Source organism: Stenotrophomonas riyadhensis (genome assembly GCF_040256885.1).
GTDB lineage: Bacteria > Pseudomonadota > Gammaproteobacteria > Xanthomonadales > Xanthomonadaceae > Stenotrophomonas > Stenotrophomonas riyadhensis.
Map to the genome: position 1 here is coordinate 2623331 of NZ_CP155568.1, position 57671 is coordinate 2681001.

At 67.4% G+C, this 57671-nt stretch carries 45 protein-coding genes (2 of these 45 running past the window's edge); 20 read left to right on the forward strand and 25 right to left on the reverse strand.

Annotated features, from left to right (window positions below; translation table 11 throughout):
• From SriyCCGPB3_RS12325 to SriyCCGPB3_RS12360, 8 genes are all read right to left on the reverse strand, one after another.
• Nucleotides 1-3485: the 5' portion of an enterobactin synthase subunit F gene (locus SriyCCGPB3_RS12325; protein WP_350259325.1), read on the reverse strand. Its footprint begins 406 nt before the window's first position; only the first 3485 of its 3891 coding nucleotides appear in the window; it begins with the start codon at nucleotides 3483-3485; its stop codon lies off the left edge, out of view.
• Complete coding sequence (locus tag SriyCCGPB3_RS12330; RefSeq protein WP_049462779.1) at nucleotides 3482-3739, reverse strand: phosphopantetheine-binding protein; 258 nt, start codon at nucleotides 3737-3739, stop codon at nucleotides 3482-3484. The genes SriyCCGPB3_RS12325 and SriyCCGPB3_RS12330 overlap by 4 nt, the downstream gene beginning before the upstream one ends.
• Nucleotides 3739-4371 (reverse strand): isochorismatase family protein, encoded by a 633-nt coding sequence (locus tag SriyCCGPB3_RS12335; protein ID WP_350259326.1) that lies wholly within the window; start codon nucleotides 4369-4371, stop codon nucleotides 3739-3741. Before SriyCCGPB3_RS12335 ends, SriyCCGPB3_RS12330 begins: the two co-directional genes overlap by 1 nt.
• On the reverse strand, nucleotides 4371-6023 hold the full coding sequence (locus SriyCCGPB3_RS12340) for a (2,3-dihydroxybenzoyl)adenylate synthase (protein ID WP_248857836.1): 1653 nt from the start codon (nucleotides 6021-6023) through the stop codon (nucleotides 4371-4373). The genes SriyCCGPB3_RS12335 and SriyCCGPB3_RS12340 overlap by 1 nt, the downstream gene beginning before the upstream one ends.
• Nucleotides 6020-7213 carry an isochorismate synthase gene (locus SriyCCGPB3_RS12345; protein ID WP_180855586.1) on the reverse strand — a complete coding sequence of 398 codons (1194 nt, stop codon included), beginning with the start codon at nucleotides 7211-7213 and terminating at the stop codon, nucleotides 6020-6022. The genes SriyCCGPB3_RS12340 and SriyCCGPB3_RS12345 overlap by 4 nt, the downstream gene beginning before the upstream one ends.
• On the reverse strand, nucleotides 7210-8406 hold the full coding sequence (locus tag SriyCCGPB3_RS12350; protein WP_180855587.1) for an MFS transporter: 1197 nt from the start codon (nucleotides 8404-8406) through the stop codon (nucleotides 7210-7212). Before SriyCCGPB3_RS12350 ends, SriyCCGPB3_RS12345 begins: the two co-directional genes overlap by 4 nt.
• 150 nt (nucleotides 8407-8556) lie before the next feature.
• Nucleotides 8557-8868 (reverse strand): DUF3817 domain-containing protein, encoded by a 312-nt coding sequence (locus tag SriyCCGPB3_RS12355; RefSeq protein ID WP_110712565.1) that lies wholly within the window; start codon nucleotides 8866-8868, stop codon nucleotides 8557-8559.
• A gap of 125 nt (nucleotides 8869-8993) precedes the next feature.
• Entirely contained in the window at nucleotides 8994-9929 is a 936-nt protein-coding gene (locus SriyCCGPB3_RS12360; protein WP_350259327.1) for a TIGR03571 family LLM class oxidoreductase, read from the reverse strand.
• A gap of 66 nt (nucleotides 9930-9995) precedes the next feature.
• Between SriyCCGPB3_RS12360 and SriyCCGPB3_RS12365 the strand changes: the two genes are divergently transcribed.
• The 5 genes from SriyCCGPB3_RS12365 (at nucleotide 9996) to SriyCCGPB3_RS12385 (ending at nucleotide 14022) form a co-directional block, all read left to right on the forward strand.
• Entirely contained in the window at nucleotides 9996-10445 is a 450-nt protein-coding gene (locus SriyCCGPB3_RS12365; RefSeq protein ID WP_153855534.1) for a GNAT family N-acetyltransferase, read from the forward strand.
• Between the two features lie 119 nt (nucleotides 10446-10564).
• On the forward strand, nucleotides 10565-12085 hold the full coding sequence (locus SriyCCGPB3_RS12370) for a thioredoxin family protein (protein WP_350259328.1): 1521 nt from the start codon (nucleotides 10565-10567) through the stop codon (nucleotides 12083-12085).
• Nucleotides 12086-12485: 400 nt separating this feature from the next.
• Nucleotides 12486-13115, forward strand: coding sequence for a superoxide dismutase (locus SriyCCGPB3_RS12375; protein ID WP_153855536.1), 630 nt, complete (start codon nucleotides 12486-12488; stop codon nucleotides 13113-13115).
• Complete coding sequence (locus SriyCCGPB3_RS12380; protein ID WP_110712570.1) at nucleotides 13112-13687, forward strand: flavin reductase family protein; 576 nt, start codon at nucleotides 13112-13114, stop codon at nucleotides 13685-13687. Before SriyCCGPB3_RS12375 ends, SriyCCGPB3_RS12380 begins: the two co-directional genes overlap by 4 nt.
• A complete protein-coding gene (locus SriyCCGPB3_RS12385; protein ID WP_008267331.1) occupies nucleotides 13687-14022 on the forward strand; it encodes a tetratricopeptide repeat protein in 336 nt (111 codons plus the stop codon). Before SriyCCGPB3_RS12380 ends, SriyCCGPB3_RS12385 begins: the two co-directional genes overlap by 1 nt.
• A gap of 5 nt (nucleotides 14023-14027) precedes the next feature.
• Here SriyCCGPB3_RS12385 and SriyCCGPB3_RS12390 read toward each other — a convergent pair whose 3' ends face one another.
• Nucleotides 14028-15176, reverse strand: coding sequence for a fatty acid desaturase family protein (locus SriyCCGPB3_RS12390; protein ID WP_071229068.1), 1149 nt, complete (start codon nucleotides 15174-15176; stop codon nucleotides 14028-14030).
• Nucleotides 15177-15187: 11 nt separating this feature from the next.
• Nucleotides 15188-16258, reverse strand: a complete 1071-nt coding sequence (locus tag SriyCCGPB3_RS12395; protein WP_350259329.1) for a ferredoxin reductase — start codon at nucleotides 16256-16258, stop codon at nucleotides 15188-15190.
• A gap of 92 nt (nucleotides 16259-16350) precedes the next feature.
• Here SriyCCGPB3_RS12395 and fabR point away from each other — a divergent pair, with 92 nt between their 5' ends.
• The 4 genes from fabR (at nucleotide 16351) to SriyCCGPB3_RS12415 (ending at nucleotide 22753) form a co-directional block, all read left to right on the forward strand.
• The gene (fabR, locus tag SriyCCGPB3_RS12400) at nucleotides 16351-17007 is read left to right on the forward strand and encodes an HTH-type transcriptional repressor FabR (RefSeq protein ID WP_005409961.1); all 657 of its coding nucleotides are present in this window, start codon (nucleotides 16351-16353) and stop codon (nucleotides 17005-17007) included.
• Nucleotides 17008-18170: 1163 nt separating this feature from the next.
• Nucleotides 18171-19781 carry an autotransporter outer membrane beta-barrel domain-containing protein gene (locus tag SriyCCGPB3_RS12405; RefSeq protein WP_350259330.1) on the forward strand — a complete coding sequence of 537 codons (1611 nt, stop codon included), beginning with the start codon at nucleotides 18171-18173 and terminating at the stop codon, nucleotides 19779-19781.
• Nucleotides 19782-20043: 262 nt separating this feature from the next.
• Nucleotides 20044-22203 carry a TonB-dependent receptor plug domain-containing protein gene (locus SriyCCGPB3_RS12410; protein WP_350259331.1) on the forward strand — a complete coding sequence of 720 codons (2160 nt, stop codon included), beginning with the start codon at nucleotides 20044-20046 and terminating at the stop codon, nucleotides 22201-22203.
• Nucleotides 22193-22753, forward strand: a complete 561-nt coding sequence (locus tag SriyCCGPB3_RS12415; RefSeq protein WP_350259332.1) for a thioredoxin-like domain-containing protein — start codon at nucleotides 22193-22195, stop codon at nucleotides 22751-22753. The genes SriyCCGPB3_RS12410 and SriyCCGPB3_RS12415 overlap by 11 nt, the downstream gene beginning before the upstream one ends.
• A gap of 68 nt (nucleotides 22754-22821) precedes the next feature.
• On the opposite strand, the gene mntR is transcribed toward SriyCCGPB3_RS12415, so the two are convergent.
• Nucleotides 22822-23292: a manganese-binding transcriptional regulator MntR gene (gene mntR, locus SriyCCGPB3_RS12420; protein WP_006372477.1), complete on the reverse strand. Its 471-nt coding sequence runs from the start codon at nucleotides 23290-23292 to the stop codon at nucleotides 22822-22824.
• Nucleotides 23293-23408: 116 nt separating this feature from the next.
• On the opposite strand from mntR, the gene SriyCCGPB3_RS12425 reads away from it, so the two are divergent.
• Nucleotides 23409-24740, forward strand: a complete 1332-nt coding sequence (locus SriyCCGPB3_RS12425; RefSeq protein ID WP_350259333.1) for an Nramp family divalent metal transporter — start codon at nucleotides 23409-23411, stop codon at nucleotides 24738-24740.
• Between the two features lie 199 nt (nucleotides 24741-24939).
• Here the strand turns inward: SriyCCGPB3_RS12425 and SriyCCGPB3_RS12430 are convergent, their stop codons facing one another.
• From SriyCCGPB3_RS12430 to SriyCCGPB3_RS12445, 4 genes are all read right to left on the reverse strand, one after another.
• Complete coding sequence (locus SriyCCGPB3_RS12430; protein ID WP_032130003.1) at nucleotides 24940-25266, reverse strand: thioredoxin family protein; 327 nt, start codon at nucleotides 25264-25266, stop codon at nucleotides 24940-24942.
• Nucleotides 25238-25717 (reverse strand): flavodoxin, encoded by a 480-nt coding sequence (locus tag SriyCCGPB3_RS12435; RefSeq protein ID WP_204303196.1) that lies wholly within the window; start codon nucleotides 25715-25717, stop codon nucleotides 25238-25240. Before SriyCCGPB3_RS12435 ends, SriyCCGPB3_RS12430 begins: the two co-directional genes overlap by 29 nt.
• Before the next feature lie 13 nt (nucleotides 25718-25730).
• Nucleotides 25731-26771, reverse strand: coding sequence for a ribonucleotide-diphosphate reductase subunit beta (locus SriyCCGPB3_RS12440; protein ID WP_024957408.1), 1041 nt, complete (start codon nucleotides 26769-26771; stop codon nucleotides 25731-25733).
• 108 nt (nucleotides 26772-26879) lie between these two features.
• Nucleotides 26880-29243 carry a ribonucleoside-diphosphate reductase subunit alpha gene (locus tag SriyCCGPB3_RS12445; protein WP_350259334.1) on the reverse strand — a complete coding sequence of 788 codons (2364 nt, stop codon included), beginning with the start codon at nucleotides 29241-29243 and terminating at the stop codon, nucleotides 26880-26882.
• A 433-nt stretch (nucleotides 29244-29676) separates the two neighbouring features.
• On the opposite strand from SriyCCGPB3_RS12445, the gene SriyCCGPB3_RS12450 reads away from it, so the two are divergent.
• Nucleotides 29677-30654, forward strand: coding sequence for a zinc-binding dehydrogenase (locus SriyCCGPB3_RS12450; protein WP_350259335.1), 978 nt, complete (start codon nucleotides 29677-29679; stop codon nucleotides 30652-30654).
• 227 nt (nucleotides 30655-30881) lie between these two features.
• Nucleotides 30882-33506, forward strand: a complete 2625-nt coding sequence (locus SriyCCGPB3_RS12455; RefSeq protein ID WP_350259336.1) for a TonB-dependent receptor — start codon at nucleotides 30882-30884, stop codon at nucleotides 33504-33506.
• Between the two features lie 100 nt (nucleotides 33507-33606).
• Here the strand turns inward: SriyCCGPB3_RS12455 and betT are convergent, their stop codons facing one another.
• Nucleotides 33607-35586 carry a choline BCCT transporter BetT gene (gene betT, locus SriyCCGPB3_RS12460; RefSeq protein ID WP_350259337.1) on the reverse strand — a complete coding sequence of 660 codons (1980 nt, stop codon included), beginning with the start codon at nucleotides 35584-35586 and terminating at the stop codon, nucleotides 33607-33609.
• Nucleotides 35587-35781: 195 nt separating this feature from the next.
• Entirely contained in the window at nucleotides 35782-36162 is a 381-nt protein-coding gene (locus tag SriyCCGPB3_RS12465; protein WP_106468284.1) for a VOC family protein, read from the reverse strand.
• A gap of 150 nt (nucleotides 36163-36312) precedes the next feature.
• Between SriyCCGPB3_RS12465 and SriyCCGPB3_RS12470 the strand changes: the two genes are divergently transcribed.
• The 3 genes from SriyCCGPB3_RS12470 (at nucleotide 36313) to SriyCCGPB3_RS12480 (ending at nucleotide 40790) form a co-directional block, all read left to right on the forward strand.
• Nucleotides 36313-36831, forward strand: a complete 519-nt coding sequence (locus tag SriyCCGPB3_RS12470) for a sigma-70 family RNA polymerase sigma factor (RefSeq protein ID WP_350259338.1) — start codon at nucleotides 36313-36315, stop codon at nucleotides 36829-36831.
• Nucleotides 36828-37772 carry a FecR family protein gene (locus SriyCCGPB3_RS12475; protein ID WP_350259339.1) on the forward strand — a complete coding sequence of 315 codons (945 nt, stop codon included), beginning with the start codon at nucleotides 36828-36830 and terminating at the stop codon, nucleotides 37770-37772. The genes SriyCCGPB3_RS12470 and SriyCCGPB3_RS12475 overlap by 4 nt, the downstream gene beginning before the upstream one ends.
• Before the next feature lie 69 nt (nucleotides 37773-37841).
• Nucleotides 37842-40790, forward strand: coding sequence for a TonB-dependent receptor domain-containing protein (locus tag SriyCCGPB3_RS12480; RefSeq protein WP_350259340.1), 2949 nt, complete (start codon nucleotides 37842-37844; stop codon nucleotides 40788-40790).
• Nucleotides 40791-40961: 171 nt separating this feature from the next.
• Here the strand turns inward: SriyCCGPB3_RS12480 and SriyCCGPB3_RS12485 are convergent, their stop codons facing one another.
• Both SriyCCGPB3_RS12485 and SriyCCGPB3_RS12490 read right to left on the reverse strand, forming a co-directional pair.
• Nucleotides 40962-41285, reverse strand: a complete 324-nt coding sequence (locus SriyCCGPB3_RS12485) for a DMT family transporter (protein WP_350259341.1) — start codon at nucleotides 41283-41285, stop codon at nucleotides 40962-40964.
• Nucleotides 41285-41638, reverse strand: a complete 354-nt coding sequence (locus SriyCCGPB3_RS12490; RefSeq protein WP_010485170.1) for an SMR family transporter — start codon at nucleotides 41636-41638, stop codon at nucleotides 41285-41287. Before SriyCCGPB3_RS12490 ends, SriyCCGPB3_RS12485 begins: the two co-directional genes overlap by 1 nt.
• A gap of 160 nt (nucleotides 41639-41798) precedes the next feature.
• Between SriyCCGPB3_RS12490 and SriyCCGPB3_RS12495 the strand changes: the two genes are divergently transcribed.
• Nucleotides 41799-42650, forward strand: coding sequence for a LysR family transcriptional regulator (locus SriyCCGPB3_RS12495; RefSeq protein WP_350259342.1), 852 nt, complete (start codon nucleotides 41799-41801; stop codon nucleotides 42648-42650).
• Nucleotides 42651-42751: 101 nt separating this feature from the next.
• Here the strand turns inward: SriyCCGPB3_RS12495 and SriyCCGPB3_RS12500 are convergent, their stop codons facing one another.
• Nucleotides 42752-43672 carry a M14 family metallopeptidase gene (locus SriyCCGPB3_RS12500; RefSeq protein WP_350259343.1) on the reverse strand — a complete coding sequence of 307 codons (921 nt, stop codon included), beginning with the start codon at nucleotides 43670-43672 and terminating at the stop codon, nucleotides 42752-42754.
• A gap of 131 nt (nucleotides 43673-43803) precedes the next feature.
• On the opposite strand from SriyCCGPB3_RS12500, the gene SriyCCGPB3_RS12505 reads away from it, so the two are divergent.
• From SriyCCGPB3_RS12505 to SriyCCGPB3_RS12515, 3 genes are all read left to right on the forward strand, one after another.
• Nucleotides 43804-45885, forward strand: a complete 2082-nt coding sequence (locus SriyCCGPB3_RS12505; RefSeq protein WP_350259344.1) for a TonB-dependent receptor family protein — start codon at nucleotides 43804-43806, stop codon at nucleotides 45883-45885.
• Nucleotides 45886-45947: 62 nt separating this feature from the next.
• On the forward strand, nucleotides 45948-47720 hold the full coding sequence (locus SriyCCGPB3_RS12510) for a chloride channel protein (protein ID WP_350259345.1): 1773 nt from the start codon (nucleotides 45948-45950) through the stop codon (nucleotides 47718-47720).
• Nucleotides 47721-47821: 101 nt separating this feature from the next.
• Nucleotides 47822-48538, forward strand: coding sequence for an MgtC/SapB family protein (locus tag SriyCCGPB3_RS12515; RefSeq protein ID WP_005409984.1), 717 nt, complete (start codon nucleotides 47822-47824; stop codon nucleotides 48536-48538).
• Between the two features lie 73 nt (nucleotides 48539-48611).
• Here the strand turns inward: SriyCCGPB3_RS12515 and SriyCCGPB3_RS12520 are convergent, their stop codons facing one another.
• The gene (locus tag SriyCCGPB3_RS12520; protein ID WP_350259346.1) at nucleotides 48612-49019 is read right to left on the reverse strand and encodes a MerR family transcriptional regulator; all 408 of its coding nucleotides are present in this window, start codon (nucleotides 49017-49019) and stop codon (nucleotides 48612-48614) included.
• A gap of 63 nt (nucleotides 49020-49082) precedes the next feature.
• Between SriyCCGPB3_RS12520 and SriyCCGPB3_RS12525 the strand changes: the two genes are divergently transcribed.
• Entirely contained in the window at nucleotides 49083-49910 is an 828-nt protein-coding gene (locus SriyCCGPB3_RS12525) for a class I SAM-dependent methyltransferase (RefSeq protein ID WP_350259347.1), read from the forward strand.
• A gap of 82 nt (nucleotides 49911-49992) precedes the next feature.
• Here the strand turns inward: SriyCCGPB3_RS12525 and SriyCCGPB3_RS12530 are convergent, their stop codons facing one another.
• The 4 genes from SriyCCGPB3_RS12530 to SriyCCGPB3_RS12545 form a co-directional block, all read right to left on the reverse strand.
• On the reverse strand, nucleotides 49993-50256 hold the full coding sequence (locus tag SriyCCGPB3_RS12530; RefSeq protein WP_006450485.1) for a DUF6959 family protein: 264 nt from the start codon (nucleotides 50254-50256) through the stop codon (nucleotides 49993-49995).
• A gap of 148 nt (nucleotides 50257-50404) precedes the next feature.
• Nucleotides 50405-51247, reverse strand: a complete 843-nt coding sequence (locus SriyCCGPB3_RS12535; RefSeq protein WP_350259348.1) for an OmpA family protein — start codon at nucleotides 51245-51247, stop codon at nucleotides 50405-50407.
• 61 nt (nucleotides 51248-51308) lie between these two features.
• Nucleotides 51309-56594 carry an ESPR-type extended signal peptide-containing protein gene (locus SriyCCGPB3_RS12540; protein WP_350259349.1) on the reverse strand — a complete coding sequence of 1762 codons (5286 nt, stop codon included), beginning with the start codon at nucleotides 56592-56594 and terminating at the stop codon, nucleotides 51309-51311.
• A gap of 235 nt (nucleotides 56595-56829) precedes the next feature.
• A protein-coding gene (locus tag SriyCCGPB3_RS12545; protein ID WP_110712594.1) for an AraC family transcriptional regulator crosses the window boundary here: on the reverse strand, nucleotides 56830-57671 show its 3' portion. 139 nt of this gene lie beyond the right edge of the window; the window shows 842 of its 981 coding nt (coding positions 140-981); its start codon lies off the right edge, out of view; it ends in the stop codon at nucleotides 56830-56832.

Genomic DNA, 57671 nt, shown 5'->3' on the forward strand with positions numbered 1-57671 from the left:
AGCGCACGCAGTGCGGCGATGGCATCGGGTTCCGGCTCGGCCCGCCAGCATTCGCTGGGATAGGCGTCGAGCAGCACCAGTTCGCCGACTTCGCGCCCGATCTCATGCAGGCGCACCGCCATTGCCTGGGCGAGGATGCCGCCCACCGACCAGCCCAGCAGATGCACCGGTCCCTTCGGTTGCAGCGTGACCACCCGCTGCACGTAGTCATTGGCCATGGCTTCGATGCTGGATGGCAACGGCTGCTTCGGATCCAGCGCGGGCGACTGCAGGCCATACACCGGGCGTGCCGGCTGCAGGGCGCGCGCCAGCGTCCGGTAGTTCCAGGCGATGCCACCGGCCGGGTGCAGCACGAACAACGGAGTGGGCCTGTCAGCATCAGTGGCAGCCAACGAGATCACCGGGCCCAACGCGTGGTCGGCCAGCGCCGGCGGCTCGGCAATGCGCGTCGCCAACGCGGCCACGGTCGGCTGCGCGAACAAGGCACCGAGGCCGAGGTTACAGCGCCAGCGTTGTTCGATGGCCAGCAGCAGGTGCACCGCGGACAGCGAGTCGCCGCCGAGACTGAAGAAGTCCGCATCCACTGCCACCGCTGCCTCGCGGCCCAGCGCCTGTGCGAACAGCACTGCCAGTTCCTGTTCCAGCGGCGTGCGCGGCGCCAGTCCGGCAATCTCGTTCTGCGGCGGCTTCGGCAAGGCGGTGCGGTCGAGCTTGCCGTTGGCGGTCACCGGCCACTGATCCACGCCAACGAACACCGACGGCACCATGTAGTCCGGCACGCGCGTGGCCAGGTGGCTGCGCAGCATCACGGCATCGGCAAGCGCCGCTGGCACATAGGCCACCAGCCGGGCATCACCGGGTGCATCCTGGCGCAGCAGCACTTCCACCCGCTCCATGCCCGGCAGCGTACGCAGTGCCGCCTCGATCTCGCCCAGCTCGATGCGCAGGCCGCGCAGCTTCACCTGGTGGTCGCTACGGCCCAGGTATTCGACTGCGCCGTCACTGCGCCAGCGCGCCACGTCGCCAGTACGGTAGATGCGCTCCCCTGGCAGGAAGGGATCGGCCAGGAAGCGTTCGGCGGTCAGGTCATCGCGGCCGAGATAGCCGCGTGCCAGCTGCACGCCGCCAAGGTACAGGTCACCAGCCACGCCCACCGGCAGCGGCTGCATCCGCGCATCCAGCACGTACAGGCGGGTGTTCCAGACCGGGAAGCCGATCGGTACCGGCCGTGAGCGGTCCTGCGCCCAAGCCGGCCAGTAGCTCACGTCCACTGCCGCTTCGGTCGGGCCATACAGGTTGTGCAGTTCGGCCTGCACGCGCCCATGGAAACGATCGCGCAGCGATGCGTCCAGCGCCTCGCCACTGGTGAACACGCGGCGCAGCTGCAGACCCTCGGAGGCCGGTGCGGCGAGGAAGGCATCGAGCATCGACGGCACGAAATGCGCCGTGGTGATGCCATGCGCGCGGATCAGCCGCGCCAGCTCGGTCGGATCACGATGCGCGTCCGGACCCGCCACCACCAGCGTCGCGCCGCACAGCAGCGGCAGGAAGAATTCCCAGACCGAAACATCGAACGTGGCCGGGGTCTTCTGCAGAACACGGTCATCGGAACGGATGCCGTAGTGCTCGCGCATCCACAGCAGGCGATTGACGATGGCACGGTGCTCGATGACCACGCCCTTGGGTTCGCCAGTCGAGCCGGAGGTGTAGATCACGTAGGCCGCATCGCCCGGCGCCGGATCGGCCCACGGTGCTGCGAAACTCAGCGCGGTCCATTGGTCGGGGGCAAGCACCGGCACGCCGTCCATGCGCGCCGATACCTCTGCCGCAGCCAGTACGCACGCCGGCTGCGCCGAGGCGAGAATACGCGCGAGGCGCTCATCGGGATGGGCAAGGTCCAGCGGCAGGTAGGCGGCACCCGCGCGCAGCACCGCCACCAGCGCGATCACCAGCTCCAGCGAACGCGGCAGCGCCACCGCCACCACGCTGCCCGGACCGACCGCCATCGCCCGCAGCTGTGCCGCCAGCGCGAAACTGCGGGCCTCCAGCGTGGCGTGGTCCAGCGCGACGTCACCGAAAACCAGCGCAGGTGCGTGCGGATCACGGTCCATGCCCTGCTGCAGCAGTTCAACCAACGTGGTCGGTGGCAGCGCATGCGCGGTGGCATTGAAGCCATGCACCACCTGCTGCGCCTCTTCGACGGTGGCCAGCGGCACGGCCTCGATCTCTTCAGCCTCCAGCGCCGCCGACACGAAATGCAGCAACCGCGCCGCGTGCGTCTCGACATCCTCGCGACTGTACAGCGCGGGATTGGCCTCGATCTCCAGATCCAGCAGGTGCTGGCCGTCTCCACGGAAGCCCAGCGTCAGATCATCCACCGGCCCGGTGCACAGCACCTCCAGCGTCGCCTGCACGCCGGTCAGTGCCAGTGGCTTGTAGAACGGCTGCACATTCACCAGCGGACCGTGCAGGCGCTGCTGCGCGCCGACCAGGCCCAGGTCCCGGCGCAACTGCTCACCGCGGAAACGGCCGTGCTTGCGGCCCTGGCTGAGCTGCCGGCCCAGGCCACGGGTAAAGGCCTCGACGCTGCCCTCACCGGCCGCCACCCGCAGCGGCAACACATTCATCACCATTGTCGGCACACGTGCCGATGCGTTGCCGAGCCGCCCCATGTAGGGCACGCCCAGCACCACCTCATCGGCCGCGCTCATCCGCCGCAGATACTCGGCAGACAACGCGGCCAGCACATCCGGCCACGGCTGCAACCAGCGTACCGATGTCTGCAGCAGCCGTTCGCGGAACGGCGCATCCAACGGTTGCACCCAACGCAGCGCGTCGTCACTGGCCGCGAGCGTACCGGCCAGGCCCACGCCCGCCGGTGCGCCCTGCAACTGCTCGCGCCACCACTGCCCGGCCTGCTCGCGCCGCGGATCAGCACGATAGGCGGCATCATCGACCAGCACGCCCGCCAGCCCCGGCAGCGGCTCATCCGTACGACCGGCATACAAGGCGCACACGCGATCAGTAAACAGCGCCATGCCGTAACCATCCGCAGCCAGATGATGCACGCGCAGGTACCAGACCCATCGCTGCCCACCCAGATCGAACAGCACCTGCTGGCTTATGCGGTCGCGGGTCGGATCGACCGCGCTGAGCCGGTCGGCCTGCATCAGGGCACGCGCCGTCGATGCCGGGTCTGTCTCGCCGGATAGATCGCGCACCGACAGCAGCGGCACGTGCGACGGGTCATGCCACTGCAACGGCTGGCCGTCGGCCCCTTCGGCAAAGCGCAGTGCAAAGGCCTGCGCCTCGCCCGCAGCCTGGTCCGCCGCAGCGACGAACGCGGCCACATCCAGCGGACCGTCGATCCACACCGCATGTGCGGTATTGAATGACGGATTGTCCGGTGCCAGCCGCTGCGCGAACCACAGTCCGGCCTGGGCCTCGGTCAGTGCCACCGGCGTGGCCAGCACAGCGACGTTCATGCGTTCTGCGCGGCCTGCAGCTTCTGCACCACACCCCACCACTGGCGCAGCGTGGTGTGTTCGGCCAACTGCGAGAACTCCAGCGGCAACCCGGTGTTGCCCCAGGCCAGGACCAGGCCGAGCATGCGCATCGAGTCCAGGTCCAGGTCGATCAGATTGTCGTCGTCACCGATCTCGGCCGGCGTGCACTCCAGCACGCGCGCAACGTCGGCACGCATCCGCTCCAGATCCAGCGCATCACCCGTGGCAGCCATCACAGCACCTCCAGCAGCTGATCGGTGGTCATCGGTACGCCACAGGTGCGCGCGATCCAGTGCAGCGCCTGATCGTGATCGGCACGCGAAAAGTCCGCCACCGCATCGGCGGCGATGAACGCCTCGATATCGCGCTGGAACGCCTCCACCACGGTCGCGGTGCAGCCGATATGGGCGTACACGCCAGTCACCAGCAACTGGTCACGGCCGCGCACCCGCATCAGCGTCTCCAGGTTGCTGCGCTGGAACGCGCTGTAGCGGTGCTTCACCAGCACGTGCTCACCCGGCTGCGGTGCCAGCGCCTCGATGATCGGCTCATGATCGGCGCTGCGGCGCATTCCGGGCCCCCACAGATCGGCCTGCAGGCCACGGTCACGGCGATCCTGGTCGCCATGCTGGGCGGTGTAGAACACGGGAATGCCGTGCGCGCGGCAATGCGCCAGCAGGCGCACGATATTGTCCACCGCCGGCCGCAGCGGCGTACTACCGGCGTCGAATGCCGCCAGGAAGTAGCGCTGCATGTCATGCACCAGCAGCGCAATACGATCACGCTGCGGGCGCCACGGGCCACGGGCCTGCGGCAGTTCGGCAGCGGTCGGCAAGGAATAGTTGGTGATGCGGGGCAGCGCCATCAGCGCGTTCCTCCTGTCTGTTGCAGATGACGCGCGCGCAGCTGCGCGCGCAGTTCGCGGCGGCTGATCTTGCCGACCGCGGTGGTATCGAAGCTTTCGACGAACACGACCTGGTCCGGCACCTTGAACGCGGCCAGGCCGCGCGTACGCATCCAGGCCTTCAGTGCCGGCGCCTTGATCGGCTCACCCTGCTGGATCACGAAGGCGCAGCTGCGCTCACCGAGATACTCGTCGGGAATGGAGACCACGGCGGCGTCGAACACACCCGGGTGGGCCAGCAGGTGGTCCTCGATCTCTTCGGCGGAGATCTTCTCGCCCGCCCGGTTGATGTGGTCACCGGCACGGCCCTGCACCACCAGATAGCCACCGGCCAGCTGCTGCACGCGGTCACCGGTGCGGTAGAAACCGTCGTCGGTGAACGAGCGCGCGTTGGCCACCGCATCGTTGTGATAGCCACGGATGGTGTACGGGCCGCGGGTCAGCAGATGGCCCACTTCGCCTTCGGCCACCGGCTGGTCATGGTCATCGACCACGCGCACTTCGTCGTCCGGGCTGATCGGCCGGCCCTGGCAGGCCACGATCAGTTCCTCCGGATCGTCCAGGCGGGTGTAGTTGACCAGGCCCTCGGCCATGCCGAACACCTGCTGCAGGGTGCAGCCCAGGCCGTCGATCACGCGCCGCGCGGCTTCAGGCACCAGTTTGGCACCGCCCACCTGCAGCACCTGCAGGCTGGACAGATCGTGCGGAGTGGTTGCCGCTGCCTGCGCCCACAGCAGCGCCAGCGGCGGCACCAGGCCACAGCAGGTCACGCGCTCGCGGGCGATCAGCGGGAAGGCCGCATCCGGGCCGGGACCGGGGCTGAGCACCACGCGGGCGCCGGCATACAGCGCACCGAAGAAGCCGGGCGAACTCATCGGGAAGTTGTGCGCGGCCGGCAGCGCGACCAGGTAGACGCTGTCGCGGTCGATGCCGCAGAGGTCATTGCTGGCGCGGAACGAGTAGATGTAGTCGTCGTGCGTGCGCGGGATCAGCTTGGACAGGCCGGTGCTGCCACCGGAGATCTGCAGGAACGCCACCGACTGCGGGTCCGGGTCGGCCGGCAGCTCGCTGCGATCGCCCTGCAGCGCCTCCAGCGCGGTGAACTCCGCCGCATCGCCGTCGATGACCACGTGGCGCAGCGCCGGCACCTCGGCCTGCAGCGCCCGCGCCAGCCCGCGATGATCAAAGCCATCGTGCAGGTCGGCAGTGATGTAGGCACTGGCCTCGGCCTTGTTGGCGAAGTGCACCAGTTCGGTGATGCGATGCGCCGGCAACGCGTATACCGGCACCAGGCCCGCACGGAACAGTCCGCATACGGTGGTGATGAACCCGGCAGTGTTGCCCAGCTGCACCAGCACCCGCTCACCCGGCTGCAGGCCGAGTGCCAGCAGGCCCGCGCCGATGCGTCCGGCTTCGTGCCACAGCTGCGCGTAGCTCAGGCGGACATCACCAGCGACCACCGCGATGTCATCCGCATAGCATTCCGCGCGCTCGCGCAGGAACGCCGGGAAGGTCTCGCCACGCCAGTGGCCCGCCTCGCGATAGCGCGCCATCAGCGCATCGGGCCATACCTGCTGCAGTGGCAGGCGGGAGGAATCAGTGGAGGTAGTCATGCGGCAGGCTCGATGGCGGGCGCGGATTCATGGACACCCAGCGCGTTCAACAGGGCAGCGAACTTCGCTGCGGTTTCGGCGACCTCGGCCTCGGGCTGCGACTCGGCGACGATGCCGGCGCCGGCGTACAGGCGCAGCTGCGTGCCCTGCAGGCGTGCGCAGCGGATCGCCACGTACCAGTCGCCATCCCCTTGCGCATCCAGCCAGCCGACCGCGCCGGCATAGAAGCCACGCGGTACAGGTTCCAGCTCGCGGATGCGCTGCAGCGCCGCCAACCGCGGCGTACCGCAGACTGCTGGCGTGGGATGCAGCTGTGCCAACAGCTCGGCCGCCGATGTCTGCGGATCCTTCAGGGTGGCATGGATGCGGGTGCCCAGGTGCCACATGCTGGCGGTCGCGTGCAAGGCCGGGCGCGGCTGCGCATCGATGTGGCTGCAGTACGGCGCCAGGCCATCGACGATGGCGTCCACCACATGGCGGTGCTCGTCATGGTCCTTGGTTGAAGCCAGCAATGCCTGCGCGGCACGCTCGTCCTCGATGGCATCGGCGCTGCGGCGTGCGGACCCGGCCAGCGGATGCGACAGCAGCTGCACGCCGCGCTTGCGCAGCAGCAGCTCCGGTGTTGCGCCGACCAGCCAGGCCGGTGCCTGCCCCAGTTCCACCGGCAGCGGCACCGCATAGGTGGCCACCGAGGGATCCGCGCCCAACCGCGCCAGCAGCACCTCCGGAGACAACGCCGCGCGGGTGCGTGCCAACAGGCTGCGCGCGAGCACTACCTTATGCAGATCCTGATCGGGCGCGCGCAGCGCCGTCACTGCCGCGGCAACCGCGGCGGCATAGTCCTGCGCTGCGGGCTCCGCCTGCAGCGCGCCCTGCAGCGCCGGTGCCGCCTGCGGCTGCAACGGCAGCGCCGGCAGCAGGCGCTCGGGCTGGTACAACGCATCGTCGGCTCGCGGTTCGAACGGCACCGCACCCACCAGCAGGCCCGGACCGCCGCGCTGCTGGGCAAAGAATTCCGCAACACGCTCAGCCAGGGTCGCCAGCGCGCCACTCGGCAGCGTCGCCCGGCAACCACGTGCGTGCACGTGCTGGCCAGCATGCTGCAGCAGGAACAGCGACGCGTCATCGGTGTTTTCCGGCGCGGCCGACGCAGCCTCCGGCCACGCGCCCTGCATCAGGGAATCGTTCATGGGGTCTCCTTCATCCGATGCGCTGCAGCCAGCGCGCACAGCAACAGCAACAGCGCGCCGACCAGCAGGTAAGGCAGGCTTGGCCCGCCGCGATACAACAGCGTGCCGAGCATCGGCCCGGCCACCATGCCCAGCCCCTGCGCGGCCGCCACCGTGCCGGCCGCGGCGCCCTGCTCGTGCGCCTCCACCGCATCGGCGGCCAGCGCCTGGAACGAAGGGAATACGAAGCCCATGCCGAATGCGGCCAGCGCGTACGCCGCCGGCAACTGCCAGGCCTGCTGCACGCCCGCCACCGAAGCGAAGCCGATGCCGGAAATGAGCGCGCCGAGGACGATCCAGCGGCGTGGATGCACCTCCAGCTTCATCACCAGTGCCTGCGCCAGGATCAGGCCGACGCCAACCGCTGTGAGTGCAATGCCGGCCATGCGCGCGCCCGCAGCCGCATCCAGGCCCAGGCGATCAATCGCGAAGAAGCCGACCGTCACCTGCGCGATGGTCACCGAGACCATCGCGATGAACGCTGCCAGCTGTGGCAGGCGCAGGCGCGGGTCGAGACGGCTCATCGGCGCGCGGCGCTGCGCGGATGCACCCACCACCGGCGGCGTCGCTGGCAGCCGCCACGCCAGCAATGCCAGTGCCAGCAACGGCAGCAACGCGGCCACGTAGAGCGCCAGCGAAAGATTGGTATAGGCCAGCCAGCCGGCAGCGGCCGGCCCCAGCACCATGCCCAGCGCGTTGGCACTGCCCAGCCGGGCGAGGAAACTGGCGCGCTGCCCGGTCGGTGCCTTGTCGGCAATCAGCGCAGCAGCCGTGGGCGGCACGGCCGCGTAGAACAGCCCGATCAAGCCGCGCGCGCCCACCAGCACCAGCACCGACACCAGTACCGGCGGCACCGCCTGCAGGGCGACGTCGATGAACACCGCCAGTGCGATGTAGACCACGGTATAGGCACTCATCGCCAGCATCAGCACGCGCTTGCGGCCAATGCGGTCGCTGAGCTGGCCCCAGGGGCGCGCAGCCAGCATCCACAGCACGCCGGCGGCGGTGACCGACAGGCCGGCATGCCACTCGGACAGGCCGAGCATGCGGACCACCGGACCGATCACGGCGACGAAGGACATCATCGCCATGGTGCCGATCAGGGCTGCCAACACCAGCGCCGGCAAGCCGGGAACGACGGGACGTGCGTGCATGGAACACCAGCCGTAACAGAAAGGGATCGCCGGGTGCCCATGCACCCTGCCGGCGTCAGTTCCGGTCAGGACCTGACGTCACCCTCAAATGATAACGGCTCGTATTTGCATTTGATACCCATTCTCTTGAATGGGCATGCAACAGTGGGCTCAGCGCATTGCACGCAGGCCCAGCAGGCCACGGCGCTTGAACCACCACTCCAGCGGCAGCGTCACCAGCGGCGGGATCGCCGCCAGCAGCGCCAGGGCACTGGCCCACCACGGCCAGCGCAGGCGTATCGCCGCGAACAGGGTGACCGCCACGTAGACCAGGAAGGCCACGCCGTGCAGCGGCCCGAACAGCTTGACCAGCGCCACGTTGGCCATCGGGCCGTACTTCATCCACATGCCGATGAGCAGGCCGGCCCAGGTCAAAGCCTCGATGAAAGCGACCGCGGCGAACAGGCGTCCGGTCGGGTGCATGGGGGAACGTTGGGTCACGCGGGGCTCCGGCATCGGGATATCAAATGCGAATGATACGCAGATGCGAACCGCATGTAGAGTCGAGCCGTGCTCGACTGCTGGAACGTGTCCACCAAGGTGGACACCTACCGGAGCACATCCGGCAGAACCTGCTCGCCGATCTCTCGCAGCACCGCGTCCATCGGTCGTCCGTTGTCGACCAGATTGAACATCACATGCGCCACGCCCTGCGCATGCACGCGCCGCAGATAGTCGCGCAGCCCGTCGCGGCCGACCTTCAGGCCCAGCGGCAATGGCTCGGCGGGCGCCTGCGGATCCGCCTGCAGGTCCAGCTGCATCGACTGCACGAACGGCTTGCCTGCCCCGCCGCGCTGCACCAGCGCCTGCTGCCACAGGCCGATGCGTCCTTCCTGCGCAACCTCCTCGCGGTGATAGGTGGCCCAACCTTCGGCCTCACGCGCGATCCACTGCAGGCTCTGCCGCGCGGTACCCACCACCAGCATCGGAATGCGCGTCGCCGGTGCCGGCAGCACATCGAAGCCACCGGTCGCCTGCAGTACGGCGGTCCGCTCATCGGCCTCCGGTGACAGTGCTGCGCGCAACAACGTCCAGCGCTCACGGAACATCGCCGCCCTGCCCTCCAGATCCTCGCCGAACGCAGCAAATTCTTCCGGGCGGTCACCCGAACCCAGCCCGAGCACGAAGCGCCCGCGACTGATCCGGTCCAGGCTCAGCGCCAACTTCGCCACCTGCAACGGCTGCCGCAGCGGCAGCACAATGGCTGCGCTGCCGACCACGATGCGCTCGGTCGCTGCAGCCAGCATGCCCAGCCACAGGAACGGGTCATCCAGCGCACTCGCTGTTGCATCCGGGCCCTGCGGCACCATCAATGGCACGTCGCGCGTCCATAGCGCGGCGAAGCCAAGATCATCGGCCAGCCGTGCGATGCGCCGCGCCTCGTCCGGGTCGGCCAGTCCATGCGCCGCAACCGGCGTCATCAGGCCCAGGCTCAGTCCTTGTTGAGGAAACAACGAAGCATGGGCGGGATTGAATTCACTCATGCCGCCAGCTTAGCCTGCAGGTCTGCGGCAACGATGATGCGCCGCCCACCACAGGAAGAACACTGCATGCCAAGGATCCGCCCTGCCCACGCCGATGACCTGCCTGCGATCAGCGCGGTATGCCTGGCCGCGTTCAACGAGGCAGTGGCGCCGTCTCTCAGCGCGGCCGGCATCGCCGCCTTCGGCAGTGTCGCAGCAGCCGATGCGTTTGGTGCGCGCCTGCAGGGTGACAACCACATCCTGGTGGCCGAACAGGATGCGCGCGTGGTCGGCGTGGTCGAACTGAAGGAGGGCCGGCACCTGGCAATGCTGTTCGTCGATCCCGCCTGCCAGGGCCAGGGCATCGGCCATGCCTTGCTCGAAGCCGTGCTGCCGCAGGTACGCGAGCCGGTCCTGACCGTGCGCGCCTCGCTCAACGCAGTGCCTGCCTACCTGCGCTATGGCTTTGTGCTGGATGGCGAGGTCGGCGAGATCAACGGGCTGGTGTACCAGCAGATGGTGCGGGCAGCGGCCTGAAGGCAACCGCCCGGCAATGCCCGACGGGCGTCATGCCCTGCGGCACGCCTGTCATAAGCAAACTGAATCAGCAGGCTCCCCGGCGGTTCCTACAATGGCCTGTCACCCTGCCCTTCGAGATGCTGCCGATGCGCGTCGCGCTTTCCGTGTTGCTGCTGGCCTCGGCGCTGAGCGCCTGCACCCCGGCCCCGGTTCCAACCGCCAACTCCGCCGAGGCTCCCGCACCGGCCACGGCCATCGCCTGGCGCCAGGGCGACGTCGATGATGCCTTCGCCGAGGCCGCCGACAGCGGCAAGCCGGTGCTGCTGTACTGGGGTGCCGTCTGGTGCCCACCGTGCAACCAGCTCAAGGCCGGCCTGTTCAAGGACCCGGCCTTCATCGCACTGACCAGCAAGTTCGTGCCGGTCTACCTGGATGGCGACGAGGAAGGCGCGCAGGCCTGGGGCGAACGCTTCGGCGTGCGCGGCTATCCCACGCTGATCGTGCTGGACCCACAGCGCAACGAAATCACCCGCGTCGCCGGTGGCAATGACGCCGCCGAACTGACCCGGGCACTGACCGTGGCCGCGGGCCGCCGCAGCGCTGTTGCGGCCACCTTGGCCACCGCGCTGGCAACACCGGACCGACTGGCCGCCGAAGACTGGCAGGTGCTGGGCGACTACGGCTGGGAAGTGGACGCCAACCGCCTGGCCGGCGAGCGCAGGAGCCAGGACGTGCTGCGGCAACTGTCCAAGGCCGCACCGGACGCTGCCCTGCAGCGTCGTTTCGCCCTGCTGGCCCTGGCTACAGCCGAAAAGCCCGATGCCTCGCCCACCGAAGTGCGCGAACTGCTGCAGGCGGCGCTGGCGCAGCCCGCCGAAGTACGCCGCAACCGCGAGCTGCTGGGTTATGCCGGCGCCAAGCTGGTGAAGCAGGCCAGCACAGGCCCGGCCACGTCCAACACCCTGGGCCAGCAACTGCTGGTCGCACTGGAGCGCGCCGATGCCGAGCGCGGTGACCGCGCCGACGATGCGTTGTCGCGCGCATTGACCGAAGTGTCGCTGGCCCGCCAGCAGCAACCCAAGGGCGCGTTGCCGGCGGCGCTGGTGGAACGGGTCAAGCAGCGCGTGGCCGCGGCCGATGCCGCCGCCACCGATGCGCATGCACGCCAGGCCACGATCAGCAGCGCGGTATATGCCCTGCGCGAAGCGGGCGATGACGCCGGTGCCGAGGCGCTGTTGCTGGCCGAGCTGAAGCGCAGCGAGCAGCCGTACTACTACATGCCCGAACTGGCCGAACTGGCCGAGCAGCGCGGCGACACCGCCGGTGCGCTGGAGTGGCTGAAGCGTGCCTACGACGGTGCACAGGGCCCGGCCACCCGCGTGCAGTGGGGCGTGCTGTACGTGGAAGGGTTGCTGCGGCTGGCCCCGGACGATGCGCCGCGCGTCGAGCAGGCCACTGCCTCGCTGATTGCCGAACTGGAAGCACAGCCGTCGGGCTACCACCAGCGCACCCGCCAGCGCTTCGAGCGCCTGGCCGGGGAGTTGAAGGCGTGGAGCGGCAAGCACCAGGGTGCGGAGACGCTGGCGCGATTGCAGCAGCAGATGCAGCAGGCATGCGGCGAACAGGCGGATGGTGCATGCAAGGACTGGTTGAGTTGAGTTGATGAAAGCGCTGGCGGCTGGTTCGCCTGCCGGCGCTTTTGTTGATATCGGTTGTGGCGGGGGGAGGGGCTGGCCGGGACACGCCGTAAACCCATCCTTGGGGGCTCGATGGCGCCATCCATGGCGCCAACGGTCCCGGCCAGCCCCTCCCCCCGCCACCGGACGGTTTCCTGTGAGCGCGGGCAGCACATCAGCGCGCCGGTGAGGGTTCGGAAAGCGGGTTCTGGTAGTGCCGGCCGCTGGCCGGCAACCCGACCTTCGCTGAATGCCGGCCAGCGGCCGGCACTACCACGCCTCCGTCTTGACCTCTTGATCTCTTGACCTCAACCAATGTTGAGGTGCGATAACGATCTCCCCACGGCCAGCCCTTCTGGCCTTCCCCACGGAGATTGCTTCGATGTCGTACTCGCTTCCCCCGCTCCCCTATGCCTATGACGCCCTTGAGCCGCACTTCGATGCGCGCACGATGGAGATCCATCACAGCAAGCACCACCAGACCTACGTCAACAACCTCAATGCCGCCATCGAGCAGGCCGGTATCGCCGAGCAGCCGGTCGAGGCGCTGATCGCCAACCTCGATGCCGTGCCCGAGGCGCAGCGTGGCGCGGTCCGCAACAACGGTGGCGGCCACGCCAACCACAGCCTGTTCTGGACCGTACTCAGCACCAACGGCGGCGCACCCGATGATGAGCTGGCCGCCGCCATCGACCGCGATCTGGGTGGCTTCGATGCCTTCAAGGAGGCCTTCACCAAGGCTGCGCAGACCCGCTTCGGCAGTGGCTGGGCCTGGCTGACCAGCGATCGCGATGGCCGCCTGCAGGTGGAAAGCAGTGCCAACCAGGACAGCCCGTTGATGGGCACGGCGGTTGGCCTGTCGGGCAATACCCCGATCCTCGCACTGGACGTCTGGGAACACGCCTACTACCTCCACTACCAGAACCGCCGCCCGGACTACATCGGTGCGTTCTTCAACATCATCAACTGGGCCGAGGTCGGCCGGCGCTACCGCCAGGCCCGGGCCTCATGAGCGGCGAGACACTGCCGTACGCCGGGCCGTGGGCGGGGGTCTTCCCCGCCCCGGCCCCGGTGCCGTCGGTCGAGATGCCGCCGCGTGCCCTGCGGCGGCTGCTCGGCCACTTTCCTACCGGCGTGGCCATCGTCTGCGCGCGCGATGCGCAGGGCAACCCCATCGGCCTGACCATCAATTCGTTCGTGCCGGTGTCATTGCAGCCGCCACTGGTGCTGTGGAACCTGGCGTTGCACGCGCAGAGCCTGTCCACCTTCCAGCGCGCCACCCGCTTCGCGATCAGCGTGCTGGCGGCCGACCAGGAAGCACTGGCCCGGCGCTTTGCCGATCCGCAGGTACGCAACCGCTTCGACGGCCTGGCATTGCTGGATGACGACGAGGACGCCCCGCCACGCATCGCCGGTGCGGTAGCGCATCTCACCTGTACCCGCCACGCACAGTGGCCGGTGGGCGATCACCTGTTGCTGGCCGGCCGCATCATCGAGGTGCACGAGAACGGCGGCGCACCGCTGCTGTTCCATCGCGGCCGCTTCCAGCCGGGACCGGCCGAGCTGCTGGTGGAGGTGCGCTGATGAACATCGAGGCTCTGGAATGCATGCTGGCCAGCGGCAAGGACGGCGCACTGCTGCGCTTCGGCCTGGGCAAGGGCTGGCTGGATGCCGGCAACCCGGTGCGCGCGGCCACCCATCTGGGCCGTTGCGTGGTCCTTGATCCGCAGTATTCGGCGGCGTGGAAGCTGCTGGGCAAAGCCTGGCTGGCCAGTGGCCAACCGCAGGCGGCGCGCGAAGCGTGGCAGCGCGGGCTGAGCGTGGCCGGCAGCAAGGGCGACCAGCAGGCACGCAAGGAAATGCAGGTGTTCCTGCGTCGCCTGGACCGCGAACAGGCGGCCCTGGCGAAGGCGGGCTGAGTCGATCAGCCCGCGTTGGCCGATGCCGGTGCGGACATGATGTCCGACATCGGCAGGCGGCGCGGCTTGCTCGGGAACGCGTGGCGCAGGATGCGCCAGACTACCTGGCCGAACTGGCGCGGCAGCGAGCCGTTGTTGTAGTGCTGGCCGTAGCGGCGGCAGATGTCCTTCACTTCCTTGGCGATGGCCGCATAGCGGTTGGCCGGCAGGTCCGGATAGAAGTGGTGCTCGATCTGGTGGCTGAGGTTGCCCGACAGCACATTGATCAGGAAGCCACCACTGATGTTCGACGAACCGCGCAGCTGGCGCAGGTACCAGTGACCGCGCGACTCATTGCGCAGGCACTCCTTCGGGAAGGTTTCCGATTCAGCGGTGAAGTGGCCACAGAAGATGATCACATAGGTCCAGATGTTGCGCAGGCCGTTGGCGACCAGGTTGCCCAGCATCACGGTGAGGAAGAACGGACCGGCCAGCAGCGGGAAGAACACGTAGTCCTTCAGCACCTGGCGCAGCATCTTGCGCGCCACCGGACGCGTCTGCAGCCACATCGCACGGCTGCTCATGCGGCCCTTCAGCCAGCGGCCCAGGCGCAGGTCCTGCGCGGCCACGCCCCACTGGAACAGCAGCGCGAAGATCGGCGCGATGATCGGCTGCAGCAGGTAGAACGGCTTCCAGCGCTGTTCCGGGAAGATGCGCAGCAGGCCGTAGCCGATGTCATCGTCCATGCCACGCACGTTGGTGTAGGTGTGGTGGCGGAAATTGTGGGTCTTGCGCCAGTTGTCGGCGGTGGCAACGATGTCCCACTCGTAGGTGTTGCCGTTGAGCTTGGGGTCGCCGGTCCAGTCGAACTGGCCGTGCATGACGTTGTGGCCCAGCTCCATGTTCTCCAGGATCTTCGACAGCGCCAGCAGCAGCGTGCCGGTGATCGCGGCCGGCCACAGCAGCGGCATCCAGAACAGTGGCGAGAACGCCGCAAGGAACAGCAGGCCACGGCCACCCACGCCGAACCAGCGCACGGCGGCGGCCACGCGGCGGATGTAGCGGGTATCGGAGGCGCCGAGGCTGCCGATCACGCGGTCGCGGATCGCGTCGAGTTCCTCACCGAAGGCATGCATCTCGGCAGTACTCAGGGCACGGTCGGTAGCGCGGGTCATGGCAGGCGTCCTCAGAGATCCAGGGTCAGGTCGGTGGTCGGTGCGCTCACGCAGATCCGTACCGGCTGCGCCGCTTCGGACTGCAGGTCGCCGGTGCGCAGGTGGCGGGTCGCACCACTTACACGGTCACAGGAGCAGGTGTTGCAGATACCCATGCGGCAGCCCTGTTTGGGCTTGATGCCATGGGCTTCGAGGCTTTCCAGCAGCGAGCGGCCACGCGGCACGCTCAGCTGGCGGCCACTGCGGGCCAGCGTCAGCGAGACTTCGCCTTCAGTGTCGGCATCGCGCAGCGGCGCTGGCGGGGTGAAGGCTTCGGCCTGGAAGCCGGCCACCTGGTGCGCCAGGCGCTCGCGCGCGGCGGCAACGAAGCCATCCGGGCCGCAGGCCAGCACATGGCGCTGCGCCAACGGCGTGTCATCGCCGGCCACCTGCAGATCGTGGGTATCGATACGCGCGGCCGGTGCTTCGCCTTCGCGGGTGGTCAGCAGGTGCACGCGCAGGTTCGGGTTCGCTGCGGCCAGCGCCTGCAGTTCATCACGGAACTGCAGGTGGGCGGCGGTGCGTTCCCAGTAGAACAGGTCCACCGGCGCCGCCAGCGGGCGCTGGCAGGCCTCGCGCAGGAGGCTGCGCATCGGCGTGATGCCACTGCCGGCCGCCAGCAGCAGCACCGGCGCCGCGGCCGGCATATGGAATTCGCCGAAGGCGGCATCGAGGCGGAACAGCTCGCCCGGCTGCGCATGGTTGACCAGATGCTGGCTGACCCGGCCGCCGTCGATCGCCTTGACGGTGATCGCCAGCTCGCGCCGACCCAGTGCGGTGGGGCTGTAGCTGCGCTGCCACAGGCGTCCTTCAATCTCGACGCCGAGGGTGACGTGCTGGCCGGCACGCATACCCGCCCAGTGCCGGTTGGTGCGCAGGACCAGGGTCGCCGCGCCCTCGCCGGCCGGCTCGCGCCGGACCAGGCGGGCCACCGGCTCGCGCAGGGTCCACAGGGGATTGAGCTGGCCCGCCCAGAAATCGAACAGCGACGGCGAGACCCAGCGGTACGGAGAGAACAGGGACGGACGGACGACAGCGCTCATGGGCGCACTATACGGGCGCACATACACCTGTGTATACATGTGTATATTGAACCGGATTGGGTATGATTCAGCCTCGCCCCACCGGAACCCCCATGGCCGCCGCCACCGCCTTGTCGACGCCCGAAGATGCCAACAGCCCGGCCCGCCGTACGGTGAGCCGCGAGGATCTGCTGGCTGCTGCCCTGAAACTGATCGGGCCGCACCGCAGCCTGTCCACGCTCAGCCTGCGCGAAGTGGCACGTGAGGCCGGCATCGCGCCGAACAGCTTCTACCGGCAGTTCCGCGACATGGACGAACTGGCCGTGGCGCTGATCGATGCGGCCGGCCGCTCGCTGCGCACCATCATCGGCGAGGCCCGGCAGCGCGCCACCTCCACCGCCACCAGCGTGGTGCGGGTCTCGGTGGAGACCTTCATGGAGCAGCTGCGCGCCGACGACAAGCTGCTGCACGTGCTGCTGCGCGAGGGCGCGGTCGGCTCGGACGACTTCAAGCATGCGGTCGAACGCGAGCTGCACTATTTCGAGGAAGAGCTGCAGCACGATCTGGTGCGCCTGGCCGCACTGGATGGCGCCGTACTGCATGCCCCGGAACTGGTGGCCAAGGCCATCACCCGGCTGGTGTTCGCGATGGGCGCCACCGCCATGGACCTGCCGCCGGAGAAGGATCCGGAGCTGGTCGAGCAGATCTCCACGATGATCCGCATGATCATCGTCGGCGCCCGTACCCCCGCCGCGTTCCGCCGCGGCTGATTCCTGCCCGATTGCCGGATCAATGGCGTCCGGCCCTGGCGGCAGACGCTGCGCTCCCCAGCGGGCCTTCACCTCGATTGTCGCGGCGCAGCGACGGACGGCCACGCGCCTGCATGAACTGGATCACCCGTCACATATCTACATATGTGAATAGGGTTTCGCGTGGTTCCGACACGATCTTCATGACGTCCTCACCTGCCGTGCACTATTCCAGCACGGCGACCCATTCAGCTGAATACGTCAGTGAACGGCGTTTGAACCCAATCGGTGTCGCTGCAGTCGTTTCAGATTAATTGCATGGCCCAGGCAAGACCCGATCCGCACAGTGCCGCCTCCGGCCCTGCGGATGCAGGTCCCACCCAACGTTCCAAGGAGACACACCCATGCGCATGATGCAGTTGAGACAGAACTCGGTTCATCCCGCCCCTTCACATTGTTCCCGCCTTGCTTTGGCAGTGTCCGCCGCACTGCTTTTGACCACATCAGCCTTCGCCGGCGCTGCGACCGTCAATCCTGGCCAGACCCTGACGGTCACAAGCGGAAGCCCTCTCGAAGGACAGTCGTTCAATGTCAACGGCGGAACACTGGTTGTGCAGGGCGCCACTACGAACCGAATAGACGCGGTGTATTCCTCGGGCCGACCTGCCCAGCTGATTCTGACGAACGCGGTGCTCAATGCAACCTCCACCCTTCCTTACACCCGGTTGCTGAACAGCTCAGCGGTGATCCGCGACTCTGTCATCAATGATCGCTTCCTACTTTCGACAGCAACGGGCGCGAATGATCGCCCCCGCTCTCACTTGCTTGCTGTCAACAGTCGGTTCGGCACAGCAGGCTTGCTCGGCTTGGGAGCCAACGCAGGTGCAACACTGGACTCGGAAGGAAGCCGCTTTATCGGAACCTATGCAGTCATTGTCGGCGGAGCAGTAGTGAACCTGCGATCCGGCTCGCTGGCCTCTGGGGAGACCAACGGACTCCGCATCTCATACGGGACAGGTACTTCTGGCCAAGCTGACAATCAAAGCACGTGGGGCATTCTGGTGGATGCATCCCGGGTGGAGGGGGCGACAGGCGCAGCAATCTCCATCGGGCGCGGCAACATTGACGAGACCGTCCGCATCACCGCTCAGAACGGCGCCACGCTTACCGGCGGCAACGGCGTAATGATCGAAGCGCGTGACAACGCCCTGCTCGACTTCACCGCGCGCACCTCCACGCTCAGTGGCGACATCACCATTGCCGATACCGCCACCGCAAAGATCAGCCTGCTCGACGGCCTCGACCTGACCGGCCGCATCCTCGGCCCGGCCGATGTCATCGTCGACCAGGGCGGACGCTGGACGCTGTCCGGCGACAGCAACACCGGCAACCTCACCCTGGGTGCGGGCAGCGACATCTTCCTCGGTGCTGCGGGTACGGCGGCGTATCCGCAGCTGACCGTCAACGGCAACTACACCGGCAATGGCGGCACCCTGCACTTCAACACGGTGCTGGCCGGCGACGACGCAGCGAGTTCGCGCATGCACGTGACCGGTGATACCAGCGGCACCACCCAGGTCACCGTCAACAACATTGCCGGCGCTGGCGCACAGACCGTCAACGGCATTCCGCTGGTGCAGGTGGACGGTGCCAGCAATGGCCACCTCGCACTGCAGGGCCGCGCCATCGGTGGCATGTACGAGTATTTCCTGCGCAAGGGCACACCCGGTGCGACCAACGGCAACTGGTACCTGACCTCGGCCTACACCGGCAATCCGTGCGACATCAATCCGGCGCTGCCGGAGTGCAAGCCAGTGGACCCGACCGACCCGGTTGATCCGGTGGACCCGGAAGTGCCGGTCGACCCGGCCCCCGTGCTGCGTCCGGAGCCGGGCGCGTACCTGGCCAACCAGGCCGCGGCCGTGCAGATGTTCCAGTTGCGCCGCCACGACCGCGGCGAGCCCGGCTTCGACCGCGCCCGCATCGGCACCTGGGTGCGCGCCGGGCGTGACCAGCTGCAGGCGAACGTGGCTGGCCAGGTCGATGCCCGTACCCACATCAACACCCTGCAGCTGGGCAGCGATGTCTGGCGCTGGGGCGATGGCCGTGGCCAGATCGGCGTGATGCTCGGCACCGGCGAGGCGACCACGCAGGCGGTGTCGACGCTGAGCGGTTATGGCACCCGCGGCAAGGTCAAGGGCAAGTCGGCCGGTGTCTACCTGGGTTGGGTGCAGGATGCACAGAGCAGTGCCGGCCTGTATGTGGACGGCTGGCTGCAGGCGGCACGCTTCGACAACGAGGTGCAGGGCGAAGGCATCGCCCGCGAGACCTACGATTCCAGGACCCGGAGCGCATCGCTGGAAGCCGGTTATACCTGGGCCATCAGCAGCAGTGAGGCCAGCACGCTGTACCTGCAGCCGCAGGCGCAGCTGACCTGGACCGACTACGACGGCGACAGCCTGGTCGAAAACAATGGCACCACGGTCGAGGATGGTCGCGGCGGCGGCCTCAACAGCCGCCTCGGCGTACGCCTGTTTGGCCAGGGCACACTGCAGGGCAACCGCGTGCAGCCGTTCCTGGCGGCGAACTGGCTGCGGGGCCAGCGCGACGCGTCGATGCGCTTCAACAGCGAGTCGCTGAACGCGAAGACGCCGGAGAACCGCTACGAGGTACAGGCCGGTGCCCAGCTGCAGCTGGGCCAGCGCTGGAGCGCATGGGGTGACCTGCGTGTGCAGCGTGGCGACAGCGGCTATCGCAACCACGGCGCCCAGGTCGGCCTGCGCGCCGCCTGGTAAGCCCCCTCGCCGCCCTGGGACCAGCCCGGGGCGGCGTCTCTCGATTCTCCATCGCACCCTGCCGGGCATGACATCCGGCAGGGTTTTGCTGACGCAATGTAATGTTATAACACTGTCGTCCGCGATGATCTGACCTGAGCCCTCGTCCTCATGATTGCCAGGACTCATCTATATAGCATTTGCTATATCTATGACCCTCTGCTTTCATATGCGTCAGCCAGGTCGCCCTCGCCGCCTTTCCTCTCCCAAGGACGACGCCCTCATGCCCGTTTCCAGACCCCTATCCCGCCGGCTGCCTCTGGCTGCCGCCATCGCCCTGACCCTGCCGTTGCCCGCGCTGGCAGCCACACCGAAGCCGACCGAGCTGGACCGTGTGCAGGTCAAGGTCAGCACTGCTACCCGCAGCGAACGCCTGCTGTCGGACGTGCCGATCCGCACCGAGGTGCTGCGCAAGGAAGACATCGCGCTGCGTGCGGCCACCGACTTCTCGCGCGCCGCAGAGCTGATCAATGGCCTGCGCGTGGAAAGCAACTGCCAGAACTGCAACACCAGCGAAGTACAGCTGCTGGGCCTGCCCGGCGCCTACAACCAGCTGTTGTTCGATGGCATCCCGCTGCTGTCCACGTTGGGCAGTGTGTACGGCCTGGAACAGATCCCGGCAGGCTTCGTCGACCGCATCGAAGTGGTCAAGGGCGGCGGTTCGGCACTGTACGGCCCGGGCGCGGTGGCCGGAGTGATCAACCTGATCCCGCCGCTGCCGGCGCGCAGCGGTGGTCATGTACAGGCCGGCGTGGATGTACTGAAAGGCACGCCGCAGAAGAACGCCGACCTGCGCCTGGACCTGGTGGCCAAGGACGCCGATGCCGGGCTGTCGGTGATCGCCCAGCGCAACTGGAACAGTGGCATCGACTACAACGGCGACGGCTACACCGAGATCACCCGCAAAAATCTCAAGGTCGGCGGACTGCAGGCCTGGTACGCCCCCACGCCGGGCACACGACTGCGCCTGGACCTGCAGGTGACCGATGAAACCCGCCGCGGCGGCAACCGCCTGGACCAGCCGGAATACCTGGCCAACATCGCCGAATCGCTGGATACGAAGTACCGGCGCGGCAGCGTGTCGTGGGACCAGGAGATCAATGCCGACGTCGATTTCCGCCTGGCCTATGCCTTCGCCGACATCGACCGTGACAGCTTCTATGGCGGCCTGGGCGACGTGGTCACCGATCCGTCGGCGCCGGGCTATGACCCGTCGCAGCTGGACCCCAACGTGGCCGGCAGCGCGGCCTCGCGTTCGTGGCGCCAGTACGGCCGCACCCACAATCCGCTGCACTACATCGACAGCCAGTTGAACTGGCGGCTGGGCGCGCACGCGCTGGCCTTCGGCGTGCAGTACAAGCACGAGGCGCTGCGCGACGACAACCGCAGCGGTGACGGCCAGCGGCTGGCGGTGCTGGAAGACGCCACCTTCCACAACCTCGGCGCCTTCATCCAGGACGAGTGGAGCCTGCGCGACAACGTCGACCTGGTGCTGGGTGCGCGCGTGGACAAGAGCTCGGAGCTGGACAGCGCGGTGTTCTCGCCGCACATCGCGCTGGCCTGGCAGGCCACGCCCAACCTGAAGTGGCGGGCAGGCGTTGCCACCGGCTTCCGTGCACCGGAAATCTTCGTCGAGGACGTACATGTCGATACGCTGGGTGGCGAACAGGTGCGCGTGCGCAACACCGACGGCCTGAAGGAAGAGCGCGCGTTGACCACCCTGTTCGGCTTCGACTGGCGATCGGACCCGGCCAATCCGGTGTGGAGCTGGGATGCCACAGCCTCGTATGCGCGCATCCGCGACACCTTCGCACTGGGCGAGATCCAGCGCGGCGATGACGGCCAGCTCAGCCAGCTGCGCTACAACGCGTCCGGTTCCAATGTGCTGGGCGCGGAAACCAACCTCGGCTGGCAGCCGTCGCCGCAGTGGCGCCTGACCGCGGGTGCCTCGTGGTACCGCTCGCGCTTCCGCGAACCGCAGCGCATCTTCGACGACACCGGCGACGGCGGCGACACCGTGATCGAAAGCCGCGACTATCTGAAGACCCCACGCTGGACCGGCCTGGCCCAGCTCAGCTGGATGCCCGCCGAGCCGTGGGAGACCTTCGTCGCGCTGCGCCACACCGGCCCGATGTCGGTGCTGAACAACCGGTTGGGCGAACTGCACCGCACGCGTTCATTCCTGGTGACCGACCTGGGTGCGCGCTGGCATCGTCACCTGGGCGCGCAGGCGCAGCAGGAAGTGTCGGTGGCCGCAGGCGTCAAGAACGTGTTCGATCAGCGCCAGAAGGATCTGGAAGTCGGCGCGCTGCGCGACAGCGACTATGTCTATGGGCCGCGTTTCGCGCGCTCGTGGTACGTCAACCTGCGCTATGCGTTCTGATCCACTACGAGCGTTGTTGCTGGCCTGTGCCGTGCTGCTGGCCGCACCGGCGATGGCTGCGGACCTGCATGCGCAGGTCTCGGCCTCGCTGATGCGGCCGGAACAGCGCTCGCTGCGGCCGATGCAGTGGCCATCGCCACCCAAGCTGGTGGCGTTGTACTTCGGCGCCGACTGGTGCGCGCCCTGCCATGCGTTCGTACCCACCCTGCGCAGCGTGCGTGACGCGTTGCGCGAGGCCGGCGCCGATACCGAAGTGGTGTACGTCAGCCTGGATGAGAGCGAGGCCGCGCTGCGCCGCTACATGCACGCGCAGGACATGCCGTGGCCGGTGCTGGACCCGCGCCGCGCCGCGCGCATGCCGGCGCTGCAGGCGTTGGCGGGGCTGGCACCGCCGAATCTGGTGCTGATCGATGCCGACGGCGCCGTGCTGGCCAATGGCTGGCAAGGCCGGCGTTATGAAGGCCTGCAGCCGGTGTTGAAGGAATGGGCGAAGCAGGCGTGTGCGCAGCAGCAGGCCCGTTGTCCCAACGCCGGCATCCAATCGCGGTAGCGCCGGGCCATGCCCGGCGAAATGCGTGACGCAACATTACGGCCGCCGGGCATGGCCCGGCGCTACCGTTACGGCGCCTCGCCCTCGGCCTTGCGCACGAACGCTTCGAACAGCGCCAGCGTCTGCTCGCTTACATGGTGCTCGATACCCTCGGCATCGCGCCGCGCGGTATCCGGGTCCACGCCCAGCGCCAGCAGGAAACGCTCCACGGTCTGATGACGCTGGCGACTGGCATGCGCCAGCGCCTCGCCTTCCGGGGTCAGGAACACGCCGCGGTACGGCCGCTGTACCACCCAGCCATCCCGGGCCAGCCGCCGCAGCATCTTCGCCACAGTGGGCTGGGCCACGCCCAGGCGGGTGGCGATGTCGACCTGGCGGGCCTCGCCGCCGTCGGCCAGCAGGTCCGAGATCAGCTCGACATAGTCCTCCACCAGCTCCATCCGGTGCGCCTCGCGCACTTGCCGGAAGCTCTCGACCTGGCGCTCGGCCTCGATCAAGGGGGTGCTTTTCAGCGATGTCGAATCGTCGGTCTTGCCCACGCCTGCGCCTGTCCTTCCGGTTGTTCCGGTGTTGAACCTGAATTCTGGACCAGTAACGCGATAAAGACGATTGTTTCACATTGCTAATGACTATAGCAGGAGCTATATTCGGAGCCATGAACACCCTGGCACCCCGCGACCCTTCGGCCTCCACTCCGGCCAGCCTGGGTGCGCTCAACGCCTCGGTGGCGGTGCCCGACAAGGGCCATTGGTGGTTCCGCCTGCTGGCCTTCCTCGGCCCGGGCTACATGATCTCGGTCGGCTACATGGACCCGGGCAACTGGGCCACCGACCTCGCCGGCGGTTCGCGCTTCGGCTACCTGCTGCTGTCGGTCATCCTCATTTCCAACCTGATGGCGGTGATCCTGCAGGCGCTGTCGGCGCGGCTCGGCATCGCCACCGGAATGGACCTGGCCCAGGCCTGCCGCGCGCGTTACCCCAGGCCGGTGAACCTGGCGCTGTGGGCGCTGTGCGAGGCGGCGATCATCGCCTGCGACCTGGCCGAAGTGATCGGCACCGCGATCGCGCTGAAGCTGCTGTTCGACCTGCCGCTGCTGTGGGGCGCGGTGATCACCGCGCTGGACACACTGCTGGTGCTGTTGCTGATGAACCGCGGTTTCCGTGCGCTGGAAGCCTTCGTGATCGCGCTGCTGATGGTGATCTTCGCCTGCTTCGTGGTGCAGATCGCGATGGCCGCACCACCGGTGATGGCGGTGCTGGGCGGCTTCATTCCGCGCGCGCAGGTGGTGACCGATCCGCATGCGCTGTACATCGCCATCGGCATCATTGGCGCCACGGTGATGCCGCACAACCTGTACCTGCATTCGTCGATCGTGCAGACCCGTGCCTACCCGCGCACCGATGAGGGCCGTCGCAGCGCGCTGCGCTGGGCGGTGACTGACAGCACCATTGCGCTGACCCTGGCACTGTTCATCAACGCCAGCATCCTGATCCTGGCGGCGGCGGTGTTCCATGCCAATGGCCGTTTCGACGTGGAAGACATCGAGCAGGCCCACCAGCTGCTGGCGCCGATGCTGGGCGTGGGCGCGGCGGCGACGCTGTTTGCGATTGCGCTGCTGGCCTCCGGCCTGAACTCGACGGTGACGGCCACGTTGGCCGGCCAGATCGTGATGGAAGGCTTCCTGCACCTGCGCCTGCCGCCGTGGCTGCGGCGGCTGATCACGCGGGCGCTGGCGATCATTCCGGTGGTGGTGGTGATCATGCTGTTCGGCGACCAGGGCGCGGTAAAGCTGCTGGTGCTGAGCCAGGTGGTGCTGTCGATGCAGCTGCCGTTCGCGATCATCCCGCTGGTGCGGATCGTGACCGACAAGGTGACGATGGGCGCGCTGGTGGCCCCGCGCTGGCTGGGCAGCATCGCCTGGGTGATCGCGCTGGTGATCGTGGTGTTGAACGTGAAGCTGCTGGTGGATACCTTCAGCGGCGCATAGCGCGAAATGCCTGGGACGCCGTTGTAGAGTCGAGCCATGCTCGACTCATCGCACACCGCACGAACAGCAGCCGAGCGTGGGCTCGGCTCTACAGGAAGCGGGGTCCACCCGTAGATCCACGCCATGCGTGGATGCCTTTACACGATGTGGGGTCAGAGCCCTTGCCTCTGGCAAGGGATCCGACCCCGCCATCTCCACGCTACAGATGCAACGCGATCGCGGCCTCGATCTGCTGCGGCGACTGGAACCCGGCCAGGCGGGTGCGTTCGTCGCCGTCACGGAACAGGGACAGCGTCGGCGTCTGCCGCAACCCCAGTCCCCTGAAGAACGCTTCACCCAGCACTTCCAGCTGCACGCGCAGCAGGGTGATGCCCTGCCCTGCACTGCTGGTCGCCACGCGGTGCAGCGACATCTCCAGCATCCGGCACCCTGGGCACTGGTCCTTGTGGAAATCCACCAGCACCCGCGGATGTTCGGCCAGCAGCTGCTGGAACTGCTCAGGCGTGGTGGCGTCGATGATCTGCATCGGTGTTGCTCCAGTAATGGGCCAGGACCGCGTCGGTCCAGGCCTCGATGGCCGCGGCATGGCGAACGCCATGCGGCATCTGTTCGATCTCCAGCGGCGGGTAGTCGCTGCGGAAGTAGCGGATCAGCCGGTGCACGGCGCCGCAGTAGTACTCCTGCCCCCACTGCGTTTCGCCGGTACCGAACACCGCCAGCTGCCGTGGCCGCTCGCCGCGCTCCGTAATACCGGCCACCCACGCCTTCATCTCCGCCGGCGTGCGGCCGGCGTTGTCGGTCCAGCAACCCAGCAGCACCAGGTCGGCCTCATCGGCGGCCAGTGACGGGGCCTGGCGCAGATCGTCGGCCTCCTGCCAGTGCACGGCATGCCCTGCGGCACGGCAACGGTCGGCAATCTGCCGGCCGAGCTCGCGGGTGTTGCCACTCAACGAGGCCACCACCAGCAGGATGCTCAGCGCTTCGCTGGGCTCAGAGGTCGTCGAAGCCGTTGTCGACGTTGGTCTTCTTGTAACTTGCATTGCGCATCTCGAAGAAGTCGGTCTTGGTTTCGGTGAAGTTGTCGGCGTAGGCCTTGATCCACGGCATCACGTTGTCGGTGGTGTCGCTGTACAGGCGCTCGATGCCGAGCATGCCGGCCATCTTGTTGGCGCGGTACTTCACGTAGCGCACCATCTCGTCCACGTCGATGCCGTCGATACCGTCCAGCACCTCCGACGACCACTGCGTCTCCAGCTCGATCGCGTGTTCGAATGATTGGTGCACGTAGGCGGTCAGCTCGTTGGTCTGCAGCTCCGGGTTCTCGCCGATGATGGCGCGGATCAACTCGCTGATGAACTTGGTATGCGCCAGCTCGTCGCGGTTGATGAAGCTGATGATCTTGCCGGTGCCGTTCATGCGGTTCTGCCGCACCATGTTGTAGAAGTAGGCGAAACCGGAATAGAAGTTGATGCCTTCCAGGATCGAGGACTGGATCAGCGACTTCAGCAGGGTCTCGGCGGTCTTCTCGCGCATGAAGTCGTCGTATGCACCCATGATCGGTGCGTTGCGCTTGATGATGGTCGGGTGGGTCCGGGCGATCTCGAAAATGCGGTTCTGGTTCGGCAGGTCGGTGATCGAGGCCAGCACGTAGCTGTAGCTCTCGTTGTGGATCACTTCCTGCTGGCCGATGATCGCTGCATTGGCATGCGCGGCGGGATCGGTGATGTACTCGGCCACGTTGTAGATGAAGCGGGTCTGCGGTGAATCCAGCGTGGCCAGCAGGCCGATGATGGAGTCGTAGGCGTTCTTCTCGCGCGCATTGAGCTCGCCGTACTGGCGGGCATCGAGCTTCATGTCGACCTCATCGGGAATCCAGAAGTTGGTCGACAGCTCCTTGTAGGCCCGATAGAACGACGGGTACGGAATGTCGTTCCAGTTGAGGATGCCACTGGTGCGCCCGTTGATGATGCCGGTGCTGCGGTTGGGATGGCGCGGTTCGAGGATCTTGATGCGGTCGAGGGGGGTTGCCATGGGTTTCTGCCTTCGTATTGCGTGCGTTGCCGTTGTAGAGCCGAGCCCACGCTCGGCTGCCTTGCGCCTGAGCCGAGCATAGGCTCGGCTCTACAGGAGTCGAAGCAATCAGCTGGAGCACCACTCGCATTCGCTGATGTCGATGTCGTTGGAGCGCACGTAGTAGGTGGTCTTCAGGCCCTCGCGCCAGGCACTCAGGTGCAGCTCCAGCAGGGTGCTGGCGCGGATGGTGCTGGGCACGTACAGGTTGAAGCTGATCGACTGGTCGACGTGGCGCTGGCGGCGCGCGTTCTGGCGCACGCTGGCGAACTGGTCGACCTTGTAGGCACCCTTCTCGTAGTACGGCCAGGTCTCCAGCGACAGGCCCGGAGCGGCCACCGGACGCCGGAAGTCTTTCTTTTCCTCGTAGTAGAACGCGCTGTAGATCGGGTCGATGGAGGCGGTGGAACCGGCAATCTGCGCCGTGCTCATGTTCGGCGCCACCGCCAGCAGCCAACCGTTGCGCAGGCCGTGCGTGGCCACCTCGCGGGCCAGGCTGTCCCACGCGGCGCCGCTGTAGTCGCGGTCACGGAAGTAGCGGCCGTTGTGCCAGTCGCTGCCGGCGAACATCGGGTAGCTGCCCTTCTCCTTCGCCAGCTGCGCGCTGGCCTGGATGGTCAGGAAGTTGATGCGCTCGTAGAGACGGTCGGCCAACGCTTCGGCATCCGGCGATTCCCATTGGATCGCCTGCTGCGCCAGCAGGTGGTGCCAACCGAAGGTGCCCAGACCGATGGCGCGGTACTTGCGGTTGGTGATGGTGGCCTGCGGCACCGGCAGCGCATTGAGGTCGATCACGTTGTCGAGCATGCGCACCTGGATCGGGATCAGGCGCTCCAGCACGTCGGTGGCCAGCAGGTCATCCGGCGCACTGATCGCACGGCCGAGGTTGATCGAGGACAGGTTGCAGACCACGAAGTCACCGGCCCGGCGTGTGGTGACGATCTGGTCGCCGCTGACGATCTCCTGGATCATCCGCGTCGGGCTCATGTTCTGCAGGATCTCGGTGCACAGGTTGCTGGAATAGATCATGCCCGCGTGCTTGTTCGGGTTCCTGCGGTTGACCTCGTCGCGGTAGAACAGGAACGGGTTGCCGGTCTCCAGCTGGCTGAGCATGATCCGCTTGAACAGATCGATGGCCTTCACCGTGCGGCGGCTGATGCGCTCATCGGCCACCAGCTCGGCGTAGCGGTCACGGAAGCTGCCAGAACCACGCTTCTCGTCGTAGAAGTCCTGCAGGTACCAGCCTTTGGCCTGCTTCACCTCGTGCGGATCGAACAGGTACCAGTCGGCGCGGCGTTCGACCGCTTCCATGAACAGGTCCGGCACGCAGACCGAAGTGAACACATCGTGCGCGCGCAGGCGCTGGTCGCCGTTGTTGAGGCGCAGGTCCATGAAGGCTTCGATATCGCGGTGCCAGATGTCCAGGTACACCGCCACCGCGCCCTTGCGCTGGCCGAGCTGATCAACCGACACCGCAGTGTTGTTGAGCTGCTTGATCCACGGCACCACGCCACCGGAGGAATTGGCCACGCCACGGATCGGCGCGCCGCTGCTGCGCACATAGCCCAGATAGGCACCAACGCCGCCGCCGTGCTTGGACACGCGGGCGATGTCGGTGTTGGAGTCATAGATGCCCTGCAGGCTGTCGTCCACCGTGTCGATGAAGCAGCTGGACAACTGCCCACCCACCTTGCCGGCATTGGCCAGGGTCGGTGTGGCCACCGTCATGTACAGGTTGGACAGCGCCCAGTACGCCTCTCCGACCAGCTGCATGCGCCGCTCGCGCGGCTTTTCCTCCTGCATCAGGTACAGCGCGATGGTCAGCCAGCGCTCCTGCGGCAGTTCGTAGACCTCGCGGCTGCGGTCGCTGGCCAGGTAGCGCGTGGCCAGCAGGTACAGGCCGTTGTAGGCGAACAGGCGGTCGCGTTCCGGATCGATCATCTCGCCGGCCTGCTGCAGCTCTTCCTTGGAATAGCAGCGCAGGATGTCGTTGCTGTAGATGCCGCGGTCGGCCAGGCTTTCCTGCAGGCCCACGTAGGAACCGTACTTCAGGCCCACGTCGTAGAAGCGGTTGCGGCTGGCGCGCTTGTACAGGCGGCGCAGGTAGATGCGCGCGGCGAACTGCTCCCACTCCGGCGCGACCAGGTCCACGCGCGATTCGGCCTCGCGGATCAGCAGATCGACCAGGTCATCGGCGCTGATGCTCGGTTTGCGTTCGACCATCGCCTGCACTACGCGGCGGTAGTCGCTCACATCCAGCTGGGGGAACTCGGCATGCACGGCGTCGATGCTGCGCTGCAGGCGCTCGGCCTCGAACGGCAGACGACGGTTGCCGGCCTCCTTGGTGATCCAGGTCGGCACGCGCTCGCCACCGGCGCGCAAGGCGTCGCCAGCGCCGGCCAGATCGGCCACGCGGAAGGTACTGTCGGTCATGGTGGTGAAACTCCAGGCTCGCACGCGCGTTGGCGGTCGATGCCATGGCGGCCCTGCACGCGATACCGGCGCACGGGGCGGTCGGGGTGGGATGCCAAAGCGCGGGAACACCAGATCGTCGGCAACAGCCTGCGCCTGCGGCCGGTATCCGGGCCGTGGGGGCGATCTGGGTCCGCACGATGGCGGCCGCGTCGACACGGCAAGCCTTCAGGGGCGGGCCGCGGGACGTTTGCTGCATGTCCGGCGGCGGCGGCTGACCGGGAGTGACGGACACAACATAGTGGGGATATTCCAACCCGTCAACACAAGATGCGGTAATCAGCACATGTCGCGACGATCAGTCGCAGGATGCCGTGTTGCACCTGCGGCGCCTTGTCGACAACGCCTGCGTCCCCAGTTCGGTACAACATCAACTTTCCCCGGAACACCGCCCATGCGCGCTGCCCAGTACCCCTCCTTCGGCGACCCGGCCGACGTTCTTGCCATTGCCGAAGCGCCCCTGCCCGAGCCCGGCCCCGGCGAGGTGCGCATCCGCACCGTGCTGGCCTCGATCCACAACCACGACCTGCTGACCGTGCGCGGCCTGTATGGCTACAAGCCAACGCTGCCGGCGATCGGTGGCAGTGAAGCGCTGGGCGTGGTCGATGCACTCGGTGATGGCGTCGACGGCCTGCAGATCGGCCAGCGGGTTGCCGCCGCCTCGGTGCACGGTACCTGGGCTGAAGCCTTCATCGCGCCGGCACGCATGGTGATTCCGATGCCGGAGGCGATCCCCGACGAAATGGCCGCACAGCTGATCGCGATGCCGCTGAGCGCGCTGATGTTGCTGGAATTCCTGCACGTCGAAGCGGGCCAGTGGATCGTGCAGAACACCGCCAACGGCGCGGTGGGCAAATCGCTGGCGATGCTGGCGCGGGCGCGTGGCGTGCATGTGGCCAACCTGGTGCGCAATGCCGATGCGGTCGCACAGTTGAAAGCGCTGGGCATCGATCATGTGTTCGACACCTCGGTGGACGGCTGGAAGGATCGCGTGCGTGAGGCGACCGGCGAAGCGCAGGCCGCGGCCGCGGTGGATTCCATTGGCGGCGACGCCAGCGGCGATCTGGTCGACCTGCTTGGCCACCACGGCACCCTGGTGTCGTTCGGTGTAATGAGCGGCGAGCCGATGCGCATTCCCGCCGGCGGCCTGATCTACAAGGAAGCCACGGTGAAGGGCTTCTGGGGCAGCAAGGTCAGCCAGGCGATGGCGGTGGAGGACAAGCGCCGGCTGGTTGGCGAACTGCTGAAGCGCGCGGCGAGCGGCGAACTGACCCTGCCGGTGGAGCAGATCTTCGCACTGGACGACATCGCCCAGGCGGCAAAGGCCGGTGCGGGTTCGGGCCGCAACGGCAAGGTGCTGCTGCGGCCGTGATGGCCGGACAACCGGGGTCAGATCCCTTTCCGTTGGAAAGGGATCTGACCCGCAGCAGGAGTGCGGACCAACGATCCGCACCCACCGAAGCACAGACCGCCCCACCGAGGCCACAGACTTTCGTTAAGAACCTGTGATGTATAACTGAATGCGCTTTCGTCATTGGAAGGCGCACGTGGCTGCGTGCGGTACTGACGGCTCCTCCCCCGTTTGGCGTTGTCGCTTCCATGTACCGCACCACCCTGAACCTGCTTGCCGGCGCGATCGCGCTGGGCCTCTCCGCCGGCGCTGCCGGCGCCGCTGAAACCGCCGACACCGGCAAGGACAGCACCACCCTCGGCACCGTGCTGGTGACCGGCTCCAACATCAAGCGCAGCGATACCGCCGGGCCCAACCCGGTGCAGATCGTCAGCCGCGAACAGATCGAACAGACCGGTCGTTCCACCCTTACCGACGTGCTGCGCAACCTGTCGGCCAATGCCGGCAACAGCTTCGACGAGCAGTACACCGGCAGCTTCGCCGCCGGTTCTGCATCAATCGGCCTGCGCGGCCTGTCGCCGAAGAACACGCTGGTGCTGGTCAACGGCTACCGCGTCTCCAACTTCGGCTTCGCGCTCAACACCCAGGACACCTTCGTCGACCTCAATGCGCTGCCGATCAGTGCGGTCGAGCGCATCGAAGTGCTGAAGGACGGTGCCTCGGCGGTGTACGGCTCCGACGCCATCGCTGGCGTCATCAACATCATCCTGCGAAAGAACTTCCAGGGCGTGGAAGTCGGCGGTGGTTTCGGTACCGCCACCCAGGGTGGCCTGGACGAGCGCAAGGCCAACCTGCTGGCCGGCTTCGGTGATCTGGAACAGCAGGGCTGGAACGTGCTGTTCGGGCTGGACCTGCTCAAGCGCGACCGCCTTGATGGCGATGACCGCGCCTATACCCGCAGTGGTGACTTCCGCGACAAGCCCGGTGGCCGCCTGGCCGGCTGGTCCACTGCCGGTGGCAACTGGCTGAGCAACCCCCGTGCACCGCAGCCGTTCGCCAACTGCCCCGACGGCAGCCAGCTGCGCCCGTACAGCGACTTCGGCAGCACCCTGCCCGGCCAGGCCTGCGCTTTCAATGCCCAGCCGTTCAAGACCCTGCAGCCCGGCGCCGAGCGCCTGCAGGCGTCGCTGAGCGCGACCTACCGCTTCAATGACAGCGTCGAGGCCTTCGCCGATGTGCTGTACAGCCACAACAAGGCCGACCAGATCTTCAGCGCGCCGCTGACCGTTGGGCCGGGCCTGCGCGCCTACAACCCGGCCACCGGTACCCTGATCGATGTGCCGGCGGTGCTGCCGGTCGGCCACCCGAACAACCCGGGCAGCACCCCGCTGCCGTTCGAGTACACCTTCTTCGACCTCGGCCCGCGCCTGAAGGACAACACCCAGGTGTTCTACCGTGCCCTGGCCGGCGTGCGTGGCAGTGGCGAGCGCTGGGACTGGGAAGTGGCGGCGCTGACCTCGCAGAGCGCACAGCGCGAGTACGTCGACAACTTCGTCAACCGCTACGCCTTCGAACAGATCCTGCGCGATGGCAGCTACAACTTCCTCAATCCGTCCAGCACGCCGGAGGCGCTGGATGCCCTGCGCCTGCAGACCAAACGCCCCGGCTGGTACAAGCTGCACTCGCTGAACGTGAAGGCGTCGACCACACTGTGGGAGCTGCCGGCCGGTGCGGTCGGCTTCGCCTGGGGCGCCGAGTTCCGCAAGGAATCACTGGACGCGCGTACCAGCGCGCAGGTGCTGTCGGGCACCGAGCTGCGCCCGGCCATCAACGTGGTCAACGGCGAACGCCAGGTCAGTGCCGCCTACGCCGAACTGAGCGTGCCGCTGCACCGCACGCTGGAACTGCAGCTGGCCGGTCGCGGCGACCGCTACGATGACTTCGGCAAGGCGTTCTCGCCGAAGGTGGCATTGCGCTGGCAGCCGCTGGACAGCCTGCTGCTGCGCGGCTCGTTCTCGCGTGGCTTCCGTGCGCCGTCGCTGCCGGAGATCGCGCCGGGCCAGACCGTCAGCTACGGCTCGGTGATCGATCCGTTCGACCCACTGCAACCGGGTGGCAGCCGCGGCGTGACCAACATCCGCACCGGCAACCCGGACCTGAAGGCCGAGCGCTCGCGCAATTTCAACGTGGGTGCGGTGTGGTCGCCGGATGGCGATACCAGCATCGGCCTGGACTGGTACCGCATCGAACAGGACAACCTGGTCAAGCCTGACAGTGCGCAGTTCATCGTCGACAACCCGACCCTGTTCCCGGGCCGCGTACAACGCGAGAACGGACGCATCCAGTTCATCACCAACCAGTACGCCAATCAGGGCGAACTGACCACCTCGGGGCTGGACCTGGATGCCAGCCGTACCTTCCGCACCGACGGTTGGGGCAACTTCACCGTGGCCGGCAGCTGGACCCACCTGCTCAGCTTCAAGCAGCCGCTGGTGGCCGGCCAGGCGCCCTATGACGGGGCCGGCAACAACCGCCACGGCGCACTGCCCCGCACCCGCGGCACCACGTCGTTGAACTGGGCGGTGGGCGACTGGAGCAGCACGCTGAGCCTGCAGTACGTGAGTGGCTACGACCAGCGCGTGGCGACGGCCACCAGCAATCCGGGCCTGCGCGACCGCATCAAGCCGTATCACCAGCTGGACCTGTACGTGGCCTACGACGGTATTCCCAACACCACGCTGTCGCTGTCGGTGCTGAACCTGACCGACAAGGACCCGCCGTTCGACCCGGCCGGTGGCTCCAATGGCTTCGACATCAGCCAGTACAACCTGCGCGGGCAGTTCGTCTCGCTGGGGGCGCGCTACCGGTTCTGATGCGATATCGGGGCGGCGGTAATGCGCCGCCCCATTTGTGCTGCCGGCCAGCGGCCGGCACTACCACCGACCGCCGGGGGGGATGCCCGGCGGTCGTGCATCAGCGGCTCAGGTGCAGGAACTGCAGGTGCCGTTCGTACTGGCTGATGATGTCGTTGATGATCTGCTTGCGGCTGTAGCCGACCAGGTCGTAGTCCTGGCTGCCTTCGAACAGGTGCACTTCAGCGCGGTAGTAGCGCTGGTTGCGCAGCTGCTGTGCGGCGAACGACGGCGTCAGGTAGCCACTCAGGATCACCCGGTACAGGAAGTCCTGCTGCTCGCCGTGGTTCACCGACAGCTCCATGTCGCCAGCCTCGAAGCGCGTCGCCACGTCCCAGCCCTGCCCGCGCAGCTGTTCGGCCACCGCTTCCATCGCCGGCTTCACCGTATCGTCCATGAAGCGGTAGACCTGGTCGCGCACCGGGAAGTGCATGGCCTGGCTCAGGCGCTGGCGCCAGCCCTGGTGGTGGCGGTCGTCACCGATCAGCGGCGAGGGCCGGTACTGCAGCGCGCGCTTGCGGTGCGATTCGTCACTGAAAGCGCGGGTCAGGCCCCACATCATCAGCAACAGCACCGCCGAGAACGGCAGCGAGGCCAGCACCACTGCCGATTTCAGCGCATCGATGCTGCCGGCCAGCAGCAACCCAGCGGTCAGCACCGCGATCACCGTGCCCCAGAACACGCGCAGCCAACGCGGACCATCATCCTCCGGCGCCCCTCCATGCGAGGACAACGTGGACAGCACCACCGCGCCGGAGTCAGCCGATGTCACGAAGAAGATGAAGCTGACCAGCACCGTCACCGCGATCACCGTGCGGCTCCACGGGTAGCCATCGAGCAGTGCATACAGCACCGTAGGTGGATCGTCGACCGCAAGCTGCGCCAACTGCTGCTGGCCGTGGTGCAGGACCTGGTCCAGCGCGCTGTTGCCGAAGATCGACAGCCACGCCAGGGTGAAACCGAGTGGAATCAGCAGAACGCCGAACACGAATTCGCGGATGGTGCGGCCACGCGAGATGCGCGCGATGAACAGGCCGACGAACGGCGCCCAGCCGATCCACCAGGCCCAGTAGAACACCGTCCAGCCGCCCAGCCATTCCGGTCGGCCGCCATAGGCGTACACGTCGAAACTCTTGCCGACCACGCTGCCGAGGTAGTCACCCAGGTTCTGCATCAGCGTGCTCAGCAGATACTGGGTCGGGCCGGCGCACAGCATGAACAGCACCAGCGCGATCGCCAGCAGCATGTTGATGTTGGCCATCCAGCGCACGCCCTTCTCCACGCCTGAGACGGCCACGGCCACCGCCGCGCCCATCATGCTGACCACCAGGATGATCTGCACCAGGTTGGAGTGCGGGATGTTGAACAGGTGCGACAGGCCGGCGTTGAGGTGCAGCACGCCGAAGCCCATGTCGGCGCCGATGCCGAACACGGTGGCGACAATGCCCAGTGCGTCCACGGTGTAGCCGATCGGGCCATTGATGCGCTTGCCGATCAGCGGGTACAGCGCCGAACGCAGCGCCAGCGGCAGGTTGTGGCGGTAGGCGAAGTAGGCCATCGCCATCGCCGCCAGCGCGAACACGCCCCAGCCATGCAGGCCCCAGTGCAGGAACAGCAGCTGCATGGCCTGGCGCGCGCCGGCCTCGCCCGCGGCCGGATCGCCCTGCGGCGGCTGCAGGTAATGGGTCAGCGGTTCGGAGACGCAGAAGAAGAACAGGGTGATGCTGATGCCGGCGGCGAACAGCATGCCGGCCCAGGAAAGGTAGCTGAACTCCGGCTCGTCATGGTCGGCGCCGAGCTTGATGCCGCCGTACTTGGACAGCGCCACGCCGACCACGAACACCAGGTACAGGGTCATCGCCAGCAGGTAGTACCAGCCGACATTGAGTGCGGCCCAGTCCTGCGCCTTGACCAGAAGGCGGCCCGCACCGAGCGGGAACAGACTGACGAACAGCGCGAACGCCACGACAACGATCGCCGCGAAGGCGAACACAGGTCGAAGGGTGCGCACCGGGGATTGTTGCGGCTCCAGTACTTCCATGGGGCGGCGTTCTCCGGTAGATCAAAGGGTTAGCCGACCGATTCTGGCTGAACCGCAGTGGACAGAGCATGAAGTTGCGGCCTGTGGTCACAGGCCCGGTCCACCATTCCGTGTTATCACGCGCGCGCCGAAGCGTGCCTGCGAGCACAGCCGCGCGTGGACCGCGTGCATCGCGGCCACGCGCGTACTGTCCAATCACGACATCACATGCACCGCGCACAGCTTGTTGCCATCCGGATCGCGCAGGTAGGCCAGGAACAGCTGGCGCCCGGCCATGGTGCGGATGCCGGCCGGGTCTTCGATGGCGGTGCCACCATGGGCCACGCCCGCATCCTGCCAGCCACGCACCGCCTCGGCGCTGTCGAGGGTGAAACCAATCGTGCCGCCGTTGGCATGGCACGCCGGCTGCCCATCGATCGGTGCGGTGACGATGAACATGCGGCCGTCCTTGAAGTACACCAGCCGCCCCTTGTCATCGAAGACACCCGGACGGGCGCCCAATGCGGTGAACAGGGCATCGTAGAAGCGATGCGCGACGTCCATATCGTTCGTTCCAACGGTGATGTGACTGAACATGCGGGCACTCCTTGTGGAAAACCGCAGTGTCGGCGAGCGCGGCGGGCATCGCAAATGCACGCCTCCGGCCTGCTGCCAAGTGCGCAGGGTTTGTCGTACGCCGCTCGATCACTCTATAATGGGAATCATTCTCATTAATGATCGATACCGATGGCCGTGCCCGCCGCCTCCAGCACTGCGCTGGCGGGGTTCTACCGCGAACACCATGGCTGGCTGCTGGGCTGGCTGCGCCGCCGCACCCACAACGCCGACTGCGCTGCCGACCTGACCCAGGACACCTTCGTGCGCCTGCTCAGCCGACGCGTCGATCCGTCCGAACTGCGCCTGCCGCGCGCTTACCTCAGCACCATCGCGCACGCCCTGCTGGTCAACCACTGGCAGCGCGCGGACCTGGAGCGTGCCTACCTGGCCGCACTGGCTGCGCAACCGGAGCCGGTGCACCCGTCTGCGGAGGAGCGCGCACAGGCACTGCAGCTGCTGCATGCCATCGCCGACATGTTGTCTGGCCTGGCCGAACGCCCACGCCGCGCGTTCCTGCTGGCACGACTGTCCGGATTGGGCTATGCGGAGATCGGCCAACAGCTGGGCGTGTCCGAGCGCATGGTCAAGAAGTACATGGCGCAGGCGATGCTGCATTGCCTGCGCCTGTCCGGCGATGCCACGGCATGAATGCCGCATTGGCCAGCCCGGCACTGGAGCAGGCGGCAGCGTGGTTCGCGCTGCGCCAACAGGGCTGGAGTGACGGCGACCGGCAGCGATGGCACGCATGGCTGCACGCAGATGCCCGTCATGCCGATGCGTGGCGCCGGGTCGAGTCGGTCTGGCAGTCCTTTGCGCCCCTGTCGGCACCGGCTGCTGCCACGGCGCTGGATGCTGCCGGACGTCGCCGCCGCCGCGCGCTTCGCAGTCTCGGCGGCGCCCTCGGCATCGGCGCGGTTTCACTGCTGGGCCTGCACGGGCTGCGTGAACAACGCGGCCTGCAGACGCAGCGCACCGCTGCCGGCCATACCAGGCACTTGACGCTGATGGATGGCAGCCAGTTGTGGCTCAACGCCGACAGCGAAGTCACCATCGACATCGGCAGCGGCCGCCGCGCCCTGCATCTGCTGCGTGGCGAGCTGCTGCTGCAGACCGGCCATCACCCTGCGTTCGCCGGCCAGCCGTTGACCGTGCATGTGCCGGGCGCACGCCTGCAGCCGATCGGCACCCGCTTCGCCGTCGGTCGTGAGGCGCAGGACAGCCGGTTGGATGTATTCGAGGGCGCGGTGCGCTGCCTGCCGATGTTCGGTGCGGCGCTGGATGTGGCTGCGGGAGACGCGGTGCGGATCGGCCCGATGGGCGGGCTCACAACGGTCGCTGCCGATCCTCTGCGCGGTGACTGGCAGGACGGACGTCTGCAGGTACAGGACACGCCTTTGATCCGTGTCATCGATGAGCTGGCCCGCCACCATCAGGGCTATCTGGGTTGTGATCCGGCGCTCGCCGCATTGAAAGTCACGGCGGTAATGCCACGCCTGGACAGCACCCAGGCGCTGCATCTGCTGGCCCGCGCCCTGCCGATCCGTGTCGAGCAGCGCTGGCCGTGGTGGACCGTCGTGCGTCCGCTTTGAAATCGCGGTTCCCTTTCTGTGCGCTCACCGGGCACTACAAGGGAACCCATTGCGGATGTTGCCGCCCCCATGAAACTGCCCTGCCCCTCCCCTCGTCCCCTGGCCATCGCGCTGTGCCTGGCCCTGGCCTCCCCGTGCCTGTTGCCGGCCGCCGCCCATGCACAGGACACTGCGGCCGCCATCCGCTGGCAGATTCCGGCTGGCGCGCTCGACCGGGCCCTGACCGCATTCGGCCAGCAATCGGGCCTGCCCATCGCCGCCGACGCGCGCCTCACCCGCGGCCGCCACAGCAACGGCGTGCAGGCCACGCTCGGCGCGGATGCCGCGTTGGCGCAGCTGCTGGCCGGTACCGGCCTGACCTTCCAGCGTGATGCCAATGGCGTGGTGCTGCAGGCCGCACCCGACGCTGAAGCCGGCGTGCGTCAGATCGGCACGCTGCGCGTGGCCGGCCAGGCCAGCGAAGGTGCTTCGCCGTGGGGGCTTGCCGATGCCGATGCGGTCTACCGTGACAGCGGCTCGCGCGTGCACCTGGACCGCCAGCAGCTGGAACGCTTCCGCGGCCAGTCGATCGGCGACGTGCTGGCCGGTGCGGTGGGCGTGCACACCGCTGACGTCCGCAACGGCGGTGCGCTGGACGTCAACATCCGCGGCCTGCAGGGCCAGAACCGGGTGCCGGTGATCATCGACGGCGGCCAGCAGGCCATCGACGTGTATCGCGGCTATGCCGGCGTGCAGCAGCGCAGCTATCTCGACCCCGATCTGATCAGTGCGGTCAGCATCGAGAAGGGGCCGAGCCTGGCCGCCAATGCCGCCAGCGCGATCGGCGGCGTGGTCTACATGGAAACGTTGAACGTCGATGACATCCTCGATGATGGCCAGGCCTGGGGCCTGCGCGTACGCGGCGGCGTGGCCGACAACAGCATCGATCGCACCCGCACCTTCAAGCAGATCGCGCGCGGCAGCGACAACCGCAACAGCCTGCGCGACCCGCGCGACTGGAATGGCAGCGTGGCGTTCGCCCAGCGTGGTGAAGACTGGCAGCTGGTCGCGGCCTATGCGCGGCGCCGCCAGGGCAACTTCTTCGCCGGCAGCAACGGTGCCCATCGCTATGACAACCAGCACCTGTCCAGCGGCGGTACCGGCATGTCCAGCCAGGCGGTGTCCAAGCTCTTCCATCCGGGCGATGAAGTGCTCAACACGCATACCGACAACGAATCCGCACTGCTGAAATTCACCTGGACGCCCAGTCCGGACCAACGCCTGGAGCTGAGCCATCGCTACTTCAATTCGAGTTTCGGCGAGATCATGCCGTCGGCGATCGGCCGCGTGGGTGAGTCCAATGAATGGGTGACCTACGTGGACAAGGCCAACACCATGTTCCAGTTCGAGCCGGGAAAAATGCGGGTCAACGCCACCTCGCTGCGCCACCGCTACCGGCCCGAGGCACACCCGTGGCTGGACCTGAGCAGCACCCTGTGGTTCACCACCGCCACCAGCCGCATGTTCAACAGCAACATCGCCAACACGCCGCTGTTCAAGGACGTCCCCAACGACCAGATGCCGGATACGCTGGGCGAAACCTATGGCCCGGGCCTGCAGTCGGACGTGAAGACCCAGCGCTGGGGCGTGGACAGCAGCAACACCACGCGCTTCAGCAATGCTCTGGGCGACTGGACGCTGCGCTATGGCGCCTCCTTCCAGCACGAGGACACCGCGCCCAACTCACCGGTGCTGCCGGTGGATTTCAACAACAACCGCTACCTGCGCTCGGGCACGCGCCGCGAAGCCAGCGCCGTCGCCTCGCTGCAATGGCAGCCGTGGGACTGGCTGTCGCTGACCGCGGGCGGCCGCTTCACCGACTACCGCACCCGCGACCGCAACCGCGTCGCCTTCGTCAGCGAATCGCGTGACCTGCGCTACACCTTCGCGCGCCTGAGCAAGGGCGGCCAGCTGCTGCCGGGCTGGTACAAGGAGTGGTACCCGGATGCCCAGGGCAATTACACCTATGACTCGCTGCGCGCTACGCCCTATGGCGACAGCACGCTGGGCCAGGCCTACGATTTCGACGGCTTCATTCCTGATCCGCGCGGCGCCAACGGTTTCTATACCAAGCAGATTCCCACCGCCTGGGGCTACAAGCCGGCGATCCGCCGTTCCGGCCACGGCTTCGCGCCCTATGCCGAAGCACGCTTCAACCTCGACGAGGACATCTTCTTCTACGTGAAGTACGCGCAGGGCTGGAAGATGCCCAGCCTGTTCGAGTCGACGCTGGGCAACAGCACCTCGGCACCTGTGGCCGACCTGAAGCCGGAGAAGAACCGTTCCTGGGACATCGGCTTCAGCCTGCTCAAGCAGGATCTGTGGCGTGACGGTGATCGCCTGGCGTTCAAGGTGGCCTGGTTCAAGAACGATATCGACAACGCCATCACCCGCCGCTTCGATTCCAGCAACTGGGCGTTCTATGTCGACAACGTCGACAACTACACGGTGTCTGGCTATGAGCTGCAGTCCGGCTATGACGCCGGCATCGCCTACCTCGACCTGTCGGCCAGCTACTACCAGCGCGCGCGCACCTGCGATGCGGCCACCGCCAAGCGTCTGCGCGAAGACCCGTATGCGAAATGGAGCAAGCTGGACACCACCCCGGACTGCGTGGACGGCGGCTTCGGCACCTCGTTCGTCAACGCGCAGAACCCGCCGAAGTACTCGATCCACAGCACGCTGGGCTTCCGCCTGTTCGACAAGCGACTGGATACCGGTATCCGCCGCACCTACAACAGCGGCCCCACCCATGAACTGGACAAGCCCTGGAACACCACCGGCTCGACCGGCCTGCAGAACATCTACCTGCCGACCGCGATCTATGACTTCTACGCACGCTGGCAGTTCACCCCGCGCAGCGAAGTGGAGCTGGTGGTCAGCAACCTGCGCAACACCTACTACATGGACACGCTGGCAATGAGCCTGATGCCGGGCCCGGGCCGCACCACGCGGCTGAACTTCACCGCACGCTTCTGAGTGCTTCAGAAACAGCAACGCCCCGGGCAGATCATCCCCGGGGCGCGTGCTTGCGGCGGCTCACGCTCTGGTACATCCCAGCACGGCGACTCAGCACTGGTAGATCCCAACCTGGGTTGGCACAGCAGCTCAGCACTGGTAGGTGCCAACCTTGGTCGGCACAACGATGCATCACTTCGCGGTACTCAGCAGCAGCACCGCGAAAGTGACCAGCGCGATGCCGACCCAGCCGATCGGACGCAGGCGGTTGCCGAACAGCAGGCGGCCGCAGGTGGCGGTGCCGATCACGCCGATCGCCCCCCACATCGCGTAGGCGGTGGCCAGATCCATGTAACGCACGGCCTGTCCCAGCAGGGCGAAGGCGATCCAGACCATGACGATCGCGCCGACGCCCCAGCGCCAGCGGCGGAAACCTTCCGACTTGGCCACCATCATGTTGGCGGCGACATCGATCAAGGCCGAACAGATCACGAAAAACAGGGCCAGGGTATTCATCAGTGCGCCTCCCCGAGGGTGACGCAGACGATGCCGACCACTGCCAGCACCAGGCCGGCCAGCTGCTGCAGCGACAGGCTTTCACCAAAGACGGTGAGGCCGACCACAGTGAGCAGGGTCAGGCCGAGGCCCTCCCAGACCGCATAGGCCACACCAACGGCAATACGGCGCACCGACTGCGCCAGGAAGAAGTAGGACAGCGCCAGCGCGCCGGCCATGATAAGGTAACCGGTCCAGCCGCCATCGCGGGCGGCATGGGCCATGAACGAGGTGCCGACCACTTCGGCGACGATCGCCACGGTCAGGCAGGCCCAGGCGACCAGCGCGCCACGGGCGGGAACAGTACGGGACATGTGAAGCTCCTTGCAGGGCGGGGACCACGCCGCCTCATCAATGGATCCACGCCGAGCGTGGAGGGTCCGGAACGCCCCGCAGACGGGGGCGACGGAAGCCAGTATCATCGCCTTTTACGGTGGTATCAAAATGGATTCCATCGACAGGAGCGATGGATCAATGCCCTACTCCCCTGAATCCCTGCAGGCCTTCGTAGAAGCCGCGGCGCTGGGCTCGTTCTCGGCGGCGGCGCGACGCCTGCACAAGACCCAGTCGACGGTCAGCACCGCCATCGCCCACCTGGAGGCGGACCTCGGCGTCAGCCTGTTCGACCGCAGCGGCCGCTACCCGCAGCTGACCGAGGCCGGGCGCCAGGTGCTCGGTCATGCCCAGGAAATCCTCGCCGCCGATACCCGCCTGCAGCAGTTGAGCGTGCGGCTGGCCGCCCCGGTCGAAGCGCGGCTGACCGTGGCCTTCTCCGACGTCTATCAGCTCGATCCGGAGCAGCGCGTGTTGCAGCGCTTTGCCGAGGCGTTCCCGGAGATCGAGCTGGAATGGCTGGATGCCGAGGGCGAGGACGTGCTGGAACTGGTGAGCAACGGACGCGCCGCGCTCGGTCTGCTGCCACGGCAGGAGCACTATCCGGATGGGCTGGTGGCACGGCCGCTGGCGCATCACAGCGAACTGTCGGTGTACGTGGAGCGCGAACATCCACTGGCCAGTGCCGGCCGTCGCGCCGCCGCTCAGCTGGCGCGGCACCGGCAGGTACGCTTGAGCGCCGAAGTCGACCAGGCGCGCGTGGTCACCGGCCTGGCCTGGACCGCCACCGACTACCTGATGGTGATGGAAATGGCCGAGGACGGCATCGGCTGGGCCGAACTGCCGCGGGCGCTGGTGCAGCGCTATGACCGCGGGCGGCTGGTGGAACTGGTACTGCCCGGCTGGCCACGGCGCATCCACAGCGACCTGCTGTGGCGCCGCGACACGCCTCCCGGACCGGCCGCACTATGGTGGGCCGACGCGTTGGGGTGAACCGAAAAAGGGGACGGAGGGGATTAAGTCGTTTATGCCACAAACGACTTAATCCCCTCCGTCCCCTTTTTCAGTTGCCGGCCAGCGGCCGGCACTACCGGTCAACGATGGGCGAGCGCGTAATCCAGCGCCGAGCACACCGCCGCCACCTGTGCGTCGTTGCACTGCTGCGGGGTCGCGCGCGGGCTGTCCGGGTAGACTTCGGTGGTGGTGGTGTACTTCGCGCCGGTAATGCCGGCGCACAAGCCCAGCTTCACCAGCGGGTACTCGATCACGCCATGGGCCACCACCGGCGAACCGATGATCTCGCCCTTGTCGTCGGCCGGCGCGATGTGGGTGACCTTTTCCACCGCGGCGATCACTGCCTGCTGGAAGGCCGCCTTCGGGTTCTCGCTGTCGTCCACCAGATAGAAGCCATCCGGAATCAGGCCCGGCTCGAACGGCTTGCCGTCGCGCGCCGCCAGCGCCGGGCGGAACTCGCTCTCGTCGCTGTCGGTGGTTTCGTGCAGGTCGATGTGCAGCACGAACTGGCCCTTGATCGGTGTGATCAGCTCGATCAACGCGGTCGACTCACGGGCCGGGCCATCGGCGCGGAAATTGCGGTTCGGGTCGATCGCATCGAAGTTCCAGCGGTTGATGCGCTCGAAGCCCCACGGATTCACGCACGGCGCCACCAGCAGGTTGGCCTTGCCGGCATAGTCAGCAGCGTGCTTTTCGAGGAACTCCAGCGCGCCCATCACGCCGCTGGTCTCGTAGCCATGCACGCCACCGGTGACCAGCGCGGCCGGCAGCGCCGGGTTCCAGTCGCGGCTGCGCAGGGCGTACAGGGTGTAGGTCTCGCCCGCGTAATCGAGCTTGCCATAGGCCACCTTGTCAAAGCGCGATGCCAGCGCTTCGATGCGCGGCAGCACCTCCTCGTCGTAGCGACGCAGGCGCTGCTGGCGGCCACGCCACGCCTCCCGTTCCGCCGCTCCCCACGGCTGGCCAGGGGTTCCGACGGGGTAGAAGGCGGCTTGGGACATGGCAGATCTCAGCGAGTCAGGAAGCAATCGCCCACTCTACCACCGCGCCATCGGCATGAACCGGAGACGCATTCCATTGGCGAATGGAATCAGCAATAATTCTCATTTACGACCTTCCGCGACCTGCACCGATGCCCACCCACGCCCCGCAATCGGCCCGCCTGCCACTGGCCGCCGCCCTCGCCCTGTGCCTGTTCCCGGCTGCCAGCGCCTTCGCCCAGGACGGCGCCACCACGCTGGACAGCATCCAGGTCTCCGGCAGCTGGCTGGGCACCGGCCTGCACGACAGCGTGAAGAGCTTCGCTGGCGCGCGCACCGTGGTGGACCGTCAGCGCATCGAAGCCAGCGGCGCGGCCAGCATCGGCGATGCCATGCGCCGCATCCCCGGCGTGCAGGTCACCGACAACTCCGGTACCGCCGGCAGCTCGGTGTCGCTGAACATCGGCGTGCGCGGCCTGACCGGGCGCTACTCGCCGCGCTCGACCGTACTGCTGGACGGCGTACCGCTGGCGGTGGCGCCGTATGGCCAGCCGCAGCTGTCGTTCGCACCGACCAGCCTGTCCAACATCGAATCGATCGATGTGGTGCGTGGCGGCGGCGCGGTGCGTTACGGGCCGCAGAACGTGGGCGGCATCATCAACTTCAGTACCCGCGCCATTCCCACCGGTGCCGGCCTGCACGGTGAGGCCGGCGTGCGCTACACCGCCTACGACCATGGCGGCGGAGACAGCACCCAGTACAACGCTTTCCTCGGCGGCACCGGCGACAACGGCCTGGGCGCGGCCCTGCTGTACTCCGGCCAGGACGGCCGCGGCTGGCGCCAGGGCAGCGATGACCGTTTCAACGACCTCGCGCTGAAGTTCGCCTACGCCATCGACGCGCAGCAGGAACTGCGCGCCAAGCTCTCCTACTACGATGTGCGCTCGCTGACGCCGGGCGGCCTGACCCGCGCCCAGTACGAGGCCGACCCGTTCCAGAACACCCGCCCCACCGACTTCTGGAAGGGCCACCGCACCGGCATCGACCTGGGCTACACCAACACCCTGTCGGCCAACAGCGAGTTCGAGGTGCTGGCCTATTACAACGAAAGCAGCCGTGCCAGCTCGCTGATCAACGCCGCCAATGCCCAGCTGACCGTGCAGCCGCGCGACTACCGCGTGCTCGGCATCGAGCCGCGCTATACCCAGCGCCTGCACTGGGGCAGCACGGTGCATGACATCACCGCCGGCTACCGGTTCCTGCGCGAGCGCGGCAACGACCGCAGCTACACCGTCACCCGCCGCACCGGCGCGGCCAGCGCCACCACCCGCTTCGACAACGCCACCGACGCACACGCCTTCTACATCGACGACCGCATCGCGATCGGCCAGTGGCGGATCACCCCGGGCGTGCGCATGGAGTGGATCGACATGGACCGCCGCCAGGCGGGTGGCGCGGCGACCTTCAGCAGCCGCAACGACAAGGCACTGCCCTCGCTCAACATCGCCTACCTGCTGACCCCGCAGCTGACCGTGTTCGGCAACTACACCACCTCGTTCGGGCCGGTGCAGAACATCCAGCTGAACTCACAGACCGCCAGCAACCCGCTGAATCCGGAAGTGGCCAGGACCACCGAGCTGGGCGCACGCTGGCAGGACGGTGCACTGCGCGCGGAAGTGACCGTGTTCAAGATGCGCTTCGACAACCAGATCCTGCAGGTGCCGGGCATCACCCCGCCAACCTTCCAGAACATCGGCGCCACCGACCACAAGGGCGTGGAGAGCGCGCTGGAGTACCACTTCAGCGAAGACAGCGCGCTGGCCGGGCTGGAGCTGTACGCCAACTACACCTGGACCAAGGCGATCCAGCAGTCCGGTGACAACCGTGGCCTGGACGTGCCGTTCTACTCGCGCGACACCGACAGCGTCGGCGCACGCTATGCACTGGCCGGCTGGACCTTCAATGTCTCCAGCACCCACCAGAGCGGCCAGTTCTCCGATGCGGCCAACACCTGGGATGAGACCGCCGACGCGCGCGTGGGCCGCGTGCCGGGCGTGCGCCTGTGGAACGCGCAGGTGGCCTGGCAGGTGCCCGGGCTGGGCGACAGCGAGATCGCGCTGGGGGTCAACAACCTGGCCGACAAGCGCTGGTACACCCGCAACGTCGATGGCAACGCCGGCCGCATGGTGGCTGCGCCGCGCACCTTCTACCTGCAGGGCCGCTACCGCTTCTGACGCAGTAACCGCCCGATGCAGTGACGGCGGCGATCACGGTGGCGGCGTATCATGCCGCCACCATGTCATTGCCTGTTTCGCCATCGCGCCTGCATCTGGCCTTCCAGGGCCTGCGCCTGCGCCTGCGCGGCAGCGACCTGTGGTTCATTGCGCTTGCCCTGCTGGTCGGCCTGATCGCCGGCTACCTGACCCTGCTGCAGTCCGGCATCGCACGCTGGCTGCAGGGCACCCTGTACGGGCTGGACGACGGCATGCGCCTGAGTTCCCTGCCCTCGCTGACCTGGACCGCGCTGCTGGTACTGCCACTGGGTGGCCTGCTGGTCGGCCTGGTCAGCCTGGCCGCGACCCGGCTCAAGCGGCCCCTGCTCGATGCGGTGGAAGCCAATGCCCTGCATGGCGGCCGCATGTCGATGCGCGACAACCTCATCGTGCTGACCCAGACCCTGCTGTCCAACGGCTGCGGCGCCTCGGTCGGGCTGGAGGCGTCGTATACGCAGATGGGCGCGGGCAGCGGCTCGCAACTGGGCCGGGTGATGCGCCTGCGCCGCAACGACGTGCGCATCCTGGTCGGCGCCGGTGCCGCCGGCGCCATCGCCGCCGCCTTCGGTGCACCCTTGGCCGGTGCGTTCTACGCCTTCGAGATCGTCATCGGCGCCTACACCCCGGCCGCGCTGGCTCCGGTGGCGGTCGCTGCATTGGCTGGCGCATTCGTCGCCGACCAGGCCGGCATCGAGGCCTACCTGCTGCCCGCCGCCTCGACGATTGATGTCCGCGCCGCCGACTACGCCATCTACGGGCTGCTGGGCTGCTGCTGCGCGATGGTCGGCATCACGGTGATGCGGCTGATCGCCTCGATCGAGGGCACGGTCAAGCGCAGCCCGTTGCCGTTGTGGGGCCGGCCGGTGGTGGGCGGCCTGCTGCTGATTCCGCTGGCACTGGCCAGCCCGCAGGTGCTGTCGTCCGGCCATGGCGCGCTGCACCTGGACCTGACCACGCATCTGCCACTGATCTGGATCGGCGGCCTGCTCACCCTGAAGTGCCTGGCCTCCGGCATCTCTCTCGGGTTTGGTTTCCGTGGCGGCCTGTTCTTCGCCTCGCTGTTCATGGGCACCCTGGTCGGCGCCTTGTTCGCCGGCCTGCTCGCCATGGCCACCGGCGTGCCGGTGATCGACGCCACCTCGGCCGCACTGGCCGGGATGGCAGCGCTGGCCGCCGCCGTGGTCGGTGCGCCAATGACCATGGCCATGCTGGTGCTGGAAGGCACCCACGACTTCCTGCTGACCAGCGTGGTGATGAGCGCGGTGCTGGTCTCCAGCACGCTGGTGCGGCAGTGGTTCGGCTATTCGTTCTCGACCTGGCGCATGCACCTGCGCGGCGAGACCATCAAGAGCGCCCGCGACGTGGGCTGGGTGCAGAACCTCAACGCCGGCCGGCTGATGCGCAAGGGCGTGGCCACCGCCCCGGCCGACCTCGACGCCGATGCCTTCCGCCAGCGCTTCCCACTGGGCTCGGGCAGCCGGGTGGTGCTGATCGACGGCGAAGGCCACTATGCCGGCATCGTGCAGATCCCGCGCGTCTACGGCGACGGCGTGAAGCCGGAGACCGCGATCGGCGAGCTGGCCGAGAACCGTGACGTTTCGCTGTCGCCGGCCGCAGACGTGGTCAGCGTGATGCAACGCTTCGACCAGACCCAGGCCGACGAACTGGCCGTGGTCGCCGCCGACGGCCAGGTGCTGGGCGTGGTCTCCGAAGCCTTCGTACGCAAGCGCTACGCCGAGGAACTGGACAAGCGCCAGCGCGAACTGATGGGCGAGCGCGTCGAGGACGCCGACTGACCCCGCAAAAAGGGGACGGAGGGGATTAAGTCGTTTCTGGACCGCTGGAAATCCACGCATGGCGTGGATCTACTGTCACTTCGACCGGGTAGACTCCGACCATGCGCTTCATTGAAACCTTCCAGGCCGGCCCCTTCGCCGACACCGTGGTCAGCCTGCTGGCCGCCTTCGTGCTCGGCACGCTGATCGGCGCCGAGCGCCAGTACCGGCAACGCACCGCCGGCCTGCGCACCAACGTGCTGGTGGCGGTCGGCGCCGCCGCCTTCGTCGACCTGGGCATGCGCATCGCCGGCAGTGCCGAGGCGGTGCGGGTGATCTCCTACGTGGTCTCCGGGGTCGGCTTCCTCGGCGCCGGCGTGATCATGAAGGAAGGCATGAACGTGCGCGGCCTGAACACCGCCGCCACCCTGTGGTGCTCGGCGGCGGTCGGCAGTTGTACCGGCGCGGACATGCTGGCCGAAGGCGTGCTGCTGACCGTGCTGATCATCGCTGGCAACACCCTGCTGCGGCCGCTGGTGAATGCGATCAACCGCATCCCGATCAACGAGGCCGCCACCGAAGCGACCTACGAAGTGCGCCTGAGCGTGGATGCCGAAGCCGTGCCGCGCGTGCGCGAGCGCCTGGTCGATGCGCTGGAGGCCGCGCAGTATCCGGTCGGCGACGTACAGGTGGTCGAGCATGCCGACGCGCCCACCGATGTGATCGCGGTGCTGGTCAGTACCGCCGTCAGTGCCGACGAGCTGGACGTGGTGCTGGCACGGATGGAACACGTGCCGGGCGTGCTGCATGCCACCTGGGAAGTCAGCACCCGCGACTGATTCATCCACGCAGGGCGTGGACCCACCGAGGTCGCGGCGCAGCAGATCCACGCCATGCGTGGATGCTCGTCTCTCATCCACCCGCCATGCGCTGCTGTGCCCGCAGCAACTTGCGGAATGAACCGCACTGGCGCGCATCCTGCGCTTCCGGGCAGGCCGCAGCGCGTTGCAGGTGCCGGCGCACCCGCTGCAGCTGGGTGATCTGTTGCTGCAGCACATCAGCCTGCGCCAGCAGGGCCTCCCGGTCCAGCGTGAGGCATCCGCGCTGCGGCGGCAGCGATGCTCCAATCTGCTGCAGCGACAGCCCGGCCGCCTGGCCGAGACCGATCAGTGCCAGCCGTTCCAGCACCTGCTCGTCATACTGCCGACGCAGACCGCGACGGCCCAGGGCCTGCAACAAGCCCAATTGTTCGTAGTAGCGCAGGGTCGAGGCCGGCACGCCACTGCGCTTGACCACCTCGCCGATATCCAGTTCACGCACGGGCTTGACCTCAAGTGACCTTCAAGCGCCAACCTATGGGCAACTACCCGGCAGGACAAGGCCATGACCAGTACATCCCCCGTTGATCAGCATGCGCTCTGGAATGGCCCAGGCGGCCAGATCTGGGTCGCACAGCAGGCCATTCTCGACGGCCTGTTCCAGCCGATGGCCGACCTGCTGGTGGCCGAACTTCCGGATACCGTCACGCAACTGCTCGACATCGGCTGCGGTACCGGGGCCAGCCTGCTGGCCGCGGCCGCTGCGCGCCCGGCGGCACACTGCACCGGCCTGGACATCTCCGCGCCGATGCTGGCGCTGGCCCGCCAGCGCGCCGGAGCGGCAGGACTGGACGCGGACTTCATCGTGGCCGATGCGCAGCGGCATCCGCTGCCCTCCGCACACTTCGACTGGATCCAGTCGCGGCTGGGTGTGATGTTCTTCGAGGATACCGGCGCGGCCTTCGCCAACCTGCACCGCGCCGCACGGCCCGGTGCCGGCCTGCGTTTCATCGCCTGGCGCAGCGCCGACGAGAACCCGTACATGACCACGGCTGAACGCGCGATCGGCGATGCACTGGAGCTTCCGCCGCGCGTACCCGGCGCACCGGGGCAGTTCGCCTTCGCCGATGGCCAACACGTGCAGCGCCTGTTGCAGGCCGCCGGCTGGAAGGATGTGGAGGTGGTTGCGGTGGACCTGCCCTGCTCGATCGCCCGTGACGATCTGCCCACCTACGTGGGTCAGTTGGGCCCGTTGGGCCTGGCGCTGCGGAACCTGCCCGAAGAACGGGCCACCTCGCTCCGAAACACGGCGCTGGCGGCATTCAGCCCGTTCATCGAAGGCGACCGGGTACGCGTCGATGCCGCCTGCTGGCTGGTCCGCGCCCACGCCTAGGAAAAAGGGGACGGAGGGGATTAAGTCGTTCTTGCCCCGGCTGTGCCGGAAACGACTTAATCCCCTCCGTCCCCTTTTTCTTCTACAGCGCCTCGCCAGCGTCGGCCAGGCGCGACTCGATCAGCGCATACCACTGCTGGAGCACGTCGATCAGCATGTCCAGCTCGGCGTCGGTGCGCTGTGCACGGCCACTGCGCAGGCAGGCCTGGGCCTCCTGCAGCTGGGCCAGGAACCCGGCCACGGTATCGGCCTGCAGGATCAGCCCCGGCAGGCGCCGCCCGGGAATGCGTACCACGGCATGATTGCCGAGCTGGCCGTACACACTCAGTGTGGTTTCCGTCTTCATGGAAAGATGCAGGAATTGGGCGTTCATCGCGTGCACCATGGAAAACCTGAGCCGCCGGCAGGCGCGGTCAACGGGGGAGACGTAACCACGTCCTGCCGACGGTCAGGGGGGACTCGGGATGCCGGAGCGATGCCCCGGCGCAGGAAACTCAGCGTGGCTGCGCCACCCCGGCGATCTGCACCCGCCGGTTCGGCGCCAGGCAGGCGATCAGCTCGCGACGGTTGCGCTGCTCGCACTGCACGATCGGCTCGGCCGCGCCGCGTCCTTCGGCACTGATGCTGGCTGCAGGCACGCCGCCCTGTACCAGCGCGCTGCGCACGGCGTCGGCGCGACGCCGCGACAGCGTCTGGTTGTAACTGGCACTACCGATCCGATCGGTGTAGCCGGTCACCCGGATCGACTGTACCTGCGCGGCTTCGCGTACCTGCGCCAGGATGCCCTGCACCGCCTGCTGACCTTCAGCGCTGAGCACCGCGCTGTCGAAACCGAACAACGCATCGGCGGACAGGCGCAACGGCTGCTCCGGCAGCGGTGCCGGTGCCGGTGGCGGTGGCGCCGGCGGCCGCGGCGGGTCCAGCACCGCCGCACATGATTCAGGCTTCCAGTAGCCGCCCTGGGCGATGCCCTTGCTGTCGAATCGCACCTGGAACTGGCAGGTGAAGTACTCCGCGCCCTGTGCGGTGCGGAAGTTGAACAGGTAGTTCCACTCACGCACGCCCCACATGCCTTCATTGAAATGCGGCGTGCCCAGCAGCGTGTACAACTGCCGCTTGGTCATGCCCGGCGCGAAGCGGCGCAGGTCGGCGACGTCGGGATAGATGCCTTCCTTCAGCGAGGCCTTCGAGGCCTCCGGGAACTGTACGGCGGTTGACTCAGCGGGGCCGTCGGCGGCCGGCGCATGGCTGCGGCAGGCGGCCAGCAGGCCCATCCCCAGGATCAGGCCCAGCATGGCGGCCATCTGACCGCTGCGGGCGATGCGATGCTGTTTCATGTCATTCCCCCTATGGACGTTTGCGCGGTGCCGGGCCGCGCGTGCGGCCCGGCAACAGCGATCACCACTGGATGCCGGCACCGACGGCCACACCGGCCTCGCCACGGCTGTTGGTCGACCCGCTGAACTTGTAGATCCAGCGGCCTCCCTCGGAGACGCCGGAGATGCCCACCGCCACGCCCGACTCGCCGTTGTAGCTGCCGGCCGCGATCGAGGCCATGCTGCGGCCGGCCTCGCTGGGCTGCGGCAGCGCCGCGGTAGCCATCGCCGAAGCGATACCGGCCGAAGCACGGTTGTCGGTCTTGCGCAGGTCGCGCTCGAAGCCGCCCATGCGCTCGTCGGTATAGGCCTTCGACCAGTCCAGGGTCTGCGCCATGCCCGACTTCAGCTGGTCGACGTTGACTGCATCGGTACCGGCGGTGCCTGCGGCGACGTTGCGCACCGTGGTCGGGCCACTGCTGGTGCTGCCCAGGGTGACGCTGTTGTAGTTGGTCGCGCCGTTCACCGTGGTGTCGTAGCGGATCGTGCCCTGCTGCGAAGCCTGCAGCTGGCGCACGTTGACCGCATCGGTGGCCTGCGAACCGTCGGCCACGTTGACCACCTGGCGTTCGGCACCGGCGGCACCGACCGAGACCGTGTTGGCCCGGTTCGCCACCGAACCCGCACCCAGCGCCACCGAGTTGTCGGCCTGCGCCTGCGAACCATTGCCCAGCGCGGTCGAGTTGGCACCGGCGGCGGTGGAGCCTGCGCCACCGGCGGCCGAGTTGGCACCGCTGGCAGACGGATCGGCCAGGTTGTTGGTGTTGTTGGCACGGAAGCTGCCGGCCACGTTGGTGATGTTCTGGATCTTCTGGTCGGTGTACTTCTTCGACTCGTCGATGGCGTAGTTCACGCCGTTCTTCAGCTGGCCGACGTTGGTCGCGTCGTACGTATCGGAGCCATCGGCAACATGGGTGATCTTGCGCTCGCCGCCGGTGCTGCCGACCGAAACTTCACCGGCCGAGTTGCTGGCGCCGGTCTGGCCGTACGCGCCGGTGTAGCCACTCTGTGCACCGACGCTGGCGACAGAACCGGCACCCAGGGCGACGCTGTTGCCGGCACTGGCGCTGGCACCGTTGCCGACCGCCACGCTGTTGGCACCGGCCGCACTGGCCTGCGGGCCGACCGCTACCGCTTCCGCACCCGCCGCCGTAGCGGCCGCTGCCGTCGAGTTCACCGCCAGGTAGGCACTGCCACCGCCGCCGTTGGTGATGCGCTGGTTGAGGACCTTCAGCGAGCCATCCACCGCAGTGAAGGCGGCGGTGACATTGTTGTAGTCGCCGCTGGTGAAGGTGCCATCGGTGGCGATGCTGGAGATGCTGAACTTCGGCGCGGTCCACACGTTGGTGGTGCCGTTGTACGCGGTGGTGCCACCGAAGTAGTTGGCAATGGTGCTGTTCGTGCTGAACAGCTGGTCGCCGGTGATGGCATCGCTGCTGCCAGCCAGGATGCTGCCGGCGGCGACGTTGGTGATCTTCACCGCACCAGTGCCGGTGCCCTTGAGCGTCACGCTGTTGAGTACGTTGCCAGCGCCATCGACGTCGTACTTCACCGCAAGCTTGTCGACCTCGCCGGTCTGGTCGGCAACGTTGGCCAGCGAATTGCTGACCGCATCGAAGGCGGTACCGACGTCGTTGTAGCTGCCCTTGGTCACGGTGCCGTTGGCGGCGACGTTGTTGATCGAGTAGGTCGGTGCGGTCAGCACGCCGCTGGCGTTGACCGCCGCGCCACCACCGAGGTGGGTGGCCACGGCCTGGTTGGCCGCAAACAGCTGGGCACCGTTGATGGCCTCGCTGCTGGTGGCACTGACCTGGCCCGGGCCGAGGTTACGCAGCGTGGTGGCGGTGCCGCTCTGGCCCAGCGTGGCACTGGCGTAGTTGACGCTGCCGTCGCCGTTGAGGTCATAGCGCAGGGCACCCTGCTCCGACGCCTGCAGCTGGCCGACGTTGACCGCATCGGTGGCGGCGGTACCCGCGGCCATGTTGGTGACCTGGCGTTCGGCACCGGCCGCACCGATGGACACGCTGTTGGCACGGTCGGCCAGGCTGCCGGCACCCACCGCGATGCTGTTCGCGGCGGTGGCGCGGGCATTGGTGCCGACCGCGATCGAATCGGTGCCACTGGCCAGGGCTTCGGTGCCGGTCGAGTTCACCCGCAGGTACTTGGTGCCACCGTTGCGGATATCGGTGATCTGCGTATTGAGGTTGACCAGCGAGCCGTCGACCGCCGCGAACGCATCGGTGGCGTTGGTATACAAGCCCTTGGCAATGGCGCCACCGGTGGAGATGGTGCTGATCTCGAACAGCGGCGCGGTGAAGGCGCCACTGGCCGGATCAAACGCTGCACGGCCGCCAAAGAAGCTGGCGATGGCGGCGTTGGTCGCGGCCAGCTGGCCGCCGTTGACCGCCTCCAGGCTGCCGGCGGTGACCGCGCCGCCGGCCAGGTTGCCGATGGTGGTGGTGCCGGTGCCCGCGCCAAGCGTGACACGACGGTAGTTCGGGTTGCCGCCAGCATCCAGGTCGTAGGTCACGGCGGCATCGGCCACGCCGTTGATCAGGCTGATCGCGCCCTTCAACTGCGCCACGTTGACTGCATCCGTGTTGACACTGCCGGCCGCGACGTTGGTGATCTGGCGCTCGCCGCCACCGGCGGTGCCCACCGACACTTCACCGGCCGAGACCTGCGGTGCGGTCAGCCCATAGGCGGTGTAGCTGGCCTGGGCCCCGCGCAGCGCAGCGGAGCGATAGCCCAGCGCGACCGAGTTGGCCTGGTTCGAGGTGGCCTCGGCACCGAGCAGGGTCTGCCCGTTGGCCGTACCCACCGCGCTGTCGCCGACGATCACCGAATGGCCCATGCGTGCGGCGTAGTCCGCGGTCGGCACGCCGGTCGGGTTGCTCGGGTCATTGGTGCCTGCACCCGGGAAGGCCACGTTGGCATCGACCTTCGGCAGTTCGTGCCGTGCATTGGCACCGATCACCACTTCCTTCGAACCGTTGGCGAAAGCACCGTCGCCCATCAGCACCTGGTAGTCCTGCGCTGCGTTGACGGCCCAGCAGGAAATGTCGGCCAGGGCGATGTCCAGGCACTTGGCCGCCCACGCCGGCGAGTCCTTCGGCAGCAGCAGGCCGAGCAGTCCACCCGGGTTGCCGTTGTTGATGTTGTAGATGTAGCTGTCGGAGGTGACACCACCGATCAGGGTCAGGTGCGAGCTGCCGCCAGTGACGGCACCGCCCAGGCCATTGAGCGTGCTGCCGACCGGCGACAGGTTCACCACCGGCAGGCCCAGCACGTTGACCGTCGAATAGGTCTGCATCACGTTGGCGTTGCTGAGCTTGAGATTGCCGTTGCTCAGGTAGCCGTTGCCGCCGAACAGGCTGGTGGTGGTCGGCCCGATCAGCTGGCCGACGTTGCCGACCAGCCCGCCGGTGCCGATGATCAGGCCCGCATTCGGATCAGCCGGAGCCGGCGCCTTCGGGCTGGTCGGTGGAATCGCCGAGGGCTTGGTCAGGCCGAGGCCGCTCAGCGTACCTCCGACCAGGCCGCCTACGGCACTGCCGAGATTGCCGATGGTGCCGTTGAGATTGCCGTTGAGCAGGTTGCCCACGGCGCTGCCGACGCTGCCAAGCGTGTTGCCCAGCAGGCCACCCAGGCCCCCGCTGCTGCCGCCGGTAGCGCCATTGAGCACCCCGCCAACGGTGCTGCCCACCGCGCCCACCGTGTTGTTGAGCGTGCCGCCAACCGCGCTGCCGACGTTGCCGACCGTGCCGTTCAGTGCACCACCGACCGCACCGCCAACGGCACCGACAGTGCCAACTGCGCCGTTGAGCGTGCCGCCCACTGCGCCACCGACTGCACCAACGGTTCCGTTCAGCGCGCCGCCCACCGTACCGCCGACGTTGCCGACCGTGCCGTTCAGTGCACCACCCACCGCACTGCCAACGGCACCGACAGTGCCAACCGCACCGTTGAGCGTGCCACCTACCGCGCTGCCCACCGTGCCAACGGTGCCGTTGAGTGCACCGCCCACTGCGCCTCCGACGTTGCCGACGGTTCCATTCAGTGCGCCACCCACGGCGCCGCCGACGGCACCGACAGTACCAACCGCGCCGTTGAGCGTACCGCCCACTGCGCTGCCGACTGCACCAACGGTTCCGTTCAGCGCACCGCCCACCGTACCGCCGACGTTGCCGACCGTACCGTTCAGTGCACCACCTACCGCGCCGCCCACCGTGCCAACCGTGCCGTTGAGTGCACCGCCCACTGCGCTGCCAACCGTGCCGACGGTGCCATTCAGCGCACCGCCGACTGCACTGCCAGCGGCGCCAACGACGCCGCCTACCAGGCCACCGACACCCAGCGCACTGTTCTGCGCCGCCACAGTGGCCTGACCCGCAAGCTTGAGGTTGCGGTCGGCCACCACCTCCTGGCCGTCCGGTGCCTGTACGCGCACCTTGCCGGCCACGCCGGCATCGAAGGCGGCGGTGATCGCACGATCGTGGGTCTCGCCCGGCAGTTCTTCCTTGGCCGGCAACGTGACCGCCGCCGTTGCCCTGGCCTGGCCCTGGCCATCGATCTGGTGGCCCGCCACCTTCAACTGCGAATCAAGCGTGCCGTCAACCGAGGCCTTCAGGCCAGACATGGAGCCGGCGGATGCGCCGCTGATGGCGGCCGCCGCCTTGGCCCCGGCATCGATCGAAGCCACCTGGCTGCCGGCGACACCGACATGGGCTTTCGCCCTCGCATCCGCAGCGACAGCGAGCGGCGCATGCGCGGACGGCGCAACCTGTGCCGCCAGCGATGCATCAACCTTCGCGCCATTGGCAGCCGCGCGACCCAACCCCACATTGGCACGGACATCGGCCCCCAGCGCCGGAACGGCGACCTGCTTCGGCGCGGCGTTCGCACCCAGCTTCACCTGCACCGTGGCCGGCAGCACGTCGCGCACCACGGGCAACGCGTTCGTGCTCAGCTGCAGGCCGACACGCGCATCAGCGCTGATTGCCGGGGTGCTCTGCGCCTGGCGCGAGGCGGCGGCCAACGCCACTTCGGCATCGACCTTGACCGGCATCGGCTGCGCGTACTTGGCTGCGAGCGCCTGCAGGTCACGCAGCGATTGATTGGATTCGGATGCTCCCGCATGCCCGCTGGCCAGCGCGCACAGCAGGGCCAGGGCCAGAGCGGTGGGCATCAGCAGGGCACTGCGCGGATCGCGGGCAGCGCTGCCGCCGCTATCGCCGGTGGCCAGTTCCGAGGCCACAACCAGAGCATTGAGCTGGCGGTTCCATACACGCCGGTAGATGCGGTTCATGAGCATTTCCCCCGTAGGCGAACAACTGGAATGTCAGTGGACTTGCCGTTAGGCAGGTGACTGACATTTCAGCGTTTGCAACGGCGGCTGCGCACTTCATTCCGGCACGACAATCGCGCATTCCGGCAAATCCACGGTCGGAATCGGCAGCCGGTTATGCAGAAGCGGCAACCATATCGGCAAGCGGATATGCAATTCCGGCAGGAACTGCCGGGAAACCCTTGCGGGGCCTGGATCAGGCGGGCTGGCCGATCTGCGCGGGCGCGCGCATCAGCGTGTCACGCGGCAGTTCACCGAACACCTTGCGGTAGTTGTCGGCGAAACGCGACAGGTCCCACAGGCCACAACTGAGGGCGATGGCCTTGACCGAACGGCGGCTGGAATCGGCCATCGACAGGCTGCGGCAGGCGGCGCACAGGCGCAGCATCGACAGGTAGCGATTGGGCGAGGTGCCGAACAGGTCCTCGAAGGCGTAGCGCAGCCCACGCTCACTGACACCGGCAGCGTCGCAGATCTCGTTCATGTAGATATTGCGGCGCAGGTTGAGCCGCATGAAATTCTCCGCCCGCTGCGCGATCAGATAATGGGTGCGCCGTGCACGGCTGCATCCAGGCCGGTCTGCAGCACCGGCGCCGAGCAAAGCCTGCACGTGTTCGTGCAGCAGTTTCTCGGTTTCTTCCGGCTGCAGGTTCGCACCCTGCCCCAGTTGCAGGTGGAGCTGCTGGTAGTGCTGCGCAAGAGGCGTGCTTTCGCTGGCGAGATTGAACAACGATAACGCCTGGCCCGCCGGCGGCGTACTGCGAAGGCTCAGTTCGGTCAGCTTGCGTTGCACCCGCGCAACCGGCACCAGCATCAGGGTCATGTGCGTGCCCGGACTCAGGGTGAACTCGCTGATGCCTTCCGGCATCACTGTCAGCGCCATGCCGGGGGTAAGCGGTACGCCGTGGCACCAGCTCAACGTTTCATCCGTTGCGTGCAGATACCCCAGCATCGCCCAGTCCGGTGGCAGCATGAAACGACCACGGCAATGGAACCCGCAGCTGATGCTGCAGAACAAGGCCTCTTCATGTACGCGCG

Bases quoted from the DNA above. Each gene is read 5' to 3' on its own strand.
- SriyCCGPB3_RS12375 (WP_153855536.1), top strand. From the start codon at position 12,486: ATGTCGTACTCGCTTCCCCCGCTCCCCTATGCCTATGACGCCCTTGAG.
- SriyCCGPB3_RS12480 (WP_350259340.1), top strand. From the start codon at position 37,842: ATGAAACTGCCCTGCCCCTCCCCTCGTCCCCTGGCCATCGCGCTGTGC.
- SriyCCGPB3_RS12330 (WP_049462779.1), bottom strand. From the start codon at position 3,739: ATGGCTGCCACGGGTGATGCGCTGGATCTGGAGCGGATGCGTGCCGAC.
- SriyCCGPB3_RS12540 (WP_350259349.1), bottom strand. From the start codon at position 56,594: ATGAACCGCATCTACCGGCGTGTATGGAACCGCCAGCTCAATGCTCTG.
- SriyCCGPB3_RS12380 (WP_110712570.1), top strand. From the start codon at position 13,112: ATGAGCGGCGAGACACTGCCGTACGCCGGGCCGTGGGCGGGGGTCTTC.
- SriyCCGPB3_RS12445 (WP_350259334.1), bottom strand. From the start codon at position 29,243: ATGACCGACAGTACCTTCCGCGTGGCCGATCTGGCCGGCGCTGGCGAC.
- SriyCCGPB3_RS12385 (WP_008267331.1), top strand. From the start codon at position 13,687: ATGAACATCGAGGCTCTGGAATGCATGCTGGCCAGCGGCAAGGACGGC.
- SriyCCGPB3_RS12530 (WP_006450485.1), bottom strand. From the start codon at position 50,256: ATGAAGACGGAAACCACACTGAGTGTGTACGGCCAGCTCGGCAATCAT.
- SriyCCGPB3_RS12335 (WP_350259326.1), bottom strand. From the start codon at position 4,371: ATGGCGCTGCCCCGCATCACCAACTATTCCTTGCCGACCGCTGCCGAA.
- SriyCCGPB3_RS12430 (WP_032130003.1), bottom strand. From the start codon at position 25,266: ATGCAGATCATCGACGCCACCACGCCTGAGCAGTTCCAGCAGCTGCTG.
- SriyCCGPB3_RS12450 (WP_350259335.1), top strand. From the start codon at position 29,677: ATGCGCGCTGCCCAGTACCCCTCCTTCGGCGACCCGGCCGACGTTCTT.
- betT (WP_350259337.1), bottom strand. From the start codon at position 35,586: ATGGAAGTACTGGAGCCGCAACAATCCCCGGTGCGCACCCTTCGACCT.
- SriyCCGPB3_RS12440 (WP_024957408.1), bottom strand. From the start codon at position 26,771: ATGGCAACCCCCCTCGACCGCATCAAGATCCTCGAACCGCGCCATCCC.
- SriyCCGPB3_RS12360 (WP_350259327.1), bottom strand. From the start codon at position 9,929: ATGAGTGAATTCAATCCCGCCCATGCTTCGTTGTTTCCTCAACAAGGA.
- SriyCCGPB3_RS12415 (WP_350259332.1), top strand. From the start codon at position 22,193: ATGCGTTCTGATCCACTACGAGCGTTGTTGCTGGCCTGTGCCGTGCTG.
- SriyCCGPB3_RS12490 (WP_010485170.1), bottom strand. From the start codon at position 41,638: ATGTCCCGTACTGTTCCCGCCCGTGGCGCGCTGGTCGCCTGGGCCTGC.
- SriyCCGPB3_RS12485 (WP_350259341.1), bottom strand. From the start codon at position 41,285: ATGAATACCCTGGCCCTGTTTTTCGTGATCTGTTCGGCCTTGATCGAT.
- SriyCCGPB3_RS12455 (WP_350259336.1), top strand. From the start codon at position 30,882: ATGTACCGCACCACCCTGAACCTGCTTGCCGGCGCGATCGCGCTGGGC.
- SriyCCGPB3_RS12470 (WP_350259338.1), top strand. From the start codon at position 36,313: ATGGCCGTGCCCGCCGCCTCCAGCACTGCGCTGGCGGGGTTCTACCGC.
- SriyCCGPB3_RS12505 (WP_350259344.1), top strand. From the start codon at position 43,804: ATGCCCACCCACGCCCCGCAATCGGCCCGCCTGCCACTGGCCGCCGCC.
- fabR (WP_005409961.1), top strand. From the start codon at position 16,351: ATGGCCGCCGCCACCGCCTTGTCGACGCCCGAAGATGCCAACAGCCCG.
- SriyCCGPB3_RS12510 (WP_350259345.1), top strand. From the start codon at position 45,948: ATGTCATTGCCTGTTTCGCCATCGCGCCTGCATCTGGCCTTCCAGGGC.
- SriyCCGPB3_RS12425 (WP_350259333.1), top strand. From the start codon at position 23,409: ATGAACACCCTGGCACCCCGCGACCCTTCGGCCTCCACTCCGGCCAGC.
- SriyCCGPB3_RS12410 (WP_350259331.1), top strand. From the start codon at position 20,044: ATGCCCGTTTCCAGACCCCTATCCCGCCGGCTGCCTCTGGCTGCCGCC.
- SriyCCGPB3_RS12370 (WP_350259328.1), top strand. From the start codon at position 10,565: ATGCTGCCGATGCGCGTCGCGCTTTCCGTGTTGCTGCTGGCCTCGGCG.
- SriyCCGPB3_RS12405 (WP_350259330.1), top strand. From the start codon at position 18,171: ATGATCGAAGCGCGTGACAACGCCCTGCTCGACTTCACCGCGCGCACC.
- SriyCCGPB3_RS12350 (WP_180855587.1), bottom strand. From the start codon at position 8,406: ATGCACGCACGTCCCGTCGTTCCCGGCTTGCCGGCGCTGGTGTTGGCA.
- SriyCCGPB3_RS12495 (WP_350259342.1), top strand. From the start codon at position 41,799: ATGCCCTACTCCCCTGAATCCCTGCAGGCCTTCGTAGAAGCCGCGGCG.
- SriyCCGPB3_RS12535 (WP_350259348.1), bottom strand. From the start codon at position 51,247: ATGAAACAGCATCGCATCGCCCGCAGCGGTCAGATGGCCGCCATGCTG.
- SriyCCGPB3_RS12500 (WP_350259343.1), bottom strand. From the start codon at position 43,672: ATGTCCCAAGCCGCCTTCTACCCCGTCGGAACCCCTGGCCAGCCGTGG.
- SriyCCGPB3_RS12465 (WP_106468284.1), bottom strand. From the start codon at position 36,162: ATGTTCAGTCACATCACCGTTGGAACGAACGATATGGACGTCGCGCAT.
- SriyCCGPB3_RS12345 (WP_180855586.1), bottom strand. From the start codon at position 7,213: ATGAACGATTCCCTGATGCAGGGCGCGTGGCCGGAGGCTGCGTCGGCC.
- SriyCCGPB3_RS12365 (WP_153855534.1), top strand. From the start codon at position 9,996: ATGCCAAGGATCCGCCCTGCCCACGCCGATGACCTGCCTGCGATCAGC.
- SriyCCGPB3_RS12340 (WP_248857836.1), bottom strand. From the start codon at position 6,023: ATGACTACCTCCACTGATTCCTCCCGCCTGCCACTGCAGCAGGTATGG.
- SriyCCGPB3_RS12390 (WP_071229068.1), bottom strand. From the start codon at position 15,176: ATGACCCGCGCTACCGACCGTGCCCTGAGTACTGCCGAGATGCATGCC.
- SriyCCGPB3_RS12525 (WP_350259347.1), top strand. From the start codon at position 49,083: ATGACCAGTACATCCCCCGTTGATCAGCATGCGCTCTGGAATGGCCCA.
- SriyCCGPB3_RS12355 (WP_110712565.1), bottom strand. From the start codon at position 8,868: ATGCACCCGACCGGACGCCTGTTCGCCGCGGTCGCTTTCATCGAGGCT.
- SriyCCGPB3_RS12515 (WP_005409984.1), top strand. From the start codon at position 47,822: ATGCGCTTCATTGAAACCTTCCAGGCCGGCCCCTTCGCCGACACCGTG.
- SriyCCGPB3_RS12475 (WP_350259339.1), top strand. From the start codon at position 36,828: ATGAATGCCGCATTGGCCAGCCCGGCACTGGAGCAGGCGGCAGCGTGG.
- SriyCCGPB3_RS12395 (WP_350259329.1), bottom strand. From the start codon at position 16,258: ATGAGCGCTGTCGTCCGTCCGTCCCTGTTCTCTCCGTACCGCTGGGTC.